This is a genomic window from Cupriavidus sp. GW822-FHT06G04 (genome assembly GCF_058799075.1).
The window spans coordinates 1-55,600 of the sequence record NZ_JBXALD010000008.1 but is presented as its reverse complement, the minus strand read 5'-3'; the positions used below and the strand labels follow the sequence as shown (position 1 = coordinate 55,600).

At 65.6% G+C, this 55,600-nt stretch carries 54 protein-coding genes; 22 read left to right on the top strand and 32 right to left on the bottom strand.

Annotated features, from left to right (window positions below; translation table 11 throughout):
* Positions 1-169: 169 nt before the first annotated feature.
* From AC1RKI_RS18555 to AC1RKI_RS18460, 20 genes are all read right to left on the bottom strand, one after another.
* On the bottom strand, positions 170-1,174 hold the full coding sequence (locus AC1RKI_RS18555) for a Bug family tripartite tricarboxylate transporter substrate binding protein (protein WP_061959798.1): 1,005 nt from the start codon (positions 1,172-1,174) through the stop codon (positions 170-172).
* 109 nt (positions 1,175-1,283) lie between these two features.
* Entirely contained in the window at positions 1,284-2,015 is a 732-nt protein-coding gene (locus tag AC1RKI_RS18550) for an SDR family NAD(P)-dependent oxidoreductase (RefSeq protein WP_061959790.1), read from the bottom strand.
* A gap of 227 nt (positions 2,016-2,242) precedes the next feature.
* A complete protein-coding gene (gene pcaF / locus AC1RKI_RS18545; RefSeq protein ID WP_061959789.1) occupies positions 2,243-3,445 on the bottom strand; it encodes a 3-oxoadipyl-CoA thiolase in 1,203 nt (400 codons plus the stop codon).
* Between the two features lie 28 nt (positions 3,446-3,473).
* A complete protein-coding gene (locus AC1RKI_RS18540) occupies positions 3,474-4,121 on the bottom strand; it encodes a 3-oxoacid CoA-transferase subunit B (RefSeq protein WP_061959788.1) in 648 nt (215 codons plus the stop codon).
* Between the two features lie 19 nt (positions 4,122-4,140).
* Positions 4,141-4,824 (bottom strand): 3-oxoacid CoA-transferase subunit A, encoded by a 684-nt coding sequence (locus AC1RKI_RS18535; RefSeq protein ID WP_061959787.1) that lies wholly within the window; start codon positions 4,822-4,824, stop codon positions 4,141-4,143.
* A gap of 404 nt (positions 4,825-5,228) precedes the next feature.
* On the bottom strand, positions 5,229-8,282 hold the full coding sequence (locus AC1RKI_RS18530) for an AAA family ATPase (protein WP_492796515.1): 3,054 nt from the start codon (positions 8,280-8,282) through the stop codon (positions 5,229-5,231).
* Positions 8,279-9,424, bottom strand: a complete 1,146-nt coding sequence (locus AC1RKI_RS18525; RefSeq protein WP_285846888.1) for an exonuclease SbcCD subunit D — start codon at positions 9,422-9,424, stop codon at positions 8,279-8,281. The genes AC1RKI_RS18530 and AC1RKI_RS18525 overlap by 4 nt, the downstream gene beginning before the upstream one ends.
* 95 nt (positions 9,425-9,519) lie before the next feature.
* Positions 9,520-10,884 carry a sigma 54-interacting transcriptional regulator gene (locus AC1RKI_RS18520; protein WP_492796513.1) on the bottom strand — a complete coding sequence of 455 codons (1,365 nt, stop codon included), beginning with the start codon at positions 10,882-10,884 and terminating at the stop codon, positions 9,520-9,522.
* Between the two features lie 11 nt (positions 10,885-10,895).
* Complete coding sequence (locus AC1RKI_RS18515; protein ID WP_492796511.1) at positions 10,896-12,617, bottom strand: TadG family pilus assembly protein; 1,722 nt, start codon at positions 12,615-12,617, stop codon at positions 10,896-10,898.
* A 21-nt stretch (positions 12,618-12,638) separates the two neighbouring features.
* Positions 12,639-12,986 carry a DUF3613 domain-containing protein gene (locus AC1RKI_RS18510; protein WP_251164740.1) on the bottom strand — a complete coding sequence of 116 codons (348 nt, stop codon included), beginning with the start codon at positions 12,984-12,986 and terminating at the stop codon, positions 12,639-12,641.
* Positions 12,983-13,822 (bottom strand): tetratricopeptide repeat protein, encoded by an 840-nt coding sequence (locus AC1RKI_RS18505; protein ID WP_061959782.1) that lies wholly within the window; start codon positions 13,820-13,822, stop codon positions 12,983-12,985. The genes AC1RKI_RS18510 and AC1RKI_RS18505 overlap by 4 nt, the downstream gene beginning before the upstream one ends.
* Entirely contained in the window at positions 13,822-14,928 is a 1,107-nt protein-coding gene (locus AC1RKI_RS18500; RefSeq protein WP_492796763.1) for a type II secretion system F family protein, read from the bottom strand. Before AC1RKI_RS18500 ends, AC1RKI_RS18505 begins: the two co-directional genes overlap by 1 nt.
* Positions 14,929-14,946: 18 nt before the next feature.
* Positions 14,947-15,873, bottom strand: a complete 927-nt coding sequence (locus AC1RKI_RS18495) for a type II secretion system F family protein (RefSeq protein WP_227461417.1) — start codon at positions 15,871-15,873, stop codon at positions 14,947-14,949.
* Positions 15,866-17,182 carry a TadA family conjugal transfer-associated ATPase gene (locus tag AC1RKI_RS18490; protein WP_061959025.1) on the bottom strand — a complete coding sequence of 439 codons (1,317 nt, stop codon included), beginning with the start codon at positions 17,180-17,182 and terminating at the stop codon, positions 15,866-15,868. The genes AC1RKI_RS18495 and AC1RKI_RS18490 overlap by 8 nt, the downstream gene beginning before the upstream one ends.
* Position 17,183: 1 nt before the next feature.
* Positions 17,184-18,404, bottom strand: a complete 1,221-nt coding sequence (locus AC1RKI_RS18485) for a pilus assembly protein (protein WP_492796508.1) — start codon at positions 18,402-18,404, stop codon at positions 17,184-17,186.
* Between the two features lie 26 nt (positions 18,405-18,430).
* On the bottom strand, positions 18,431-19,843 hold the full coding sequence (locus AC1RKI_RS18480) for a type II and III secretion system protein family protein (protein WP_492796506.1): 1,413 nt from the start codon (positions 19,841-19,843) through the stop codon (positions 18,431-18,433).
* 13 nt (positions 19,844-19,856) lie between these two features.
* The gene (gene cpaB / locus AC1RKI_RS18475; RefSeq protein WP_492796504.1) at positions 19,857-20,813 is read right to left on the bottom strand and encodes a Flp pilus assembly protein CpaB; all 957 of its coding nucleotides are present in this window, start codon (positions 20,811-20,813) and stop codon (positions 19,857-19,859) included.
* Positions 20,814-20,882: 69 nt separating this feature from the next.
* Complete coding sequence (locus tag AC1RKI_RS18470) at positions 20,883-21,341, bottom strand: TadE/TadG family type IV pilus assembly protein (protein ID WP_061959028.1); 459 nt, start codon at positions 21,339-21,341, stop codon at positions 20,883-20,885.
* A 436-nt stretch (positions 21,342-21,777) separates the two neighbouring features.
* Positions 21,778-21,954, bottom strand: a complete 177-nt coding sequence (locus AC1RKI_RS18465) for a Flp family type IVb pilin (RefSeq protein ID WP_061959029.1) — start codon at positions 21,952-21,954, stop codon at positions 21,778-21,780.
* Positions 21,955-22,376: 422 nt separating this feature from the next.
* Positions 22,377-23,594: a collagen-like triple helix repeat-containing protein gene (locus AC1RKI_RS18460; protein ID WP_061959030.1), complete on the bottom strand. Its 1,218-nt coding sequence runs from the start codon at positions 23,592-23,594 to the stop codon at positions 22,377-22,379.
* 847 nt (positions 23,595-24,441) lie between these two features.
* Between AC1RKI_RS18460 and AC1RKI_RS18455 the strand changes: the two genes are divergently transcribed.
* On the top strand, positions 24,442-25,929 hold the full coding sequence (locus tag AC1RKI_RS18455) for a collagen-like triple helix repeat-containing protein (protein ID WP_492796501.1): 1,488 nt from the start codon (positions 24,442-24,444) through the stop codon (positions 25,927-25,929).
* Between the two features lie 153 nt (positions 25,930-26,082).
* A complete protein-coding gene (locus AC1RKI_RS18450) occupies positions 26,083-27,759 on the top strand; it encodes a ShlB/FhaC/HecB family hemolysin secretion/activation protein (RefSeq protein WP_061959032.1) in 1,677 nt (558 codons plus the stop codon).
* A gap of 75 nt (positions 27,760-27,834) precedes the next feature.
* Here AC1RKI_RS18450 and AC1RKI_RS18445 read toward each other — a convergent pair whose 3' ends face one another.
* A complete protein-coding gene (locus AC1RKI_RS18445; RefSeq protein ID WP_061959061.1) occupies positions 27,835-28,041 on the bottom strand; it encodes a dodecin in 207 nt (68 codons plus the stop codon).
* A gap of 219 nt (positions 28,042-28,260) precedes the next feature.
* On the opposite strand from AC1RKI_RS18445, the gene AC1RKI_RS18440 reads away from it, so the two are divergent.
* The 3 genes from AC1RKI_RS18440 (at position 28,261) to AC1RKI_RS18430 (ending at position 30,597) form a co-directional block, all read left to right on the top strand.
* The gene (locus tag AC1RKI_RS18440; protein WP_223506009.1) at positions 28,261-28,869 is read left to right on the top strand and encodes a phospholipase D family nuclease; all 609 of its coding nucleotides are present in this window, start codon (positions 28,261-28,263) and stop codon (positions 28,867-28,869) included.
* Positions 28,870-29,264: 395 nt separating this feature from the next.
* Entirely contained in the window at positions 29,265-29,612 is a 348-nt protein-coding gene (locus AC1RKI_RS18435; protein WP_411800716.1) for a hypothetical protein, read from the top strand.
* A gap of 268 nt (positions 29,613-29,880) precedes the next feature.
* Positions 29,881-30,597, top strand: coding sequence for a dienelactone hydrolase family protein (locus tag AC1RKI_RS18430; protein ID WP_227460483.1), 717 nt, complete (start codon positions 29,881-29,883; stop codon positions 30,595-30,597).
* A 44-nt stretch (positions 30,598-30,641) separates the two neighbouring features.
* Here the strand turns inward: AC1RKI_RS18430 and AC1RKI_RS18425 are convergent, their stop codons facing one another.
* Together AC1RKI_RS18425 and AC1RKI_RS18420 are read right to left on the bottom strand one after the other, a co-directional pair.
* On the bottom strand, positions 30,642-31,421 hold the full coding sequence (locus AC1RKI_RS18425; RefSeq protein WP_454734405.1) for a glycine zipper 2TM domain-containing protein: 780 nt from the start codon (positions 31,419-31,421) through the stop codon (positions 30,642-30,644).
* 144 nt (positions 31,422-31,565) lie between these two features.
* The gene (locus tag AC1RKI_RS18420) at positions 31,566-32,033 is read right to left on the bottom strand and encodes a MarR family winged helix-turn-helix transcriptional regulator (RefSeq protein ID WP_061959036.1); all 468 of its coding nucleotides are present in this window, start codon (positions 32,031-32,033) and stop codon (positions 31,566-31,568) included.
* Positions 32,034-32,235: 202 nt separating this feature from the next.
* On the opposite strand from AC1RKI_RS18420, the gene AC1RKI_RS18415 reads away from it, so the two are divergent.
* Positions 32,236-32,787, top strand: a complete 552-nt coding sequence (locus tag AC1RKI_RS18415; RefSeq protein WP_061959037.1) for a YggT family protein — start codon at positions 32,236-32,238, stop codon at positions 32,785-32,787.
* Positions 32,788-32,989: 202 nt separating this feature from the next.
* Positions 32,990-33,262 (top strand): hypothetical protein, encoded by a 273-nt coding sequence (locus AC1RKI_RS18410; protein ID WP_061959038.1) that lies wholly within the window; start codon positions 32,990-32,992, stop codon positions 33,260-33,262.
* Positions 33,263-33,362: 100 nt separating this feature from the next.
* Here AC1RKI_RS18410 and AC1RKI_RS18405 read toward each other — a convergent pair whose 3' ends face one another.
* Positions 33,363-34,274, bottom strand: a complete 912-nt coding sequence (locus AC1RKI_RS18405) for a LysR family transcriptional regulator (protein ID WP_061959039.1) — start codon at positions 34,272-34,274, stop codon at positions 33,363-33,365.
* 215 nt (positions 34,275-34,489) lie between these two features.
* Between AC1RKI_RS18405 and AC1RKI_RS18400 the strand changes: the two genes are divergently transcribed.
* On the top strand, positions 34,490-35,311 hold the full coding sequence (locus AC1RKI_RS18400; protein WP_492796498.1) for an IclR family transcriptional regulator: 822 nt from the start codon (positions 34,490-34,492) through the stop codon (positions 35,309-35,311).
* A 56-nt stretch (positions 35,312-35,367) separates the two neighbouring features.
* Here AC1RKI_RS18400 and AC1RKI_RS18395 read toward each other — a convergent pair whose 3' ends face one another.
* From AC1RKI_RS18395 to AC1RKI_RS18380, 4 genes are read right to left on the bottom strand one after another with little or no spacing between them, the layout of a single operon-like run.
* On the bottom strand, positions 35,368-35,733 hold the full coding sequence (locus AC1RKI_RS18395; RefSeq protein ID WP_061959041.1) for a 2Fe-2S iron-sulfur cluster-binding protein: 366 nt from the start codon (positions 35,731-35,733) through the stop codon (positions 35,368-35,370).
* Complete coding sequence (locus AC1RKI_RS18390) at positions 35,730-36,047, bottom strand: hypothetical protein (RefSeq protein ID WP_061959042.1); 318 nt, start codon at positions 36,045-36,047, stop codon at positions 35,730-35,732. The genes AC1RKI_RS18395 and AC1RKI_RS18390 overlap by 4 nt, the downstream gene beginning before the upstream one ends.
* Position 36,048: 1 nt before the next feature.
* Positions 36,049-36,351 carry a 2Fe-2S iron-sulfur cluster-binding protein gene (locus AC1RKI_RS18385; protein WP_061959043.1) on the bottom strand — a complete coding sequence of 101 codons (303 nt, stop codon included), beginning with the start codon at positions 36,349-36,351 and terminating at the stop codon, positions 36,049-36,051.
* 38 nt (positions 36,352-36,389) lie between these two features.
* Positions 36,390-37,928: a hypothetical protein gene (locus AC1RKI_RS18380; protein WP_492796495.1), complete on the bottom strand. Its 1,539-nt coding sequence runs from the start codon at positions 37,926-37,928 to the stop codon at positions 36,390-36,392.
* A 277-nt stretch (positions 37,929-38,205) separates the two neighbouring features.
* Between AC1RKI_RS18380 and AC1RKI_RS18375 the strand changes: the two genes are divergently transcribed.
* The 7 genes from AC1RKI_RS18375 (at position 38,206) to AC1RKI_RS18345 (ending at position 44,351) form a co-directional block, all read left to right on the top strand.
* Complete coding sequence (locus AC1RKI_RS18375; RefSeq protein WP_061959044.1) at positions 38,206-39,141, top strand: ornithine cyclodeaminase family protein; 936 nt, start codon at positions 38,206-38,208, stop codon at positions 39,139-39,141.
* Between the two features lie 145 nt (positions 39,142-39,286).
* Complete coding sequence (locus AC1RKI_RS18370; RefSeq protein ID WP_061959045.1) at positions 39,287-40,006, top strand: iron-containing redox enzyme family protein; 720 nt, start codon at positions 39,287-39,289, stop codon at positions 40,004-40,006.
* 68 nt (positions 40,007-40,074) lie between these two features.
* On the top strand, positions 40,075-41,523 hold the full coding sequence (locus tag AC1RKI_RS18365) for an aldehyde dehydrogenase family protein (protein ID WP_492796493.1): 1,449 nt from the start codon (positions 40,075-40,077) through the stop codon (positions 41,521-41,523).
* Positions 41,524-41,570: 47 nt separating this feature from the next.
* Positions 41,571-42,050: a GlcG/HbpS family heme-binding protein gene (locus AC1RKI_RS18360; protein ID WP_492796492.1), complete on the top strand. Its 480-nt coding sequence runs from the start codon at positions 41,571-41,573 to the stop codon at positions 42,048-42,050.
* A gap of 29 nt (positions 42,051-42,079) precedes the next feature.
* Positions 42,080-43,084 carry a 2Fe-2S iron-sulfur cluster-binding protein gene (locus AC1RKI_RS18355; RefSeq protein WP_251164730.1) on the top strand — a complete coding sequence of 335 codons (1,005 nt, stop codon included), beginning with the start codon at positions 42,080-42,082 and terminating at the stop codon, positions 43,082-43,084.
* Between the two features lie 133 nt (positions 43,085-43,217).
* Positions 43,218-43,955: a GntR family transcriptional regulator gene (locus AC1RKI_RS18350; protein ID WP_061959049.1), complete on the top strand. Its 738-nt coding sequence runs from the start codon at positions 43,218-43,220 to the stop codon at positions 43,953-43,955.
* Between the two features lie 228 nt (positions 43,956-44,183).
* Entirely contained in the window at positions 44,184-44,351 is a 168-nt protein-coding gene (locus AC1RKI_RS18345) for a hypothetical protein (protein WP_167585535.1), read from the top strand.
* Between the two features lie 96 nt (positions 44,352-44,447).
* Here AC1RKI_RS18345 and AC1RKI_RS18340 read toward each other — a convergent pair whose 3' ends face one another.
* The gene (locus tag AC1RKI_RS18340; protein ID WP_227460489.1) at positions 44,448-45,293 is read right to left on the bottom strand and encodes a phytanoyl-CoA dioxygenase family protein; all 846 of its coding nucleotides are present in this window, start codon (positions 45,291-45,293) and stop codon (positions 44,448-44,450) included.
* A gap of 238 nt (positions 45,294-45,531) precedes the next feature.
* Between AC1RKI_RS18340 and AC1RKI_RS18335 the strand changes: the two genes are divergently transcribed.
* From AC1RKI_RS18335 to AC1RKI_RS18315, 5 genes are all read left to right on the top strand, one after another.
* The gene (locus AC1RKI_RS18335; RefSeq protein ID WP_492796490.1) at positions 45,532-46,443 is read left to right on the top strand and encodes an AAA family ATPase; all 912 of its coding nucleotides are present in this window, start codon (positions 45,532-45,534) and stop codon (positions 46,441-46,443) included.
* Between the two features lie 34 nt (positions 46,444-46,477).
* Positions 46,478-47,479: a DUF58 domain-containing protein gene (locus tag AC1RKI_RS18330; RefSeq protein ID WP_244788501.1), complete on the top strand. Its 1,002-nt coding sequence runs from the start codon at positions 46,478-46,480 to the stop codon at positions 47,477-47,479.
* On the top strand, positions 47,476-49,488 hold the full coding sequence (locus AC1RKI_RS18325; RefSeq protein WP_492796489.1) for a transglutaminase TgpA family protein: 2,013 nt from the start codon (positions 47,476-47,478) through the stop codon (positions 49,486-49,488). Before AC1RKI_RS18330 ends, AC1RKI_RS18325 begins: the two co-directional genes overlap by 4 nt.
* A gap of 111 nt (positions 49,489-49,599) precedes the next feature.
* Positions 49,600-50,097: a MarR family winged helix-turn-helix transcriptional regulator gene (locus AC1RKI_RS18320; protein ID WP_061959054.1), complete on the top strand. Its 498-nt coding sequence runs from the start codon at positions 49,600-49,602 to the stop codon at positions 50,095-50,097.
* Between the two features lie 83 nt (positions 50,098-50,180).
* The gene (locus AC1RKI_RS18315; protein ID WP_244789026.1) at positions 50,181-51,668 is read left to right on the top strand and encodes an MFS transporter; all 1,488 of its coding nucleotides are present in this window, start codon (positions 50,181-50,183) and stop codon (positions 51,666-51,668) included.
* Between the two features lie 176 nt (positions 51,669-51,844).
* Here AC1RKI_RS18315 and AC1RKI_RS18310 read toward each other — a convergent pair whose 3' ends face one another.
* Both AC1RKI_RS18310 and AC1RKI_RS18305 read right to left on the bottom strand, forming a co-directional pair.
* Positions 51,845-52,168 (bottom strand): hypothetical protein, encoded by a 324-nt coding sequence (locus AC1RKI_RS18310; protein WP_061959055.1) that lies wholly within the window; start codon positions 52,166-52,168, stop codon positions 51,845-51,847.
* Between the two features lie 242 nt (positions 52,169-52,410).
* Positions 52,411-53,871 carry a DegQ family serine endoprotease gene (locus AC1RKI_RS18305; RefSeq protein ID WP_061959056.1) on the bottom strand — a complete coding sequence of 487 codons (1,461 nt, stop codon included), beginning with the start codon at positions 53,869-53,871 and terminating at the stop codon, positions 52,411-52,413.
* Between the two features lie 210 nt (positions 53,872-54,081).
* On the opposite strand from AC1RKI_RS18305, the gene AC1RKI_RS18300 reads away from it, so the two are divergent.
* Positions 54,082-54,555 (top strand): MarR family winged helix-turn-helix transcriptional regulator, encoded by a 474-nt coding sequence (locus AC1RKI_RS18300; protein WP_341248103.1) that lies wholly within the window; start codon positions 54,082-54,084, stop codon positions 54,553-54,555.
* A gap of 56 nt (positions 54,556-54,611) precedes the next feature.
* A complete protein-coding gene (locus tag AC1RKI_RS18295; protein WP_061959058.1) occupies positions 54,612-55,034 on the top strand; it encodes an organic hydroperoxide resistance protein in 423 nt (140 codons plus the stop codon).
* A 54-nt stretch (positions 55,035-55,088) separates the two neighbouring features.
* Here the strand turns inward: AC1RKI_RS18295 and AC1RKI_RS18290 are convergent, their stop codons facing one another.
* Positions 55,089-55,409 (bottom strand): GIY-YIG nuclease family protein, encoded by a 321-nt coding sequence (locus AC1RKI_RS18290; RefSeq protein ID WP_227460501.1) that lies wholly within the window; start codon positions 55,407-55,409, stop codon positions 55,089-55,091.
* Between the last annotated feature and the right edge of the window lie 191 nt (positions 55,410-55,600).

Here is a 55,600-nt window from a genome sequence, read left to right as displayed (position 1 = left end):
GGATTTGCGCCCGCGATAACCTCGCGGGCCTTCTTTTTTCTGCGGACGTAAAAAAACCGGCCGATGGGATGCCCCATGGCCGGTTTGCAGTACGACGACTTCGATACTTCGACTGCGGTACTACGATTGCATTTCCGTGACGCCGGTCCGATGCGACCGGCGAGGGCGATCAGTCCACCGTGGCGCCGGAGGCCTTGACCACCTTGGCCCACTTGGCAGCTTCGGACTTCATGAACGCCGCCAGTTGCGCCGGCTTTTCCGGGTTCGGTTCGGCGCCTTGCTCGGCCATCTGCTTCTTCACTTCCGGCATGGCCAGAATCTTGACCACTTCGGCATTCAGGCGATCGACGATCGGCTGCGGCGTGCCGCCCGTGGCGTACAGCGCAAACCACGACGTTGCTTCATAGCCAGGCACGCCGGCTTCGGCAACGGTCGGCACGTCCGGCAGGGCCGGCGAGCGCTTGGCCGAGGTCACGGCCAGCGCGCGCAGCTTGCCCGCCTTCACGTGCTGGAACGACGACGGCAGGTTGTCGAACATCAGGCCAATCTGGTTGCCCAGCAGGTCGTTCACGGCCGGGGCGCTGCCCTTGTACGGGATGTGCTGGATATGCAGGCCCGTCATCGAGTTGAACAGCTCGCCCGACAGGTGCATCGACGAGCCGCTGCCCGACGATCCGTACGACAGCTTGTCCGGATTCGCCTTGACGTACGCGATCAGTTCCTTGACGTTGTGCACCGGCACCTTCGGGTTCACCACGACGATGTTCGGCACCATGGCCACGCGCGTGATCGGCGCGAAATCCTTGACCGGGTCATACGGCAGCTTCGAGTACAGCGACTGGTTGATCGCGTGCGTGCCGATGGTGCCCATGAACAGCGTGTAGCCGTCGCCTGGCGCCTTGGCGGCCAGCGATGCGCCGATGTTGCCACCAGCGCCCGGGCGGTTGTCGACCACCACCGGCTGGCCCAGCGCCTTGCCCAGCTGCAGGCTGACGATGCGCGCCAGGATGTCGGTGGTGCCACCGGCCGAGAACGGCACGATCATCGTGATCGGCTTGGTCGGATAGGTGCCTTGTGCTTGCGCGCCGGACATGGCGGCAAAGCCGGCGGCCAGTGCCACACCGGCGGCCAGCAGGCGTCTGCGCGCCTTCGAAGTTTGCTTGGTGATGCTCATCTTGTGCTCCAGGAATTGATGCACGTCCGCGGCAGAACCTTTTGAGCGCCGCGGGCGCAATGCTTTTTGAATCGCTATTCCACCCCGTGCCTGGGGGCGGGCAACTTTCTTATACGGGCGCCACGCCCAGTGTGGTTCCGCCGCAGACGTACAGCACCTGTCCCGTCACGAAACCATTCTCGGGCGCAAGGAAGAACAGCGAGGCACGCGCGACGTCCTCCGGCGTTCCCATGCGTTTCACGGCGATGCTTGCCAGGATGCGCCGTGTTTGTTCGCTGCCCTCAGGATTGCTCTTGCGGAACAGCTCGGTGGCGATGGGACCCGGTGCCACGGCGTTGACGGTGATACCGTCGCCGCCCAGCTCCATCGCCAGCGTTCGGGTCATGCCAACCAGCCCCGCCTTTGCCGCGGAATACACCACGCGCTCGGGCTTGCCCAGCGCCGCGCGCGAGGCCATGTTGACAATGCGGCCAAAGCCGGCCGCGCGCATGGCGGGCAGGCAGGCCTGGGTCAGCAGCATCGTGGCCTGCAGCGTCAGGCCCACGACGTAATCGAGATCCGCGGCGGTTGCCGTATCGGCGGTGCCGGGGCGCGTGGCGCCGGCATTGTTCACCAGGCGGGTCACCGCGAACTGCGAGCAAACCTGCGCGGCCACCGCGCGCGTCGCGTCGGCATCGGTCAGGTCCGCCTGGAAAAAGGTCATGTTCGGATGCGACCAGGCCGGCGCGGCATAGTCGACATTGATCACGCGGGTCACGCCATCGGCGAGCAGCATTTCGGCAATCGCGCGGCCGATACCGGAACTGGCGCCGGTAACGAGCGTGGCAACGGGAAGGGACATCTCAGTACTCCGCACCGGCGCATAACGCCGGGTCAGTCAGAAAAAGATGCGGCAAGACCGGCGAGCCCGTCGGCCTGGCCGCAATGCTCTACCTCGTTGGGGAAGAGACACCACTGAAGCTTCCCAGTCCGATTAACGGCGGGAAGCGAGAAAAGTTGAGCGCGATGCACAAACGGTTTGCCGCCCCGCCCCGCGCGAACGGGTACGGGGCGGCGCAAACGCATCGATCAGACGCGCTCGATCACCATCGCGATGCCCTGACCCACGCCGATGCACATCGTGCACAGGGCGAAACGGCCGCCGGTGCGCTCGAGCTGATACATGGCGGTGGTCACCAGGCGCGCGCCGCTCATGCCGAGCGGATGACCGAGGGCGATCGCGCCGCCGTTCGGGTTGACCCGCTTGTCGTCGTCGGCGATGCCCAGTTGGCGCAGCACGGCCAGGCCCTGCGCGGCAAACGCTTCGTTCAGTTCGATCACGTCGATCTGGTCGAGCGACATGCCGAGTTGCTTCATCAGCTTCTGCGTGGCCGGCGCCGGGCCGATGCCCATCACGCGCGGCGCCACGCCGGCGGTGGCCATGCCGACGATGCGGGCGCGCGGCTTCAGGCCGTGCTGCTTGAGGCCCGCTTCGCTTGCCAGCAGCAGCGCGCAGGCGCCGTCGTTCACGCCCGATGCGTTGCCGGCGGTCACGGTGCCGTCCGGACGCACCACGCCGCGCAGCTTGGCCAGCGCTTCCATGCTGGTGGCGCGCGGGTGCTCGTCGCGTTCGACCACGATGGCGTCACCCTTCTTTTGCGGAATCGTGACAGCGGTGATTTCCTGTGCCAGCGTGCCGTCGGCCTGCGCGCGCGACGCCTTTTCCTGGCTGCGCAGCGCCATCAGATCCTGGTCTTCGCGGCTGATCTTGTAGTCGGTGGCGACGTTCTCCGCGGTCTCGGGCATCGAATCCACGCCGTACGCCGCACGCATCGCCGGGTTGATGAAACGCCAGCCGATGGTGGTGTCGAAGATCTGCGCATCGCGCGAGAACGCCGAGGTGGCCTTGCCCATCACGAACGGGGCGCGGCTCATGCTTTCCACGCCGCCCGAGATCATCAGGTTGGCTTCGCCCGACTTGATCGCGCGCGCGGCGGTGCCGGTGGCGTCCATGCCCGAACCGCACAGGCGGTTGATGGTGGCGCCCGGCACGGCTTCCGGCAGGCCGGCCAGCAGCAACGACATACGCGCCACATTGCGGTTGTCTTCGCCGGCCTGGTTGGCGTTGCCGTAGATCACGTCGTCGATCGCCGACCAGTCCAGGTTGGCGTGGCGCGCCATCAGCGCCTTCAGGGGCACCGCGCCCAGGTCGTCGGCGCGCACGCCGGACAGGCTGCCGCCGTAGCGGCCGATGGGGGTACGGATGGCGTCAACGATGAATGCGTCGCTCATGTTCTGTCTCGCTCGTGGTGGTGGGGTTTCAGGCGGCTACGGCCTGTTTGAGGGGCACGCCGGTCAGGCGCTGCAGTTCGTCGAACGACAGGCCTTCGACGATATCGCGGGCGACCAATCCGTCCGCCGTCACGTCGATGGTGGCCAGATCGGTATAGATGCGCGTGACGCAGCCGATGCCGGTCAGCGGATACGTGCATTCCGGCACGATCTTGCTTTCGCCCTGCTTGGTCTGGTGTTCCATCATCACGAACACCTGCTTGGCGCCGATCGCCAGGTCCATCGCACCGCCCACGGCCGGAATCGCGCCCGGCGCACCGGTGTGCCAGTTGGCCAGGTCGCCCTTCGCGGACACCTGGAACGCGCCCAGCACGCAGAAGTCCAGATGGCCGCCGCGCATCATCGCGAACGAATCGGCATGGTGGAAATAGGAACCGCCGGCCTTGATGGTGACCGGCTGCTTGCCGGCGTTGATCAGGTCGCCGTCTTCCTCGCCGGGCGCGGGCGCGGGGCCCATGCCGAGCAGGCCGTTTTCGCTGTGCAGCAGGATTTCGCGGTCGGCGGGCAGGTGATTGCCCACCAGCGTGGGCAGGCCGATGCCGAGATTCACCACGGCACCGTCCGGAATGTCTTTGGCCACGCGGGCGGCCATCTGGTCGCGGGTCAGGCGTTGCATGTCGTTTCTCCTTCTACGCTCAGGCGGTCTTGGCAGCGGCGCCGCCAACCTTGACCACACGCTTCACGAACAGGCCCGGCGTGACGATGTGCTCGGGATCCAGTTCGCCCAGTTCCACCACGTTGCTGACCTGAACGATCGCGCATTTGGCGGCCATGGCCATGATCGGGCCAAAATTGCGCGCGGTCTTGCGATAGGTGAGGTTGCCCCAGCGGTCGGCGCTGTCGGCCTTGATCAGCGCGAAGTCGGCGTGGATCGGCTTCTCGAACACGTAGCCCTGGCCGTCGATGATGCGCGTTTCCTTGCCCTCGGCCAGCGGCGTGCCGTAGGCCGTGCGCGTGAAGAAGCCGCCGATGCCGGCACCGGCGGCGCGGATGCGCTCGGCCAGGTTGCCCTGCGGCACCAGTTCCAGTTCGATCTCGCCCGCGTGAAACAGCGAATCGAACACGTACGAATCGACTTGGCGCGGGAACGAGCAAATGATCTTGCGCACGCGCTTGGTCTTCAGCAGCGCCGCCAGGCCCGTGTCGCCGTTGCCGGCATTGTTGTTGACGATGGTGAGGTCGCGCGCGCCCTGGGCAATCAGGGCGTCGATCAGTTCCGCCGGCATGCCAGCCAGGCCGAAACCGCCGATCAGAATCGTGGCGCCATCGTGGATGCCGGCCACTGCCGCTTCCACCGAGTCATATAGCTTGTTGATCACTTGCGTTCCAGTACGGAAGGGTCTGGCGTCGCGCCGGGACCGGCCGCAAAGGGCGGCACGCAAAGATGTCTCCGGCAGTCTGCTCAGACGGACGTCCTGATCTGGCGACCCTCGCGCTTTTCGCGGCGACCGCCTCAGGACCGGGTCCAACAATCTTGCAGTTGTTTTGATGAGCCGTCTTCGGGGCGGCTTTGACGAATGGCTGCGAATCACAAAACAGCGATGTTCGCTATTAGAACCTCAATTCGCAGAATGAACAGAGGTTACACCCGGGCTCAAAAGAGGGTCAATAAGGGGCAACGCGTCGCGGGCGATAATCGGACGCGCTTGCCCGCCCGCCGCGCAAATCGCTTGTGACGCCCGCGCCGCGCCCGCATAGGCGCTGGCGCGGCCGCCCCAGGCGCCTACGGCATCCGCAGGACTGCCTGGCTGCCGCCGGCGCCGGGCCTGACCTCCAGCCGGACGTCGATGCGCTCGCGCAGTTCAGACACATGCGAAATGATGCCGACCAGCCTGCCCGCCTGTTGCAGATCCAGCAGCGTGCGGATGGCGAAGTCGAGGCTCTCGGGATCGAGCGTGCCGAAGCCCTCGTCCACGAACAGCGTATCGAGCTGGATACCGCCCGCGCGCGACTGCACCACATCGGCCAGCCCCAAAGCCAAGGATAGCGACGCCAGGAACCCCTCGCCACCGGAAAGCGTGTTGGCCGGCCGTGCGCTGCCCGTGTCGTGGTCGAACACTTCCAGGTCGAGCCCGCCGGCCATGCGCTGGTCGCCCTGCTCGCGTACGCGCTGCAGCGCATAGCGTCCGCGGCTCATGCGCAGCAGCCGCAGCGACGCCGCCTCCAGCACCTCGTCGAGCAAGGTGGCCAGCACGTATCGCTGGAATGTCATGCGGCGCGGATTGTTGCCGTTGGCCACCTCCGACAGCCGGCCCAGCACGGCGTAACGCGTCTCGACGTCGCGGCCCTCGCGGGCCAGCGATTCGAGCTGACTCTGGCAGTGCAGCAGCAAGTCGCGCGATGCGACGACTTCGCTGCGCTCGCGGATCGCAGCCTCCAGCGTCGCGGCGGCAGCGTCGCGCTGCGCGAGCAATGCCGGCAGATCGGGCGCCTGCAACGCCTGTGCGGCCTGCGCCGTGCGTGCGAGCCATTCAGCCGCGCGGGCCAGTTCCACATCGAATGCGCGCAACGCGTCGTCGAGCGCGACGATCGCGTCGTCGGCCAGAAACGCCGCCTGATAGGCCGCCTCGCTATCAAAGCCGGCCGCCGCCATAGCCTCGGCAAGCGCCGCCTCGCGTTGCGCCACGCGCGCACTAGCCTGTTCGAAGTTCGCCTGCGCCGATGCCAACGCCGCCGTCGCGCCAGCCCGCTGCGCCACGGCGTCGCGCTCGGCGCCCTGCGCGGTCTGCAAGGCCGCTTCGAGCGCGCCGGCCTCGCGTTGCGCCGCAGCCAGCGCAGCTGCCATGGCATCGGGATCGCGCGAATCCTCGGGCACTTGCGCGCAACTGGTCTGCCACTCGCCATCCAGCCGCGCGTGTTCCTGTTCCGCCGTCCGCGCCAGCGCGTCCGCCGCCTTCATCTCGGCCTCTGCGGCATCGCGCGCCTGGCGCGCCTGCGCGATCTGCCGGTCCAGCATCTGCGCCTGGTTTGCTGCGTGCTCAGCAGCTTTCAGTGCCGCGCCCAGCGCGTGGATCTCCGCATCGACGGCCTGCACGCCGGCATCGGAGATATCGCCAGCGGCATCGGCCAGATCCTGCAGTCGCGCCTGCCATTGGGCCACCTGGTGGCCGGCCTGCTGATGCGATGCGCTGGCTTCGGCCAACGCGTCCTCGGCACGCTGCAGTGCGGCGCGCGCGGCATCGAGATCATCGTCGGTCACCAGCGCCAACACCTGCTGCGCCAGCGCCGGATGGTCCTTGCCGCCGCACACCGGGCAGCTTTCGCCGCGCTTGAGTCCGGCCGCCAGGCGCGCTGCCTGGCCGTGGCGCCAGTCGACTTCCGCCTGCCGCATCGTGGCGCGCGCGGCATCGCGGGCTTGCGCCGCCGTGCGCGCTTGCGCTTCGGCCCGCGCCTGCGCCGCGCGCAGCGGCACAAGTTCCTGCTCGATCTGGCGACAGCGCGCGATGCGCGCCGCACGCTCGCGCGCCTGCGCCAGTTGCATCTGCAATGTCTGCACGCCGGCGCCATCGCGGCGCGCCTGCTCCACGTCGGCCTCCAGCGTCTTCAGCGTCGCGCCAATCGCGTTGAAGGCGTCGATCTTTTTCGCGTGCGCCGCCTGCGCCGTCGCCAGCGCGGTGCGCGCCTGTGCCATGGCATTGCGCACTACTTGCAGCTTGCGCGCCTGCGGCAGCAGATTTTCCAGCGTGGTCACCGTGCGCTGCGTTGCCAGCCGCAGTTCGTGTCGTGCGTGCTCGGCGCGCAACGCCTTGTCGGCCAGTTCCGCCGCCTGCGCCGCGCGCGCCGCCACGGCTTGCGCCTGGGTCAGCGCCACCTGCGCCGCGCCGTGTTCCTGGCGCGCCGCAAGCAGATGCTGTGCCGCCGGCATGACCTGCGCGGCGCGCCTGGCCGCCTGCAAACGCAGGCGATCGGCATCCCTGGCGGGGATCTTCGCGCTCAGCGCCGCATGGGCGCCCTGTGCTTCGTGCCACGCCTTGATATGCGCGTGCTCGAGTTCGCCCTTGCGCAGCGAAGCCTGTGCGGCCTCGCTCGCCGTCCGGGCCAGTTCCTCGCGGCGCTGTAGTTCGGCCAGCGCCTCCTGCCGCGCCCGGATGCGTTCGGCCAGCGCCTCCACCGATTGCAATTGATGCTGGTTGAGCAGCGCCTTGCGTTTTACCTCGATGTCCTCCGCTTCGCGCCGGATCGTGGCGGCCTGCTCCTTGAGCAGTTCTTCCACGCGGCGATACAGCTCGGTGTGAAACAGACGCTCCAGAATGCCCTGGCGTGCGCGCGAATCGGCGGTCAGCAGTTCGCGAAAGCGGCCCTGCGGCAGGACGATCACCTGGCGGAACTGCGCGCTGTCGAAGCCGAGCAGCTCGCGCACCGCATCGCTGACACGGCTGGGCTGGCTCGCGTGGCTCTTCCATGTGCCGTCGATCATCACATCGAGCTGCGCCTTCGCCGTTTCCTTGACGAAGCCGCCGGCGGCGCGCTGGCTGGGCCGGTCCTGCGTGGGCGAGCGCGTGACGCGGTAGTGCGTCGCGCCAAGACAGAATTCGAGCGTGACCTCGGTGCGCAGGGCGGCATCGGCGTTGGCGCTGCGCATGTCCTGGGCATTGCGCTCGCCGCCCGATGTATCGCCGTATAGCGCAAAGCAGATGGCGTCCAGCAGCGTGGTCTTGCCCGCGCCGGTCGGGCCGTGAATCAGGAAGAATGCCTGCTCGCCCAGCCGCGTGAAGTCGATCGTCTCGGTGGCTGCGAACGGGCCGAAGGCCTGCAGTTTCAGGTGCAACGGTTTCATGCCGATTCCCTTTCCGATGCCTCCATGCGCGCCAGCAGCGCGTCCAACGCGCGACGCTGCTCGCTGTCCAGATCGATGTCCGCCACTTCGCGAAAGAAGCTGGCGAACAAGTTGCCCGTATCCGTTTCCCGCACCCGGCGGCTGGCCTCGCCGGCCGTGCCGCTGCGCGACAGGATGGCACGTTCGATGGCCAGCGTGTTCGGATATGCCTCGCGCAGCCGCGCCATTGGGTCGAGCAGCGCGCCGGTGTCGGTGAGCACCGCATGAATGTAGTCGTCACGCCGCGCGTCCGCCATGCCCGACGCGATCAGTTGCGCCAGTTCGCCGTTGACGATGCGCAGATCGCGCAGCGGCTGCAAGGCGATGGCCTCGATACGGACCTCGCCGTTCTGGCCGATCTCGATCAGCGAGACGGATTTGCGATGCTCGGTCTCGGACAGCGAATACTTGAGCAGCGATCCCGCGTAGTGCACGCGCCTGCCGATGGTCTGCGGCCGATGCAGATGGCCCAATGCGACGAAGTCGAAACCGTGGAACAGATCCGCCGCCACCGCACCGCTGCCGCCGACGGACAGCGGCCGTTCCGATTCGCTGACCGCGCCGCCCACCACGAACGCATGCGCAACGGCCACCGCCCGCACGCCCGGCGGATGGCTGGCGCGGATAGCATCGAGCTGCGCGCCGAGCGCCGCCTCGTGGGACGACAGCTCGACGCCAAATGCATCGCGCACCGCGGCGGGCTCCGCGTATGGCAGCGCATAGATGCGGACTTCGCCGTGCGCATCGTGCAGCGTCACGCAAGTGGCGTCGGCGCTGGCGCGGCCGGCCACATGCAAGCCGCGCGCGGACAGCAGGCGCGCGCCGAAATCGAGCCGCTGCGCGCTGTCATGATTGCCCGCGATCATCACCACCGGCACGCCCGCATCCACCACGATGCGGGCCAGCACGTCGTCGAGCAGCGCCACCGCCTCGGGCGGCGGCACCGCGCGATCATAGACGTCGCCGGCAATCAGCACGGCGTCGGGCCGCACATCGCGAACCAGTTCGACGAACTGGTCGAGCACATGCGCCTGATCTTCAAGCAGGCTGCGCGCGTGGAAAATCCGACCGAGATGCCAGTCGGCGGTGTGGAGAAAACGCAATTCGGGTCCTTCGGCGTAGTGGCGCGGAAAGCACGGCGTCACCGTGCGGTCCCGCATCATAACGTCGCCGGCCCGGCGCACGGCACATCGATCGATCAGACCGGCTCGGCTTCGCTGTCGGCAATCTGGAATTTGCGCATTTTTTCCCACAGCACCTTGCGGCTGATGCCCAGGCAGGCGGCCGTGTCCTGGCGGCGCCAGCCATTGGCATCGAGCGCGGCGATGATGCGGCGGCGCTCCTCGGCATCGCCGCGCGGATCGCTGCGTTCGGTGCCATCGAACGCGCCCGGACGCAGCGACCGGAACAGCGGGCGGATGCGTTCCTCGTCCCACTCGCCGCGCTGCCGCACCGTGATGCCGATGCGCTCGGCAAGGTTGCGCAGCTCGCGCACGTTGCCGATAAAGAACGCGGTGCCTACCGCGCCCTTGAGCCAGTCCGGCATCGGCGGTAAGGCGTCGTAGCGCTGCGCGCCCATCGTGTGGCGCAGGAACGATTGCAGCAGGCCCACCTTGTCGGCCGGCCCCCGTTCCTCCAGGCTCGGAATCCGCAATTCGATCACGGCCAGACGGAAATACAGGTCAGCGCGAAACTTGCCCTGGCTGACCGCCTCGCGCAGGTCCTTGTTGGTCGCGGCCACGAGACGGAAATCGAGCTTCACGGCCATGGTCGATCCAAGCCGCGTCAGCGCATTCTCTTCGAGCACGCGCAGCAGCTTGACCTGCTGGAACAGCGGCAGATCGCCGATTTCGTCCAGAAACAGCGTGCCGCCGGTGGCTTGCTCGAAGAACCCGCGATGCGCGAACATCGCGCCGGTGAAGGCGCCCTTGGCGTGGCCGAAGAACTGCGATTCGAACAGTCCATCGGGAATCGCCCCGCAATTGACGGCGACGAACGGGCCCTTGCCATAGGTGGCATTGCGTTCATGGAACAGCCGCGCGATGCGCTCCTTGCCCGCGCCGGTTTCGCCGTACAGCATCACGTTGCTGTCGAAGTTGGCGAATGTATCGACCTGCTCCATCAATTGCAGCATCGCCGCGGACCCAGCCACGAGGTCGGCCACATCGGGCCGCGTTTGCGCCGCGGCCAGCAACTGCGGCATCAGCTTGCCGATCTGCGCGCGCAGATCGGCGCCCGTGAAATCGTGCGGCAGGATATGCGCGTATTCCGGCGGAAAACGGCCGGGATCGTTTTCGCGGTCCGGCGCGCCGACCCAGATCACGGGCATGCCGTGCGCGGCCTCCCAGTCGAGCGTGAATTTGGCCGATCCGATGGCCGACGCGCTGATCACGGCGATACAAGGCTTCACGCGCGGCTCACCCGGCAATGCGTCGAGCGCGCCGGCACGGATCACCTCGACGCCCAGCGGCGTGAGAAAGCGCGCCACACGATCGGCAATCTCGTACTGCCCTTCCCACACATAGACTTCAAGGGTCTCGTAGGCCCAGCGGTCTGCTTTCATGATCGTTCGATTCAATACACAAGTTCGGCGTTATTGCAGTCCACGCCGTTAAGCCAGACTTCAGCGTTCGCAAGGCTGATGCCGAGCACGGCCGTCAGCTTCGTCACCAGCAGGTCCAGCAGTTTTGTCAGCGGCGTCAGCACCTGAGCCAGCACGCTTGTCGGCGAGCTATTGATCACGCCCAGTCCCAGCAAGTTGACATCGAGCGTCGGATTGAGCCCGCCAAGCAGTCCCGTGACGGCATCGGTCAGCGGCGCGGTCGAGGACGTTTGCGCGTTGCTGCCCGGCGCCAGCACGATATCGGTGCCAGACGTCGCGGCGCCGTTCTGACTGGTCGGCTGTCCGATCAGCTTGGCATTGGCTGCCGGCCCAAGTGCCGTGACATTTGCAATGGTCACTGGCCCGGTGGCGCAGCCTGTCCCGCCCGCGTTGCCCAGGCAGGCGCCGAGCACGCCGGTGGAAGTCCTGATCGTGGCGCGCCGTTGAGCAGGCGCCGCGGCGCATTGCAGGTTGGTCAGATCGGCTTTGGCCTGTGCCACGCGGATCCACAATGGCAGGTTCAGGTCGATCGACAGGACGAGCGGCACGGCAACATGCACCTGCGCCGCCAGCTTGAGATCCACCTGTGCGGTGGTCGCGGTGGTCTTCCATGTGCCGTCGGGAAGCTGCTTTGCCGGCCCCACCGCCACCTGGGGTGGCTGGATGATGTACATCGAGCCCACCACCTGGCCGATACCGGGAATCTGGACATTCAATCCGCTCAGATCCACCGCGCTGGTGCCGCGCGCCACGTACGCCGCGGTGGTCAACAGCGACGCCACATTGAGCCCGACCTCTGCCGCCGACGATGCGGCCGGTGTCAGCACGCCCAGATCGAGCAATTGCGCAAGCGTGAGATTGGTGCCGATGCCGTTGAGGCCGAGCTGCGTCGCCGGGCTGCCGAGCGCGGCGTTCAGCAACGATTGCTTGCCCGCCGCGTTCAGCAACAGCGCATAGAAATCCTGGATCGACAGCGCGGTGTTCAGCAACTGGTCGATCGTTCCGACGCCGGCCTGTAGGCGCAACTGCTCCAGCGTCACGTTGGCGCCGACCAGCCCGTTCCAGTCCGCCACGGACAGGTTCACGCTGTTGCCCAGCAGCAGGCTCAGGATGCCGTTGGCCGAATTCACGTCCAGCAGGCCGCTGCCGAGCGAAAACGACGCAACGGGCGGACTGCCGGCTGCGATGGCTTCCGCGCGCAACTGCCGCGACGGGCCGCCGGGCAGCACGAACAGCATCGGCACGGTCAGCGTGGCCTGCACGCGCACCGCGTTGGGCGACACGCGTGTCGCATCGTAGCCGGGGTTGAAATGGCGCACGGCATCGCCGTTGGCCGCGTTGGCCGGATCCCATAGACCCAGACACGCGCGCAGGCCGTCGGCCGCACCCGCCGCCACGTCGGCGCAGTTCGCGGCCACACCGGCGGCATAGCCGTTCTGGCTGGCCGCCGCGTTGACCGACGCCATCACGTTAGCGGTGACAGTCGGCACATCGTCCGCGCGCTTCAGTTGCTGCGCGCCGGACAGCGCCGCCAGATCGACGGTCTTCTGCAACTGGCGCTGGCTGTAGAACACGAAGCCGATGTCGATCGACACCAGCGCCCCAATCGCCACGGTGGCGATCAGCACGGCGGCCATCACGGTGATGGCACCGCGCCGCTGGCGCGAGTGACGAGCGATGGCGTGGCGACGCATGATCGGCCCGATTCCGATGCGTTACTGGCCGTTGGACTGTCCGCCCAGCGGCTGGCTGCCCGCACCGCCGCGCAGCGGGCTGCCGCTGGCCTGACCGGTAAAGAACGCCGGCAACGGATGCTGGAAGCTCTGCATGTAGCGGCCATAGCCAAGCGCGGCCTGCTCGCCGGACAACGGCAGCATCTTGCCGGCCTGCGAACCGTTACGCTGGATCGCCAGCAGGGCGCGCGTGGTGTCGCCAACCGGCACATCGTTGGGCGATATCTGTGCGTCCGGCGATGCCGGTGCAGGTTGCGCCCACGCGGCAGGCGCCGCCGCCAGCAGCGCGATGGCAACGAGGCGTATGCCGGTACAAATGGAAAGCGTCATGATTTAACCCCTGCATTCAAGGCGACGGCCTGGCCGTCCTGCGTGTTCTGGCTGTTCTGGCTCTTCTGTGCATTGGCGCCCGGACTGGTGCGCGCCGCGGCCTTGTCGCGCAATTGCGCGGCGCGCGCCACGCGGTCCGCTTCCTTGCGGATCGCCGCGCGCGTGGGCTCGGGCATCGCCGCGCGCTGCATCATCGCCGTGGCGTCACCGCGCCTGCCGGACGCCAGCATCCAGACCACGGCATTGCTGATGACGCGCGGATTGTTGGCGTCCAGCTCCAGTGCCTGCATCACCGGCACGCGCGCGTCCTGCAACGCGCCGGCGCGCATCAGCGCATAGCCGAGATCGTTGGCCACCTGCGCGTTGACCGGATCGATGGCGGCGGCCTGCCGCAGCTCGCCAGCGGCGCGGATGAAATCGCCCTGCCGGCCCAGCACCAGGCCGATGCCATGGTGCGCGCGGCCGGCGCGATCGGTGGTCAGCAGTTCGCGATAGGCCTGCAGCGCCGCGTCGTCCTGCCCGGTTTCGCGTAGTGCATCGGCGCGCAGCACCTGCAGCGCGGTGTTGGTGCCGAAGCGCTTCTGGAACGCGTCGATATGCGCCAGAGAAGCGTAATACATGCCCTCCTGCTGCATGCGGCCGATCAGGCCAAGATAGACGTTCTGGTCGTCGTATTCGGCGCGCGCCTCCTTGTCCTGCAACTTCGCAAGCTGGATCTGTGCATCGGCCTGGCGGGCCATGGCGTCGGCGCTATTGGGCGTGCCCGCGCATCCGCCCAGCAGCGCCAGCGCAGCGGCCGCCGACATCAGGCAAAGGCGCCGTGTGGTCAAGGTCATCAATGTCCTCCGTTCATGCGCGCAAGCATGCGAATCACGCCAAGAAAGCCCGGGCCGGCGGTCAGGATCAGCAGCACCGGCAGCAGGGTCACCACCATCACGCCGGTCATCTTGACCGTCAGCTTGCCGACCTTGTCTTTCATCCGTGCCTTGCGCGCGGTCTGCAGGCGTTCGCCAAACTGGCGCAGCGGCTCCTGCACCGCGCCGCCGTGGCGATCCACCTGTGTGAGCAGCGTAATCAGGCTCTTCAGGTCCTCGTCGTCGAACAGCTTGCCGATGCGCGCCAGCGTCTGTTCGCGCGCGCGTCCCGACGCAAACTGCTGGTTGGCGCGCTGCAGCTCCGGCCCCAGCACATGCAGCATGGCGCCGAACTCGACCACGATGATCTGCAGGCTCTGGTCGATAGACAGGCCGACGCCTTGCAGCAGCCGCAGCATGTCGATCAGGATCGGCAATTCCTCGACCACCTGCGCAAGACGACTGCGTGCCCAGCGGCGCAGCAGCATCTTCGGCAGCAGAAACGCGACGGCGAATGCGGCAAACGTCCACATCAGCGTCGACGTCAACGTGCCATCGATGCGCCAGAGCAGCACGCAAAACGCCACCGCGGTTGGCGCCAGCACGCGCAGCCCGCCGAACACGGCGCGCGGCCGCACGCCGTAGAAGCCGCATTGTTCAAGCAGTTGCTGCTCTTCCGCGGTGACCACCGCGCGGCCCAGGCGCGATTCCAGCCAGCGTTGGTTGAATCGTTCGCCGAATTTCTCGCTGAGCCGCGCGCCGATCGTGCCGGGCGCACTGGCCGTTGCCGCGCTCGACGGCGCTGCCGTGGCCGCCACGGGCGCGCCGCCGCCCGTCGGCACAGCCTGGGCCAACGCAGCCGCGGCGGAAGCTGCGCGCGCCGACATCTGCGGCGCCGCCGGCGCGGCGGCCTGCGGGGCCGGCGCATTGGCCGCGGCGCCTTGCGCGGCCTGGCGATGCAGCGCGGCGTCGATGGTGCGCGCCGCGACGCGCCGCTGCCGCCATTGGCGCAGCAGTGGCCATGCGAGCAGCAGCAACGAGACGGCGCCGGCCAGCAGGCTTGCGGAGATCAGCGTGGTCGGATCGATCTGCATGGGCGTTTGCACCTAGACCGACTTGGCGAGTTTGTAGAGCATCAGCACACCGGCCACTTCCAGGCCCGCGGCCGTCAGCAGCATGGCCTTGCCGGCCGGATCGCGCCACATCAGCATGATGTAGCCCGCGTTCATGACGAACAGCGCGCCGGCCACGATGATCGGCAACAGGCCCAGCACCCACGCAGACAGCCGCGTTTCGGCCGACAGCGCCAACAGTTCGCGCTGCGCTTCCTCGCGGTCGCGCATAAACGCCGCGGTGCGCTCCATCACCATGTCGGCCCGGCCGCCATAGCGTTGGGACAGCCGCAGTACCGAGGAGACGATCACCAGCTCGTCCAGCGCGTAGGCGCGTCCCATCTGCAGCACGGCCTGATCGAGTTCCTTGCCGGCGCGTTGCAGATGGATGGTCTGCACCAGGCACTGGCGCAGCGGCGGCTCGGTGTTGGCCACGGAATTCTGGAACGCAGCCGGCACGCTGCTGCCGATCGTCATCAGCCGCACCACGCCATCGAGAAATCCCGGCAGCTGGCGCAGCATCTTTTCCTTGATACGGCGGATCCGCATCCAGAGTAGAAACGCCGCGACCGCCGTGCCGATCACCGCCATGGATATCGCGCCGATGACGCCGCCAATCGTCGCACCCAGGATGGTCAGAAGCACTACCGGCGCGCCCCATGTCAGACCGGTCTTGCGCGTAGGCGCGAGATCGGCGCGGCGCAACAGGTCCGTCCAGCGTTTGCGCAAGTCCTGCGCGTTGGCGAGCATGGCCGGCTCGGCCGCCGTGGCGTAGCGCGCGCGTACCTGCTCGGTCTGCACGGCCAGATGGGCGCGCGCGCGCTCGGCGTTGGCGCGTCCGCGCGCGGACGCCAGCATCAAGAGCCCCAGTCCCAACAGCACCAGGGCCAACGCACAGAGGAAAAGGCCGGCGCTAGAGATCAAAGCGGTCATCCAGCGTGAAGTTGGCGGGACGCATGCGCGCGAGCTTTGGCGAATGCGGCAGGATGCCGAGCGACTGCCAACGATCGGTCTCGGTGCCATCCGGGTTCTGCACCGGCTCGTGGCGATACAGCTCCTGCGTCGAGATGATGTTGTCGCCCAGCCCGGTCACTTCGGTGATCGACAGAATGCGCCGCTTGCCGCTGGACAGCCGGCCGATCTGCACAATGAAGTCGATGGCGTTGGCGATCTGGCGGCGCAGGCTGACTTCGCTGCCCTGGAAGCCCGCAAAGCCCGCGAGCATTTCCAGCCGGTAGAGGCATTCGCGCGGGCTGCTGGCGTGGATCGTGCCCATCGATCCATCGTGGCCGGTGCTCATCGCCTGCAGCATCTCCAGCACTTCGCCGCCGCGCACTTCGCCCACGATGATGCGGTCCGGACGCATGCGCAAGCTGTTGCGCAGCAGATCGCGGATCGTGACCGTTCCGGTGCCCTCGAATCCGCCGGGACGGCTTTCCAGACGCACCACGTGCGGGTGGTTGAGCGCAAGCTCGGCGGTATCTTCGATCGTGATGACACGCTCGGTCGGCGGGACAAACGTGGCCAGCGCGTTGAGCAGCGATGTCTTGCCCGAACTGGTGCCGCCGCTCACGAGTATGTTGCAGCGCGCGCGCACTGCGGCCTCGAGCAATTCCGTGATTTCCGGGCTCATCGTGCCGAGCGACTGCAGGTCCAGCGGCGTGAGCGGGTCCTTGCGGAATTTGCGGATCGACACCACCGGGCCTTCCAGCGCCAACGGGGGAATGATCACGTTGATGCGCCCGCCGTCGGGCAGGCGCGCGTCGACCATCGGATTCGATTCGTCCAGACGCCGGCCGATCGGCGCCAGGATACGGCGCACGATGCGCAGCAGATGGCCGTTGTCCGCAAAGCGCACCGGGATGCGCTCCAGGATGCCGTGGCGCGACACGTACACGTCGAGGTGGCCGTTGACGAGAATATCCTCCACGGCCACATCGTTGAGCAGGTCCTCGATCGGCCCGAAACCCGCCAGCTCCTTGGTCAGCGCTTCCGATATCTGGCGCAGCTCGGCCTCGTTGATCGGAATGCGGCGCAAGCGCGTGAAGCTCTCGAGTTCGAGATCGACAAAGCGCTGGATGGCCGCGCGCGACCAGCGGCCGAATTCCGCGCCGAGCTCCTCGATCCGCGTGAGCAGATGCTCGTGCGCGGCCTCCTTGATCTTGTGGAATTCCTGCGAGACAGGAAACGGAGCAGCGTGGTTGTCCGAGAATTCGATCGCGTCGGTCATGTCAGTTCCCTGCCCGTGCAGTACGCGCGACACGCAATGCTTCGGGCAATTTGTCCTTGATCCGGGCCAGGAGCCCGCGTTCGGTGGTGGGTCCGGCGTGGTATCCCAGTCGCTCCATCAACGCGCCCACGGCGCGCACGTACGGGTCGGCCGGTGCGTGGTCAGCCAACACCGCGCCGCGATTGGCGGCTTGCAGCAGCGCGGCGCGCCGGTCCGGCAGCGTATCGACCGAAGCCACGCCGATGCGCCGGGCGATTTCGCCGGCATCCACGCCAAGATCGGGATCGAAGCGCGACACCAGCAGATGGATGTCCTGCCGGTCGATCTCGCGCTTCTTCAGTTCCTGCAGCAGTTCGGCGGCCGAAACGATGGCGCCGACGCTCTGCTCGGCCACCACCACCACGGCGTCGGCGCCCTTGACGATCTGCGCCATGAATTCGGCATTCGAAAAGCCGCCGAGATCGATCACCTGCAGATCGAAGAACGCGCGCAGGCGATCGAGCAGCGCCAGCGCCTCCGAAAACGAGATGTCGCGCAATTCGGCCAGCGTGGCGGGCAGCGGCAGCACCGAGACGCCGTTGGCGTGGCGGGCCAGCGCCGTCTGCACGAACACTTGGTCGAAACGACGCAGGTTGCGCACGGCCTCGACGAAATGGAATTCGGGCGCGATGTTCAGATACAGCGCACCGTCGCGCGCGGGCAGGCCCAAGTCCAGCAGCAGCACCTCGGCGCCTTCACGCTGGCGCACCGCGGCGGCCAGGTTGACGGCGAGACTGGTCACGCCAACGCCGGGCCGCGCGCCGAGTACCGCGACGGTCCTGCCGTGGCGATGCGCGGGCGCCACCGCGCGCACCTGCGCCCGCGGCACCATCAGGCGCTGCACGGCGGCGGTGGCCTGCGCCGGTGCGCCGCGCAGGTCGATGAAATCGCGCACGCCAGCACGCAATGCGGCCAGCATCGCCTCGGGCTCGCCGGCGTTGCCGACCGCCACCAGCGGCAGTTGCGGAAACAGCCGCGCAATCTGTTCGGCCAGCCGCGTCGATGCCACCGTGTGCGGCGTCGAAAAATCCAGGAAGACCAGACCGGGACGCAAGGTGCCGATCTGTTCGACAAAGGTCTCCTGCGCGCCGTCTTCCGCCACCAGCGTGCCCACGCCCGCGAGCGCCTGGCCCAGCCAGTGGCGCACGTTGTCACGCGTGGTGTTCAGCAGGAAGTGATCCATCTGCTCGTCTCGCTCCATGGTCCGCCCTAGCGGGAAAATCCCGGCAGGGTTGGATCGGCATATTCACCCAATACAAAACGGCCCCAGACGTTGGGGCTGGCGCTGGTGCGCCCGTCGTTCGCCACGTTGGCGGCGGCCTGCGAGTCCTTGGCAAGTGGCTGAACCAGATGCGGCGTGACCACGATCATCAGTTCACGGTCCTCCTGGTGGAAGTTCAGGTTCTTGAAGAAGCTGCCGATGATCGGCAAGTCGCCCAGGAAAGGAATCTTGTCGACGTTGCTGACGGTGTTGCGGCTCACCAGTCCGCCAATGACAAAGCTCTCGCCGTCGCCCAGCTCGACCGTGGTGTCGGCCCGGCGCGTGACGATCGCGGGCACCGACGCGCCGTTGATGGAGATGCCGCGCGACGGGTCGAGATCGCTGGCTTCGGGCGCCACCTTCAGCGCAATACGGTCACGCGCGATCACGGTGGGCGAGACGGTCAGTCCGATACCGAACGGCTTGAACTGGATCGTGGTCGTGCCCAGCGCCTGCGGCACCGGAATCGGAATCTCGCCGCCGGCCAGAAAGCTGGCGCTCTGGCCGGACAGCGCCACCAGGCTGGGCTCGGCCAGCACGCGCACCAGGCCATTGCTTTCCAGCAGGCTCAGGTTGGCGAAAATGCCCTTCGACGCCGACGCCACCACGAGGTTGAACGCGCTGCTGATCGGCTGCGTGCTTTCGAACGTGGGATTCGGGCCGATCGTCGCCTTGGTCAGCGACGTCGGGCTGAACGATCCGAACGTGAAGCCGCCATTGTTGCGCACGAAATTCAGGCCGATCTGCTTGAGTACGGTCTTGCTGATTTCCACCACTTTCACGTCGACCTGCACCGTGCCCGATACCGGCACGGTGGAGCGGTCGACCACCACCGCACCCTTGTTGTCGACACCGCCCAATGCCGCGCGCGCCGACATCTGCGCGCGTGCAGCGGCCCGGGCGTCCTGCGACTGTCCGGTGATGGTGGCGCCTGCCGTCGACAGATCCACCTGCGGGCCGCCGGGGTCCTGCGCCACGGCATTGACCTGCACTGCGTAACGCACGGGCGCTGCGCCGCCACTCCACATCATCAGGTCCGTGACGCCCGGTTTCTTGGCGACCACCAGCACGGTGGGCGACGCGCCGCGATGCTTGAGCAGCAGCGCATCGGCCACCGCCGGATTTCCTACCGCCACGCGCTCCAGGGCCTGGCCGGGACGGATTTCCTGTTGCGCGCCAGCCAACATCTGCAAGGTCCGCACCGGCGCACTCGCGGCAATTTCCTGCGCGCCAAGCGGCCGGATCGCCGCCACCGCGGCCACCGCTACCGTCATCGCCATCGCCATCCATGCCGGGATGGCCAGTTGCTGCCTGATTCGACGCGTTGGCGTCCACACACGGTCTTTCATCGAATGGGTCATGCCGTGTCGTCCGTTATTCGATTTCTCGTTTGCCGGCGCGGATCACTTCCACGCCTTGTTGGTTGTCCTGCGCCTGCCGGCGCGGCGTGGCAGCCGTCAGCGTCGCGGCGGCGGGCAATGTCGCGGGCCGCAGGGCCGGCGCGGGCGATCGCGGCGTGGCGTCGCCAACCAGTCCGAACAGGCTGACGCCAGCCACGGCACGATCGACCGGCGCGCGTTCGGCTTGCGGCGGCACACCCGCGCGCGCCTGCAACACCGGCGGCGGATCCGCGAACATCCCTTCGCTCGGCATGGCCTCGTCTTTCGGATTGCGCAGCGCAAGGATCAGGCGTCCGGCCTGCTGCGCCATGGCCAGCTTGCTCACCTGTTCCAGCGGCACCGACAGCACGGCGGTCTTGGCGCCTTCGCGCCGCGTCATCATCTGTTCGGACTGCGCTTTCGGCGCTTCATTGACTGCCCCGCTGCCATACGCCAGCACACGCAGATGCGACAGCAGCAGACGCGTCTGGCTTTCGCCGATCTCCTGGTTGTCGCGGCGCAGGATCACAAATACATCGACAAAATCGCCGGGCTGCACCTGGTTGCCGACACCGACCACTTCGTCGACCGCCACGGCAAGCGCGCGATCGCCTTCCGGAATCTGGCGCGCCAGCCCGGATACCAATTGGCTTTCCAGCACCGGCACATTGGCGCCGAGATTGATCACGGGTACTTGTCCGGCCACGCGCGCCACTTCCTGGTAGGCGCCGGTCGGATCGATCGGCAACTGCATCACCGTCAGCGCGTCGGTGCTCAGCGGCTTGCCGGCTTCGACGGCGCGCGTGGTGACCACCACCGCATGGGTAGCCACGGCCTTCTGCGTGGGCAACGGCACGCGCTGGTGGCGCGCCACCTGCCAGGCCAGCACAGCGAGCAAACCCGCCAGCACAAGCAGAACAACCGCAAGAATCCTTATCTGTTTGCTGGTCATGTCACGGTTGTCCGGGTTGGATTGGGATGGCTTGGGAGCGATGAGACGCGACGGCTCTGCATCATGTCCTCAGGTATCTGGAGAAAGCTGGACGACGGCCGATCCCGTCAGACTGGAAGGCACGGGCATGAAGGGCACAGTGGGGAGCATCGATTGCGTGAGCAGGTTTAGCGTGACCTGCACGCATTGGGCGCCCGCGGGCGCGGCGCATGCAACGGGCTGGGCCAACGCGCCCGAGGCCAGATGCGCGGCAATGCTCGCGGGCAGGGTGCTGCGCGCGGTCTGCTCGGCGGCGGCTACGCGCAAGTCGATGGTGTTGGCCAGCGTTCCGCCGTTGGAAGTCAGCGGATAACGCAATGCAGCCCGCGCGCCTTCCTCGGCCGCGAGCGTGAGGGCCTGCTGCATTGCGAGCACCATGCCGTAATAGACAATGCCCAAAATCAATGCCAGCAGCACCGGAAAAATCAGTGCGAATTCAATCGCCGCAACCCCGCCACTACGACGGCGTGCATTCCCCCGTGACGCCATGCTTTACCCGGTATTTTTTTAATCGCGCAATCAGATCCCACGAAACACCGTACCGCTGGCGCCGGCGCGTTGCCAACGCCAGCGGACGGCTTGCCTTATGGGCGTACACCTACAACGTACCGCGACTTGGCACCACTCTTATCTCTCTTGCCTGGCCGTCCGTGATTGCCTGCGGGCCAGTGCCGTGCTACCACTTCCGATGCAGACTGCGATGCCTACCGGCAAGCGACAGGACGAACCGCGTCCGCAACGCGATCGCCAGGATCCGTCGTACCGATGAGGTCGAAAGCGAAGCACTGCACCGCAGACGTCAGGGCGATATCCGCCCCGCGCACGAGCGGACGCTCATGCGGAAACGCATGCATTGCAGTACTTCGTAAAAGGTAAGTTCGCCTGCCACGCGATCAGCCCGCGTGACAGACGCGCCTTTTCGCCGTTATTTGAACCAGGTGGTGACTTTCGTCGCCAGTCCGTCGAAAGCCGTCCCGAGGTTGTTACCGAGATTGGTAGCCCCCGTGACGATGGCAATGGCAATGAGGCCTACGATCAGGCCATATTCGATCGCGGTTGCGCCGCGTTGACGATGGTTGAAGCGCGCCAGCTTCTTGTTCATGGTAGTCACTCCCGAAGTGCGGTTTTACCCCTAATTGGATCCCAGCGGCAATTCCTGACCCGATCCGATTTGTCATCTTGTGAAGCTGTGACGTAATTATTTGTTTTATCCGCTGACAGAACATTTATAAGACATGGTATGTCTCAACCATACCCCCCATTCGAACTAGGGGTGCGCCAGCTTAAAGTGGCACAGACGTTTGAAACAACGGCCGATCCGCACTGACTATCGGCATGAACAAAAGCGAATTGTTAAAGAACGCGCAATAAATGCAGCATGCCGTGCGGCGGCCTGCACGTATGGATGCAGGCTCACCGCACGGCAAGAAATAAAAGGATGCGCCGCGCGGGGTAAGGACGACAGCGCACCGTAAATTAGTCTTTTTGGATGACAGGGAAAGTCCCGTGTCATCCGTGCGGGAATCAGTGGCGCGTCAGTCCGCCAAGCAGGCCGGTGACCGGTGCCAGTGGGGAAGCCGCGCTGCCGCTGCCGGACGTGGCGCCGCCCGTTGCGCTGGTCAGCCCGCTGGTCACGGTATTGAGCAGGCCGGTGACTGGCGCGAGCGGATTGCTGCCGCCAGACGTGCCACCCGCCGCGCCGCCCACGGATCCGAGCAATCCGGTGACTGGAGCCAGCGGGCCGCTGCCGCCCGACGCGCCGCCGAGCAGACCTGTCACCGGTGCCAGCGGACTGCTGCCGCCTGCGGCACCGCCAAGGCCAGATAGCGGCAGCGTGTTGAGCAGCCCGCCCAGCGGACTGCCTGTCGCGCTGCCATTGCCATTGAGCAGCACGCCCGCCGTCGCGACGGTCTTGCCTGCTTCGGTCACCACGCCGCCAAGCGGCGAGACGATTGGCGTGTTGGTGCCGGAAATCATGCTGCCGCCGGTGGCCAGCGTGCCGCCAACCTGCGTGAGCAGATTGTTCACCGGTGCGCCCAGGCCAGTGGCCGCGCCCACCGTCTGCGTGGTGTTGGTCAGCGTCGTCGTCAGCGGCACGATGGCCTTGCTGGTGCTGTCGGTCAGCTGCGCGACAGGGCCGGTGGAGAGCGCGTCGCCCAGCTTGCTGCCGCCGGCGATCACCGCACCGCCCACGGTCTGCACCAGGCCGCCGACCGGATTGGTGACCGGCGACAGCGGCGCAAGCTGATCGCTGCCCACGGCCTTGACCAGATCGCCGGCGCTGACCACGGTCACGCCGGCCTGCGTCACCACGTTGCCGGTATTGGCCACCGTTACGCCAACAGGGTTATCGACCGCGCCGATCTTGCCCAGGCCGTCGCGCACGCCCGCGCCGAGCGTGGCAACCGTTTCGCCCGCGTTGATCACCACATCGCCGGTGGCGTTCTTGGCGCCGGCCGGCACGAGCGGCACGTTGGTGTCCTTGATCTGCTGTCCGATCTGGCTCACGGCATTGCCGGTGGCGGTCACGGTGTTGCCGGCGCCTTCCAGCACCTTGGCGGTGGGCGTGGTTTCGGCGGTCGGCGTCGGGTTGGTCGTGCCGGGATTGGTCGGCGTGGTGGGCGACGCCGGGCTGACACCGCCGCTCGAACCGCCCGAGGCGCAGCCCGCCAGCAACGCGGCAGCCGCGGCGCAAGCGATGGCCATCATGTTGAGTGAGCGCGTTTGCATCGTTGCTTTCATGACCTGATCTCCTTCGATGTTCTGTGTGTTCGGGTTTTCCCGCTCATCGCCGCGACCCTGATCTACCCCATTGCGATATGAGCGTTGACTGGTGTGGCGTCGCAACCCGATAGCGCAATCGCTGTGCCAGGCTCAATCGCACGTTCGATTCGAGCGCTGCGGGTGCGCGCCATGCGTCCCCCAAAGCCTTGCGCGGCGCGGCTTTGCGGTGCGATGTCGAGAACCGATTGGCGCCAGCGCGGCAGACGCGGCAAGCCGTCACAGAGGCTGCGCGCGCGTTACGTGCTACGTAACGTGTTACGCGGCGTGTTCCCACGATGCGGGTGCGTCGCTATGCGTCATGCATGCGATGCGCGCGGCTGGCACGGCTTCGGTCTGCCGCGGCACGCGCTTTCCATGTCGACGTCCCACGCATGCGGGCGAGTACAGGCCCGCTCGCGACACGACGGTCACCGAGCCGACCGCACCTGCGTCGTCGCAATCGCGTCGCGCCGATGCCCGAGGCCGCGCCGCACCGTCCATCAAGTCCCTGTTCCGTTCCCTTGGCGTCACCGCGCGTTACGTAACGCGTAACGCGAAACCAGCGCGAAACACGCGCCTCGCCACGCGCGGCCGCTTTATGCGCGCGTTTGATCGGCCGCCCGCAAAGCCTTGTCAGACGGGCGTTTGCGACGCGCGCCTCCGGCTTTGGCGGGGTGCGCGGCGCGCGGCGCTTCGCATTGGCACACCGCTTGCGCAATGCATGTCAGACACGGCACGCCGCACACGCTGCAGCAAAGCATCGAGATCCGGACGCGCACGTGAACCTGGTCGGGAAGCGACTCATAACAACGAAAGGAACAAGGTCATGCGTCAACAACAACGTCTTGCAAGGCAGGTGGTAATTACCGCGCTGCTGGGGTCTTTGCTGGCAATGGGCGGCTGCGCAAGCGGCAGCGGTTCCACCTCGATGGGTACCAGCGGCTCGAGTGGATCGACGGGATCGACCGGATCTATCGCTACCGGTGGATCGGGCAGCACGGACACCGCCAACAACGGCGGCACCAAGAACAACGGGGGCGGGGGCGACAACAACAACGGCGGGGGTGATAACCACAATGGTGGCGGCGACAACAACAACGGCGGTGGCACCGCCGCGCTGACGCCGACCAGCACCATCGTCAACAACGCTGGCGGGATCGTCGGCGGTGTCGGCAACACCGTCAGCGGCGTGGGCGACGCGATCCAGAACGCAACCTTGCCCGGCGTACCGAAGCAGACCACCAGCGGCCTCGGCGGCGTGGTCGGATCTCTGGGCGATGCGGTCAGCGTGCTTGGCACCGGCGTGCAATCGGGCCTGGGCAACATGCCCAACGCGACCAACCCGCTGGGCACCACGGTGGCAAGCACCGGCGGCGTAGTGAGTCAAGTCGGCAATGCCGTGACCAGCGCCGGCAGCGCGGTCAGCGGCCTGGGCAGTGGCGCACTGGCGCCGCTGGCCGCGGTGACCACGCCGCTGGGCGGCGTGGTCTCGCAAGTGGGCGGCGCCGTCAACACGCTCGGCGACAAGCTGGGCACGGCCCTATCCACCGGCCCCGTCGAACAGCTGACCAGCAGCGTCAGCAAGGCCATCGTTCCGCTGACCTCGACGCTGACCAACGGCACGCAAACACTGGGCGCGGCAACCGGTCTGGGCCAGCCCGTCAACAACCTGCTCGCCACCGTGGGCGGCACGCTGGCGACGGCCGGCACGCAACTGGCCAATACCAACACGCCGGTGGTCTCGGGCGTGGGCGGTGTCGTCACGGGCGCGGGCAACACGGTGGCATCGCTGGGCGGCGTGGTGAGCGGTCCCGCAGGCGGCGCCGGCGGCAGCCCTCTGGCACCGGTGACCGGACTGATCGGCGGCCTCACGGGCGGGCTCGGTGGCGCCACGGGCGGTGCCGCGGGCCCGCTGGCGCCGGTTACCGGCCTGGTCAGCGGCCTTACCGGCGGCCTCGGCAGCGCAACGGGCGGCAGTGGCGGCCCGCTGGCGCCTGTAACGGGTCTCGTCAGCGGCATCACCAGCGGACTGACGGGCGCGGCCGGGGGCCAGGCCGGTCCGCTGGCGCCGGTGACGGGACTTGTCGGCGGCATCACCAGCGGCCTTACCAGCGCAACGGGCGGCAGCGCCGGTCCGCTGGCACCGGTTACCGGCATCGTGGCGGGCCTGACCGGCGGCAACGCGCCGGCGTCCGGCAGCACCGGCAGCACAGGCACTTCGGGCGGCAAACCCGCCAATCCGTTGGCCCCGGTAACGGGTCTGGTCGGCGGCCTGCTCGGCGGCGTGACCGGCGCACTGGGCGGCAAGCGCTAACGACACAGCGGAAGACACGTCCGGGCGCGTGCGCGCGTCCGTATCAGCAAAGCGTCACGGCTACAGATGGGCGGCAGGAAGAGCGGCATTCCTTCCGCCCGTGGCACGCGACCTCAATAGCCGCAATGCAATTTTCGATCGAGGGGTAATACCATGCGTACACGCGAACGCGTTGCCGCGCTGTTGATCGGCGTCGGCGCCATGCACAGCGGTCTGTCTCATGCGGAACGGGGCCCGGTACAGGGCGATCCTACCCAGACGCTGCCCGCCATCGCACCTAGCAAGCCCGCGCAAAGCAATGTCACCGTGCAGGTGGAGCGCCCGGATTCGGCGCTGCAGAACCTGCTGGCCTCGCGGCTCACGCCCAGGCATTTCAAGATCGAAGGCGCCAAGACGCTGCCGTTCGACCAGATCGCCGCAAAATTCACGCCGCTGGCAAATCGCGAGATCACGGTCGCCGAATTGCTGCAGGCGGCCGAGTCCGTCACGCAGATGTACAAGGACGCCGGCTATCCGCTGTCGTTCGCATTCGTGCCCGCGCAAGCGTTCGAGAACGGCACGGTGCTGATTACCGTGGTGGAAGGCTATGTGGCCAATGTCACGGTGCGCGGCAAGCCCGGCCCGGCCGAAGGCCGCCTGCGCAAGATTGCCGAGCAGTTGAAGAAGGACCGCCCGCTGCGCCAGGAAAGCTTCGAGCACTACGTCAACGTGCTGGCGCAACAGCCGGGCATGCAGGTCAACGCAACGGTGCAGCCGCCGACCACCACCGACGGCGCCTGCGAGATGGTGCTGGAAGTCAAGCGCAAACCGTTCACGTTTGGCACCGGCGTGGAATGGATGTCGCCCGGCATTCGCGCCATCGCCACGGCCACCACCAACAGCCTGACGCCGTTCGGCGAACAGTTGTCGTTCTCGACGCTGTTCCCGAAAGGCCGCGACAGCGAGGAATACTACGCCGCCACCTACGCGCAGCCACTCGGCACCGAAGGCATGCTGGCGAAGATCACCGCTTCGCACTATCGCGGCGTGCCGGAGAACGCATCGCTGGCGCCCATCGGCTTTGAATCGCGCTATGTCAACGATTCGAAGCGCCTGGGCGGCACGCTGGCCTATCCGCTTATCCTCAACAACCGCCATGCGCTGACGCTGACCGGCGGCTTCTATGCGACGAGCCAGTTCGAACGCTACACGCAGGCGGTGAATCCGGGGGCGGGACGCAAGGTGGAACTGTCCACCAGCGTGCGCGTTGCCAGTGCCGAGGTGTCGTATCTGCAGCGCGGCACCGGCGTCACGCGCAATGCCACCCTCGGCCTGTACAAGGGCTTCGATGCGCTGGGCGCCAATCGCGAGAACAATCTCAACGACTTGAGCTTCTGGCGCACGCGGCTGCTGGTGTCGCAGGCCAACGACCTGCCGTTCGGTTTCGGCATGGCGCTGTCCGCCGCCGGCCAGTACAGCGACAACCGCCTGGCGTCGAGCGAGCAGATCAGCTTCGGCGGCCGTTTCTTCGGCCTCGGTTATCCAGCCGGGGAAGTGGCCGGGGACAAGGGCTGGGGCGCGTCGGCGGAAATCAACCGGCTGTTCACCGTCGACTTCACGTACCTGAAGACGTTGCAGCCGTTCATCGTGACCGACATGGCGCGCGTGTATTCGAACAGCGTATCGCTGTCGCATCGAACGCTGCAGTCGGTGGCGATCGGGCTGCGTTTTTCGGATCGCCGCTTCTACACGATGGATGTCTCGGTGGCGCAACCCGTGGGCGACAAGCCGACCAATGCCAGCCACCGCTCGCCGCGCATCAACCTGCTCTGGTCGTACCAGTTCGACTGAAAGGCGCCGCCGATGCGCTCACGCACTTACGTGCTCATAGCGCGAGCGGCGCCATCGTTGTTCGCACCATGCGGCTCAATTGACGCGAAAGCCGATCTTGAGGGTGACCTGGAAATGCGCGACCTTGCCGTCCTCCACATGGCCGCGCGTCTCGGTCACTTCGAACCAATCGATATGCTTGATGGTTTCGGCCGCCTTGGCGAGCGCATTGCGAATGGCGGCGTCGCTGCCGTCGGGCGACGATCCAACGATCTCCACGAGCTTGTAGGTGTGGCTGGACATAGGGGTCTCCTTTGTTCGGTTCACGCGGTGCGACGAGCCGCCGCGCTCGATGTCCATTCATCATAGGCATCACCGGATCGAGTCCCAAGATCGATTGCAGTTCCCCTCCGATGCTTACGCGGGCAAACTGCGCGGTTTCCTGTTGCGAAAGATGCGCGTGGCCTGTTACGCTGCGTGCCCCGCATTTTCATCACCCCGTGTAACCTGATGTTTCCTCCCTTGAATCGACGCAGGCAGCTTGCTACGGCGAGCGCGATGGGCCTGCTCGCGCTGGCATCCGTTTGCGCCAGCACCGCGCAGGCACGCAGCACCTCGACGCTCGATCGCCTGGCCGACGCGCTGACCGCGCCGCGCGCGCAAGCCAACCAGTTCGCCAGCGGCAGCACGTACACGCTTTGCTTCGTGCCCGACGGCCCGAGCTGCCAGGACATGATCATCGACGCCATCAACAAGACGCGCAGCAAACTGCTGATCCAGGCGTATTCCTTCACCAGCGCGCCGATTGCAAAGGCCGTTACCGAAGCGCATCAGCGCGGCGTGGACGTGCGCGTCATCGTTGACAAGAGCCAGGTGTCGGAGCGCTACACCAGCGCCACGTTCCTCAAGCATGCGGGCATTCCCGTGGTGATCGACAAGCGGCCGGCCATTGCGCACAACAAGGTCATGGTGTTCGACGATCAGGCCGTGTTTACCGGATCGTTCAATTTCACGAAATCTGCGCAGGAACGCAATGCCGAGAACGGCATGCTAATCCGCGGTGACAAGACCGTGGTGAAGGCGTATTCCGACAACTGGCACACGCGCTTCGAACAATCGACGGCATATTGAGCGGCGGGTGCGGCGCGGCATGCATCGCTGCAAACCGCGGCCATGTGCGTTGCAATCGATGTGTGCGCAGCCTCTCATTCGCACGATGTCTGACTGAAAGCGGGAGAAATCCCCGCTGTTCCACGTATGCCTCGGCGTCGTCCCGCAGGAAGATCAGCGAAACGCCGACAGAACGTCGCCGCGGCCCGGCGTCTACTACAGGTGAGTATCCGCGGATGCCGCGACAGGCTGTTTTCCGCGCCTGTGTGCCCGCTGTGAACCTGCACCACGGCCCGCCTCGCGTCATCCGGTCAACCTGGCAGGAGGAAGCGATGAAAACCGATTCGATTGAAATGCAGTTGCCGCTGCGCCGACAGGGCCGCATGGTTCTTGCAGCCGCCGCGCTGGCCGCATCGATGGGCTTGTCATTATCTGCGCATGCCGACATGAGCACCGCCAGCGCCGGCCCGTTCACCTATGTTTGCGGCGGCGTGGCGGCCGACGAGCAGGCCCAACTGAACAGCGAAGCGCGCAACTACGACATGGGCTTGTTGTTCACGCAGGGCGGGCGCGGCGAGTACCTGTCGGACGTTAACGTGAAGTTGATGCGCAACGGCCAGCAGGTGGCGGAATTTACCTCGACCGGCCCGCGTTGCCTGATCAAGGGGCCGCGCGCGTCGTATCAGGTGGTGGCGACGTACGATGGCACGTCCAAACGTACGACGCTGAGCCCCGGCGAAAAGAATGTGCAGTTGCGCTGGTAGGCGCGCCTTAACGATGGCGCGAAACGACAGCGCTTAACCGAGAGTCAAGCAGTACTGCGTCGCACGATGGTGCGACGCCATGCCGGCCATCGCCCCGCGGATGCCGGCATTTTTTTGCGCGATCGGTTGTGTGGTCGGAAGCGTGAACGCGGATGTCCTGCACGATTCGCGGGCCGGTGGCACACTTTCGGCTCTGCGCGGAGCCGTCGGCCCTGCGAGAGCCCGATACGTCCTGAAGTCATTCACGCAGCCCCGGAGCCATCACATCATGAGCAATTCGCCCAATAGCCGCTGGATTCAAATCGACACCCCCGACGGCAGTTTCGACGCCTACCTGAGTTTGCCGCCTGCGGGCAAGCAGGTCGCAAATCCCGGCATCGTGCTGGTACAGGAAATCTTCGGCGTCAACGAGCACATCCGCTCGGTGGCGGACCAATATGCATCGGACGGCTACGTGGTGATGGCCCCCGATGTGTTCTGGCGCAGCGCACCGCATGTGGAACTCGGTTATTCCGGCAAGGACTGGGAGCAGGCCATGGCACTGCGCAAGGCCGTCAATGTGGAAGCGACGCTGGCCGACATCGGCGCCACCATCGAAGCCTTGCGCGGGGAAATCGGCGCTGGCGGCAAGGTGGCGGCCGTGGGCTACTGCTTTGGCGGGCTGATGTCCTACCTGGCCGCCGCGCGCGGCATGGTGGACGCCGCTGTGCCGTACTACGGCGGCGGCATCCAGAACAATCTGCACGAGGCGGCCGCGCTCAACGTGCCGGTGCAGTTCCACTACGGCGCGCTCGATGCGCATATCACGCCGGACGATGTGGAAAAGGTGCGGCAGGCGGTGGCGGGCAAGCGCGGCACCGAAGTGTTCGTCTACGAGCAGGCCGACCACGGCTTCAACTGCTGGGCGCGCGAGTCGTATCACCAGCGGTCCGCAGCGCTGGCGCATGGCCGCGCGCTGACGTTCCTGGCCAACGCGCTGTCGTGATCGACAGCGCTGGCTAAAGGCGCTCGCGGCGCGCCGCGCGACATTCAGTACGGCATGGCAACGCCGTTCTGGATGCGCACGCGGTCGCCCGTGCGCAGGTTGTAGGGGCTGGCCTGCGTAAGCGTGAGGCTGCCGTTGTCATTGGTACGTACGCGCACGCGGAACGCCGGCGCCGTCGTGCCCGAGCGCTTTTCCACCTCGTTGCCGGCCAGCGCACCGGCTACCGCGCCGCCGATCGTCGCCACGGTATTGCCGCGGCCTCCGCCCACCTGATGGCCCAGCAGACCGCCGACCACGCCGCCGATTACCGCGCCGGCGCCGCTGGTGTCGGCGGGCTGGCCGCCCACTTGTTCGATCGATTCGACCCAGCCGTAGCGCACCGCATAGGGATCGCCATAGCCGCTGGCATTGCCGCCGTAGCTGTTGTCATTGCCGCCCTGCGCCTGTCGCGGATAGCCATACTGGTCATAGCCCGGTTGCTGCGGGTACGCCGGATACTGGGCCGGCGGCGCATAGCCGGGCGCGCCGCTGATCTGCGTACCCGACGTGCCATAGGGGGCGCCATATCCGGTGTTGCCATAGCCGGTGTTGGCATAGCCGGTATTGCCGTATCCCGCGTTGCTGTAGCCCGTCTGATATCCGGCCGGATACCCGTTCTGGTAGCCGGTTGGATAGGCGGCCTGCGGCTGGTATCCCGTGCCGTAGCCATTGCCGAAGTCGGTCCCGTACGGTGCGGCGCAGCCCGCCAGCGCTGCAACGGCCATTGCGGCAACTGCTATCGACCTGGCGGCCGTGCGCGTGGCAAGACTCGATGGGAAGGACATCATGGGGGCTCCTGCGTCGCTGCGCGTGTTGATATTGCGCGGGAGTCTAGGGCCGCGCCATCGCGGCAGGTGTCACGGGAAGTTGTGATGGGTAACCGGCTGTAACGCGGGCTCGCTCCTGCGGTCCGCCGATGACTCAGTCGCTCAGTCGCGTTCCGATTCGTCGTCGTTGAACGCGGTGATACGGGCCACGCGAAACGTGCCGCGCAGCGATTCGAGTTCCGCCCGATGCAGCGCGGCCAGCCGGTTCAGGCAACGCTCACCCTTGGCCAGCAGATGGATCTGCACCACGCGCCGATCCTCGGGGTGGGTGCGCCGTGTCACCAGTCCGGACGCCTCGCAGCGATTGACCAGCGCCACCACGCCATGTTGCTTGGCCTGCAGGCGTTCGGCCAGTTCGCCGATCGACGCCCAGTTGCGGTCGCGGCTGCCGCGGATATGCAGCATCAGCAGATACTGTTGCACGGTCACGCCCTCGGCATGCGCCGCGTCCTCCGAAAACCGCAGGAAGCGACGCAACTGATAGCGAAAATCGGACAGCGCTTCGAAATCCTGTTTGCTCAGGGCGGCGGATGCGCTGGGCGGTTTCGCGGAGGCGGGCTTGCGTGGCATAGACGGGGGGAGCATTGCAGGAAGATCGGCCGGCCATTATATGAGGCGATGTCTGCGCTTCCGGTGCGACAGGCCGCATTTGCCCCGCATTTCCTCAAAGAGACGGCAGCGCGGTATGGCAGAATCTGTGCGGTCGCCGACACCCTGTCGCCGTCTACCGCCGCTTCCGCGGCCTTAACGCCTGAAAAGGGAAATCCGCCAGATGTTCACGGAAATCATCCTGTTTTTGCTCGACACCGTCTTTACGCTTTTTGGCATGGCGCTGCTGCTGCGCCTGTGGATGCAACTGACCCGCCTGCCATCCCGCAATCCGGTTTCGCAAGGGGTTTTCCAGGTCACCGACTGGCTGGTGCGCCCGCTGCGCCGGATCATCCCGGGCATTGGCGGCATCGACTGGGCGACGGTGCTGGCGGCCTACCTGACCGCCGTGGCCTTCCTGGTTTGCCGCGCACTGGTACTCGAGGCCGACCCGATCGCGTTCCTGCCGGTGATTCTCGGCATCGCGCTACTGACGATGCTGAAGTGGGGCATCAGCATGGTCATGTGGGTCACCTTGCTGATGGCTGTGCTGTCGTGGGTGAATCCGCAATCGCCGCTGGCCGGTCCGATCTGGCATCTGACCGCGCCGCTGCTGCGGCCAATCCAGCGCGTGATGCCGCGCCTGGGCGGTTTCGACATCTCGCCGCTGATCCTGTTTGTGATCGCGCAGATTCTGCTGATGGTAATCGCCGGCCTGAGCCGCGGCGTAGTGTAAGCGATCACTGACCCCACACCGCCCACGGGTGGCGGAAATGCCCCCGTAGCACCGAGCGCCACACTAGGGTTTTCCCGTATTGTTCGAGACAATGGACAGTGTGTCGAGGATTCGCCCTTTTTCCTGGGCGTGCCGAAGCCTACATTACAGCCAACGCGGAACCAACCGCGATCTCTGCCAAAAGTAGGAAAACAGCACAACCATGAAGACCCTCGCCCTCTCTCTGCTCTGCGCCATCGGCCTGTCGGCCGGCGCCACTGCCGCCCAGGCATCGCAACCCGTTTCGGACCTCGCCCGCCTGGATGGCAGCATCGGCCGCAAGATCGACCCGTACCTCGACGGCGCGCGCAGCGTGACCGAAAAGCGTGACGTGTACTCGGAAGGCGCGCGCGGCGTGACCGAAAAGCGCGACGTCTACTCCGAAGGCGCCCGCACCGTCACCGAAAAGCGCGACATCTACAGCGAAGGCGCTTAAGTCCCTGAAGCTCTTCCAAGCGCTCGGCCGCGCTGCCCTCCAGGCGCGGCCAGTTCGATGTGGCGCTCCCCACGCCGGTCGAACGTCCAGACAGCGCAAGCTACTGCCCGAGATCGTCGAGATCCGCCCCCATCATCGATTCGATGGCTTCCATGAAGGCCCGCACCTTGCGCGGCTGGAGCCGCCGGTCGGGCAGTAGCGCAAACACCCGCAGCGGTGGCAACGGATAGTCGGGCATCACCCGCACCAGCCTGCCCTGCGCGATTTCCGATCCGGCCGACGTCATCGGCACCCGCGCGATACCCAAGCCCGCCAGTGCCGCCTGCATCCGCAATTCGGCGTTGTACGTCTGCATGCGCGGACGGATGGGTACGGCGATCCGCTGTCCATCCCTGGAAAATTCCCAGACCGATACGCCCGGCGTGGCCAGCGTGGGCAGGTTGGACAGGTCTTCCGGCTGCATTTGCGCCGGCAGGCTGGCCGCCAGCGATGGCGCCGCCACCAGGCCGCGTTCGACGTGCCAGATGCGGCGCGCGATGGTGCCGGAATCGGGCAGGTCTGCGTCGACGGTCACGAAGGCAATGTCGAATCCTTCGCGAATCGGATCGACCAGGCCCTGGGCGATTTCCACCGTGATATCGAGCGCCGGATGGGCGGCAAGCGTGCGGCAGATGACGCCGCCGAGCTGCTGGGCGCCGAACTCGTACGGGGTGGCGATTCGCAGCATGCCCTGCACGCGCTCTTCCCGCGCCAGCGTCTCCTGGCGGATCTCGCGCAGGCGGGCAAACAGCGGCGCCATGTCGCGATAGACCGCGCCGCCGGCGTCGGTCAGGCGCATGCGGCGCGTCGTTCGCTCCAGCAGCTTCGCGCCGATTGCCTCTTCCAGGCGGGCCACCGCGGCCGAAACCCGCGATTTCGGACAGTTCAGCGTCTGCGCCGCCGCCGTGAATGTCCCCTGCTCCACCACACAGCAGAAAGCCTCCCAATCATTCCACTGGATTGTCTCGTTCACAGCACTGGTTTTCCTTGTTCACACGGTTGTCGAAACCGCTTGTCGCCGGCGGGTTGCGGCGTTGTGCAAACGCACATTATGCGATAGACAGGTTGGTCCCGGCAGTCCGCAAGAAAGTTCTGCGCCCGAACAGTCGCGCGCGCCAGGATGCCGGGGACTGGCAATGCCCGCGCATTTCCTCTACCCTTTCGGCCTTTCCGAGCCCTTTCAGACCCATGGCGAACCCTGCCGACTCCGCAACGTCCCGCGCACCGCTTACCGGTTCCACCGAAAAGCCGAGCGACAGCTACGTGCAGTCGTTTGCGCGCGGGCTGTCGGTGATCCGCGCGTTCGACGCCAGCCATCCGGCGCAGACGCTTACGGAAATCGCCCAGGCCAGCGGCCTCACCCGCGCTGGCGCGCGGCGCATCCTGCTGACGCTGGTCGGGCTCGGTTACGTGCAGAACGACGGGCGGCTGTTCCGGCTGACGCCCAAGATTCTCGATCTCGGTTTTGCGTATCTGACCTCGATGCCATTCTGGAACCTGGCCGAACCGGTCATGGAGGCGCTCTCGCAATCGGTGCACGAAAGCTGTTCGATATCGGTGCTGGATGGCGCGGAGATTGTCTACGTACTGCGCGTGCCGGCGCGCAAGATCATGACGATCAATCTGTCGATCGGCAGCCGGCTGCCCGCGTATTGTTCGTCGATGGGCCGCGTGCTGCTGTCCGGACTCGACGACGCGGAGCTGGACCGCGTGCTGCGCGCGTCCGACCTGCAACGGCGCACGCGTCGTACCGTGACCGATATCGACGCGCTGAAATCGCTGATCGCCGATATCCGCACGCGCGGCTGGGCGCAGAACGATCAGGAACTGGAAGAAGGATTGGTGTCGCTGGCAGCGCCGATCCGCAATCGCGCCGGACAAGTCATCGCCGCGATCAATATCAGCGGCCAGGCCAACCGCACGAGCGCGCAGGAAATGGTCGACCAGTTCCTGCCGCCGTTACTGGAAGCGGCCGAGAAAATCTCCGCGATGGTGGGCTTGCGCACCTGAACCGGCTGCGGCGCGCATGGCTTCGCCGGTGACGATCGGCGTCGCCCCGTCGACATTCAGCGCGGCGTCGTCCGCGGCTCCCACGACACCGCGACGTCGCCCTTGATGAAGGTCTGGCACGCCATGCGATAGCCGGCACGCAGGTCGTCATCGTTCAGATGCTTGCGCTCCTTCGGCTTCACGTCGTCGGTATTTTCCAGGCCCTGTTCGATCCGGCACTTGCACGTGCCGCAGATGCCGCCGCCGCATTTGAACGGAATACCACCCTGTTCGCGCAGCGATACGCGCAGCAGATTGCTGTTGTGCGGCGCGCGTACGGTCTTGCCTTGGTTGGTCACGAAGGTGATTTCAACCGTGGGCGTCTTTGCCGGGGCTTGGGTATCGTCGATCACAGTGGCACCCGCTTCGGTGTCGGCCATCATTGTTGTTTCCTCAGGGAAAGATCCATGCTGCCAAAGTGCGCGAGCTGTTGGAGCGCGGCGTGGGCAGCGTCGAGCGTGTCGAAGCGCTCGAGAAATTTGGTGGGCACATGATTCACAACGGGGTCGGCATCGGCGTCGCCCGTTTCATCTATCACGCGCACCTTCACGGTCTTTTGCGTTTCCACCAGTTCGGCGATCACGAAGATGGCCTTGGGACGCCCGTAGAACAGGTATTCCCACGTCTCCAGCGGCTGCACACCAGCCACGGCTTCGGTGCGGAACTGGCCCGGCTTGCTGGTCAGGATCACGAACATGTCAGACCTTCAGCTCTTCCTGTTCGAGTTCGATGTCGTGCGTCAGCCAGATCTGGCACGCCAGCCGGAAACCCTGCTCCAGCCGATCACCGAGCTGCTTTTTCTCTTTCCAGTTCGGCGGCGGCAGATGCTCGGCACCGGCCAGCACGCGGCATGCGCATTTCGAGCATTTGCCCATGCCGCATTCGTAGCGCAGATTCGGATACGGAAACTGCTTGATGCCAGCGCGCACGACGAGATTGGTCTCGGGCTTGACCTCATCCACGAACACCTGTCCGTTCTTGTGGAAAACAACTTTCGGCATAGGACTATTCAGAAAAATCGCAAAAGGAAGAACCGGCGTCAGCGCCAGATCAGCATGGCGCAGATGGTGGAAACGATCAGCCCCGTCACCACCGGCAATAGCAGCGCACGTACGGCGTCTAGCACGGGCACCCGCGCGAAGCCGGCCACCGCGATCAGCGACGACCACGCGATCAGCGTGCCGCCGCCCGTCCACACCGCGCCCATCTGGCCGACGGCTGCCAGCGTGGCCGCATCGAAGCCCACCACCGGACCCAGTGCCCCGGCCAGCGTGCCGGTAAGCGGCAAGCCGGCAAACCCGGACCCGTCGATGCCGGTGATCATGCCCACCAGCAACACGCCGAACGCCACGAACACGTGGTTGTCGGGAATCATGTGCTGATACGCCTGGATCAGTTCGAACAGCAGGCTCGGCGCCTTGCCCGCATCGGCACCGAGGATCTGCGCGGCGGTTTCTCCGGCGCCGACGAAGAAGAAGCCTGCAATCGGCAGCACGGAACCCATCGCCTTGAATGCGAACACGAAGCCGTCCGTGATGTGCTCCGGGCAGACGTCGAGCATCTTGCGCGGGCCCTCGGCGGCCAGCGTGGCCAGCATCATCAGCAGCGCGGCCACGCCGCCGACCAGCGCCGCGGCGGCTCCGCCTTTCAGATCGGGCATGCCCGAGGCGATCTTCGGCAGCACCATCAACGTCACCACGCAGACAAAGGCCAGCGGCGTGACCACCGCAAAGAACTTCGACCATTTGATACGGCGCCGCGCCACCATCGCCAGGCTCTGTTCGATATTGGCCTCGGTGACCAGCGGTTCCGAATGCGACGTGCCGCGTGCAATTTCAGCCTTGTCGAACGTGCCGGTCGCCTCGACGGCGGCATCGACGCCCGTGGCGCGCGCCTGCCAACGATCGAGCAATGCGCCGCTAGCCGGCACGATGTGGCGGCGCATGGACAGGTACGCCAACGAGAGCGCAATCGCGCCGGTGATGATCGACAAGATCAACGCGCGATCCGCCACCACCGCCGCGCTGACCGCGGCGCCGGCCGCCTTGGCACTGATGCCGGGCGCCACGCCGATCACGTAATCGGACGACAACGCCATGCCCTGCCCCGCGATGGCAATCGCCATGGCGCCGGCCAGCGGCGGCAATCCGGCGGCGATCGCGGCGGGCAGCAGAATGGCCGACACCAGCGGCACGGCCGGCGTGGGCCAGAAGAACAGCGATATCACATAGGTGATGCCGGCAAGGATGAAATAGGCGCTGTGGCCGTTCTTCATCACCACGCGGAACGGCTCGACCATGCGGATATCGGATCGCAGCGACTTCAGCGCGTTGAGCAGCGCCGTCATGAACGCGATCACGAGAAAGATATTGAAGAGCTCCTTTGCGGCGACAAGGCTGGCGGAAAAGATTCCTCCCAGCGCGCTGACCGGGTTGCCCGTAATGGCCAGAATCACAAGGAACGTGCCGACGATGGACGGCACCACGACATTGGCCCGCAGGATCATGGTCGACACGATCACTGCGACACCTAGCAGATATACCCAATGTGCCAGGCCAATCTCTACGGTTTGATGCATGAGGCTCCCCTGATTCATGGAGGCCCTGGTGGGGGCGGTATAGGAATTTTGTGACGTTACTAGATTTGTATACTATATCCCGACTAGTTCTAAGAACAAGCAAAAACTGCCTGACCTAGGGAAATCACCCGCACGGTGCTGAAATCCGCTCCCAAGCACGGTTTCAGCGCATTGCGCACCAGTTCGGGAGCATCTGTCGCCTTGGGAAAACCCTCTGGTGTTTTTCTAAACTTTGTGTAGACTGTATACCGAAATAGCTAATGAGACGCCCTAGCCCATGCTTCATGTCACCGATGCAATGATCGATCGCCACGTTACGGCCGCCGACGCGCAGGCCGCGATGCTGGAAGCCTTCCGCAGCTTCGGCCGAGGCGACGCCGCCATGCAGGAGCGTATTCGCACCGAAGCGGGCGGCGTGAAGCTGTCGACGCTGGGCGCGGTCATTCCCGATCAGCACGTGGCCGGCGCCAAGGTCTACACGACCATCGCCGGTCAGTTCTCGTTTGTCATCCTGCTGTTTTCGACGGTTGACGGCCGCCCGCTGGCGTCGTTCGATGCCGGCGCGATCACCCGGTTGCGCACCGCCGCCTGCACCGTGCTGGCCGCGCAACGCCTCGCCCGCCCCGGCGCGCAAACGCTGGCGCTGTTCGGCGCCGGCACGCAGGGCGTACAGCACGCGTTGCAGCTGTGCGCCGCGCTGCCGCTGACGCGTGTACTGATCAGCGATCCGTATGCCGACGCCGGCGCGGCGCAACGGCTTGCCGACCAATGCGGCGTGCCCGTGGAGTTTTGCCAGCCCGACCACGCCGCCGCAGCGGCGGACATCATCGTGACGGCTTCGCGATCGACCACGCCGCTGTTTTCCGGCGCACTCGTCAAACCCGGCACGTTCGTGGCCGCTATCGGATCGAGCCTGCCGCATACACGCGAACTGGACGACACGCTGTTATCGCGCGCCGCGACGGTGGTGGTGGAGTGGCGCCAGCAATCGCTGCGCGAAGCCGGCGATCTGGTGTTGGCCGACAAAGCCGTGCTGCCGGACAGCAAGATCGTCGAACTTGCCGATGTGCTGCTCGACACCCGCCCGATTCGCCAGCATGCCGACGACATCGTGATCTACAAGTCGGTCGGCGTGGGACTTGAGGATGTCGCGCTGGCCGGCGCAGCATGGCAACGCATCGCCGCCGCCCAGGAGCCGTCCGCAGCCGCCTGACCGTTTTTATGCAGCAAGTGCCGCCCAGCGCGGATTTTTTATCGCCGATTCATTGTTGTAGAAAGTATACAAATCACGAAACGCCGCGAGACGCATTGCGCGCCGCGGACATCCAACCCCGAAGCGTCAAAAACAGGAGCCCCAAATGGCCGAACTGATGAACCGTGAAGATTTCCGTGCCGCCCTCGAAAACGCCATCAAAGGCAAGAGCGCCAACCAGGCGCCCTTCAGCAAGGCGTGGGCCAGCGGCACGCTGAGCCGCGACCATCTGGCGCGCTGGGCGGAAAACCACTATCACTACGTGGGCCCCTTCGCCGATTACCTGGCTTATATCTACGCCCGCACGCCCGACCACATGACGGAGGCCAAGGATTTCCTGCTAGCCAATATGTACGAGGAAGAGATCGGCGGCGATCGCCACACCGACCTGCTGATCCGCTTTGCCGAAGCGTGCGGCACCACGCGCGAGCGCGTGGTCAACCCGGACAACATGTCGCCGACCACGCGCGGCCTGCAAAGCTGGTGCTATGCCGTGGCCATGCGCGAGGACCCTGTGGTGGCCGTCGCCGGCCTGGTGGTGGGCCTGGAATCGCAGGTGCCGTCGATCTATCGCAAGCAAACCCCGACGCTGCGCGAAAAGTACGGTTTCACCGACGAAGAGGTGGAATTCTTCGACCTGCATATCGTGTCCGATGAAATCCACGGCGAACGCGGCTACCAGATCGTGCTCGAGCACGCCAATACGCCGGAGCTGCAGCAACGCTGCCTGAAGATCTGCGAAATCGGCGCGCAAATGCGGCTGCTCTATACCACCGCACTCTATTACGACTACGTCAACACCCAGCAGGAAGCCGTGGCGGCCTGAAGCGAAGCGCTCAAGCCGGATGCGCTGCGCGTCCGGCCTTTTCCGAATTCCAGAACAGGCCCCGCAAGATGACCGAGACGTACCGCAACTACATCGACGGCGAATGGTGCGATAGCGCCAGCGGCCGCACCTCCGACAACATCAACCCCGCCGATACGCGGGACATCGTCAGCCGCCACGCCGCCTCCGATGCGCACGACGCGGCCGCCGCCGTGGCCGCCGCAGCCGCCGCGTTCGACGCCTGGAAGGCGACGCCGATCGGCAAGCGCGCGAAAATCCTCAACGATGCCGCCGCGCATCTCGAAGCCAACGCCGATGCCATCGCCGCGGAGCTGACGCGCGAGGAAGGCAAGTCGCTGAACCTGGCGCGCGACGAGGTGATGCGGTCCGCGCAGACGCTGCGCTTCTATGCTGTGGAAGGGCAGACCTTCAGCGGCGAAAGCTATCCGAACGACGATCCGGACATGCTGGTCTACAGCCTGCGCGAACCGCTGGGCGTGGTCACCGTGATTTCCCCGTGGAATTTTCCGGTGTCGATTCCGGCGCGGAAGATCGCACCGGCGCTGATCACGGGCAACACCGTGGTGTTCAAGCCGTCATCGGATGCGCCGTTGTCCGGCTATCGCCTGGCCGAGGCCTTCGTGAAGGCCGGCATTCCGAAGGGCGTGCTCAACTTCATTACCGGCAGCGCGGCGGAAGTGGGTCCGACGATCGTCGAATCGCGCGCCGTGCGCGCCGTATCGTTCACGGGATCGACCGCTGCCGGCGAGCAGATCCACAAGTCCGTGCCGATGACCACGCGCACGCAGATGGAACTTGGCGGCAAGAATCCATTGATCGTGATGGAAGACGCCGACCTGGACCGCGCGGTCGACCTGGCCATCAAGGGCGGACTGTCGCTGTCGGGCCAGGCTTGCACGGGCACCAGCCGCATCCTGGTGATGCGCGACGTCAAGGCAGCATTCACCGAAAAGCTGGTGGCCAAGGTGAAGACGCTGAAGATCGGCAACGGCATGACGCCGGGCATGGATCTCGGCCCGCTGGCCACGCGCAAGCAACTGGAAACCGTGCTCGGCTACATCGCTGCCGGAAAGCAGGAAGCCACGCTGCTGTGCGGCGGACAGCAACTGACGGACGGCGAATTCGCGCACGGATATTACGTGGCGCCCGCCGTATTCACGGACGTGACGCAGACGATGCGGATCGCGCGCGAGGAAATCTTCGGGCCCGTCTTGGCGATCATCGAAGTCGACAGCTATGCCGACGCGATCGCCAAGGCCAACGACACCGAATACGGCCTGTCGGCGGCCATCGCCACACGCAATCCGCGCCATATGCACGCGTTTGCCCGCGATATCGAATCGGGCACCGTCAAGATCAATCGCACCACCACGGGAAATCTCGTTAATGCGCCGTTTGGCGGGCTCAAGCGATCCAGCACGTCGACCTTCCGCGAATCGGGCCGCGCTGGGCTGGAGTTCTACACGCAGATCAAGACCGTCTACCAGGGCGTCTAGCGCCACTCTGGCGCCACGCCAGACAAAAGCATCGCAAGGACTCTGACATGAAGAAAGCCATCAAGCTTGAATTGAAGGAAGCCCGCCACATGGTGGCGGCCGCCGTTCGCAAGGCCGAGGAAATCGGCGTGCTGGAATCGGTGTGCATTGTCGACGACGGCGGCTATCCGCTGCTGCTCGAGCGCATGGACGGCGCGCGCATTACAGGGCCGCAGATCGCATGGAACAAGGCCTTTACGGCAGCCGGCCACAAGCGGTCCACGCATCTGTTCAACACGCCGCCCAACGGCCCCGCCCTGCCCGGCAACGAGGCGTTCGGGATCCAGTGGAGCTTCGACGGCAAGTTCGCCGTATTCGTGGGCGGCTATCCGATCGTGGTCAACGGCGAGGTGATCGGCGGCGTGGGCCTGTCCGGGGGCAATGGCGAGCAGGACACCGCGTGCGGCGTCGCGGCGCTGGAAGCACTGCGCGACCTGCTGGCCGCCGAGGACCTGACCGTGCTCGCGCAGGCCGACATCAAGAAGTAAGCCGCCATGGATCGCGCCAAGGAGATGTCATGTCCCATCGCGTAGAAATCGCGGAAACGCAGCAGGTGTTCACCGTCGCGCCCGGCGAATCGGTGCTCGACGCCGCGCTGCGCAGCGGCGTCAGCCTGGCCCACGAATGCACGTTCGGCGGCTGTGGCACCTGTCGCATGCGCGTGCTGGAAGGGTCGGTCTCGTACGAGGAATTTCCGATGGGGCTGAGCGAGGCGGAAAGCGCCGAAGGATTCGCGCTGGCCTGCCAGGCGCGGCCCAATAGCGATCTCTTGATCAGCACGGAGCGCGGCGCGGACGGGCTGGCGCCGGCGCGGCGCACCACGGCGACGGTCCAGTCGGTGGCGCCGCTCGGCCCGGAGGTGTTGCACCTGCGTCTGGCGCTGCCCGATCAGGAACCGTTCCAGTTCGCACCTGGCCAGTACCTGAAAGTGCTGCTCGACGACGGCAGCCACCGCAGCTTTTCGATGGCATCGGCGCCGGGCAGCAGCGTGGTCGACTTTCATGTGCGCCAGATCGAAAACGGACGCTTCACGTCGCATCAGCTTCCGCAACTGCGCGCCGGCGACACGCTTGAAGTGGAACTGCCGCATGGCAACTTCAGCCTGCGCAAGGAAGACTACCGGCCGCTGCTGATGGTGGCCACCGGCACAGGCCTGGCGCCTATCAAGAGCATGCTCGAATCGCTGATGGACGATCCGGACTGCCCGCCCGTGTGGCTCTACTGGGGCATGCGCAGCGCGGCCGACCTGTATCTGCACGACGAGATCGCGGGCTGGGCCGAGCGCCTTTACGACTTCCAGTACGTGCCCGTGCTGTCGCGCGCCGACGATAGCTGGCAAGGCCGGCGCGGCTACGTGCACGAGGCCGTCGCCGCGGATCTGGGCGATTTGTCGGAACACGCGATCTATCTTTGCGGATCGCCCAACATGATCCGCGACGCCAAAGAGACCTTCATGGTGCTGGGTGCACAGGCGCCGTTTATCTACGCCGACGGGTTCACGTTCCAGCACACGGCCGGTTGAGTGGGTGCGCGTGGATACGCGTGGATGTCTGCCAAATGTCTTCGATACGGAGGTGACGGTATACAATAGCGGCATTCACGCCGTGGCCAACCGACCGCGGCGCTTCACAGAATCCCGACGGCCGATCCCGACCATGAACGACGCCACCGCCAGTGCCACCAAGCTGAATCCGGACACCCCGGCTGCTAGCCTGGGCGCCCAGCATTCCCCTCTTTTCGCGCTGGTGACCGACACCTTGCGGCAACGCATCCTCGCCGGCCACTATGAACAAGGCGAGCGGTTGGTGGAAAACACGCTGTCGCTGGAACTTGGCGTCTCCCGCATTCCCGTGCGCGAAGCGCTGCGCGCGCTGTCGGCCGAAGGACTGGTGCGTATCGAACCGCGCCGCGGCGCATCGGTGGCGCGGCTGTCGCCCAATATCGCGCGCGAGATGGTGGAAGTACGCGCCACGCTGGAAGGATTGAACGCCAAGCTGGCCGCGCAGCGTCGCGATCCGGCGCTGATCCAGGAACTCGAGAAGGTACTAAAGGAAGGCAACGAAGCGGTCGACAGCGGCCAGACCGAGCGCTTTGTCGAGCTCAACTCCCGCTTTCACGAAGTGCTGGGCAATATCGCCGCGAACAGCGTGCTGCAGGACATGATGCGATCGCTGCGCGAGCGCACGGCGCTGCTGTTTGCGCCAGCCAATCTGAATCGCGCCCGCATCAATTGGGACGAGCACGCGCAGATTCTGCAGGCCGTGATCGCCGGCGATGCCGATCTGGCCGCGCTACTGGCCACGCGCCATGTCTTCAGCGCGGCCAAGGCGGTCGAATCGATGCAGGGCAATAGCGGCGAAACCACCGCGCCGACGGCCGGCAGCCACGGCTGATTGCTCGCGCGGGCGGCGAAGCGGCCTGATCCGCGCTGCTGCCGGCAGCTCATGCCGGGCGTGCATGCCGGCCGTTCTGCATGCCGTCCTGCATGCCCCCCAGGCGTGCCGCGGATGCAGTCCGCACCCTTTCTGGTCACACAAATCCCCGTTGCGCACCGTGAAATGGCGCAGTGCACCATCGCGGTGTATACTGTAGGCGTTTGTTGACCACAATAGGGAATGACCATGAACTACCCGGAGGCTTCGTATTTCGACCGTCCGGTGGGCGAGCAGCTTCTGAGCCACTTCGCACGCCGTGACGCAGTCCGCCACGCCACGCCGCTGCTGCCCTTCCGTTTTGCCGATCTGTTTGCGCTGTTCCGCAGCGCGACTGCGCGACGCAACGCGGCCTGAGCCGCCCGCTCGCAGGCCCCAGCAAAAAGCCGCCTTCATCGAGGCGGCTTTTGTCTTGTGGCGGGGCTGATCGGCGCGACGGCCGATTCGATTCGGCTACAGCAAGGCGGGCGGCATCTCCACACTGCCGAATTCCGCCGAGCGCGTACCACTGAGCGGCCGGTTGCTGGCGCCAAAATACGCGAATGCCACCGACAGCTTCACGGCGTCCGAATCGTTCCGGCCCGCGGCGTGGAACAGCCGGCTGTCGAACATCAGCACATCGCCCCGGTGCAACGCCAGCGGCATGGCGCCCTTGAGCAGCGCCTGGCTGGCGGGATGTGCTTCCACCAGGAATTCGGCTGGATCGAGCTGCGCCGGATCGAGCCGGGCGCGGTGCGAGCCCGGGATCACGCGCAGCACGCCGTTGCGCTCGTCTTCGTCGCCCAGCGCCAGCCAGACCGTGACCAGATCCGGCTTGACGAAGGACCAGTACCGGGTGTCGCGGTGCCAGCCTGTCTGGCTGCCGTAGTGCGGATGCTTGGTCATCACGCAGTTGTGGTGCGCCAGCGTCAGGCGCACCGGCTCGCCAAGCAGCGCCTCGACCGTGGCCACCACCTGCGGGTGGCTGGCCCAGCGCCGAAATACCTCGTCGCGGCCATAGGCCTGCCGCAGCCGCCGCACCGTGCTGCCGCCCGCCGCCTGCCGCGTGGCCGGCGCGCCGGGATAACCGAGATCGGCTTCGAATTCCACCGGCGGCACCGCCCCCGCGAGGTGCTGGCGCGTGACCGCTTCCAGCGCGGCGCAGGTGGCCTCGTCCGCAAAGTTGCGCAACACGATATAGCCACCGCCATGGAATTCCCGCGCCAGGCTGGCCAGCCCGGCCTGGTCGGCGAGCGGGGCAGATGAATCGAAATCGAGGGAACGGGACGCGCCGGGGGTGCGCTGTTGCGAAGCAGTCATTGCAGCGAATGAGACGATTCGGAAAATGGCAAAGGCGCCAACAGGCCGATGATGCCAGAACCCGCGAGATCCGGCGCGGCCTGGCGGGTGAATGGGCGGGTTTTCCGCGCGCGCAAGCGATCTGTCAGGGGCGGCAAGCGTGCGCAAACCCACTGTCCGGCGCCCGCTTTGCGCCGCTACAATGGCCGGACCCTGCCGCATGTAACGCCGCAGCCAACCTCCAACGGATGCCGCCACCGTGACTGCCCGTCCCAAAATTGTCGCTTCGCTGGCCGAAGCCCAGAATCAGCTCGGACGCATCGTCCTGGGCAAGCCACGACAGGTGCGGCTGGCGCTGGCGTGCATGCTGGCCGGCGGCCATCTGCTGCTCGAGGATGTGCCCGGTGTTGGCAAGACAACGCTTGCCCATGCGCTGGCGCAGACGCTGGGCCTTCAGTATCAGCGCGTGCAGTTCACGAGCGATCTGCTGCCGGCCGATCTGGTCGGCGTATCGATTTTCATGCGCGATGCCGGGGAATTCCGCTTCCATCGCGGCCCCGTCTTCGCGCAGCTGGTGCTGGCCGACGAGATCAACCGCGCGCCGCCGAAGACGCAAAGCGCCTTGCTCGAGGCCATGGCCGAACGCCAGGTCACGCACGACGGCGTCACGCATGCGTTGCCCGCGCCGTTCTTCGTTATCGCCACACAGAATCCGCTGGAGCAAATCGGCACACACGCCCTGCCGGAATCCCAGTTGGACCGCTTCACCATGCGGATCTCGCTCGGCTATCCCGAAGGCGCGTTCGAGCGCGTGTTGTACCTGGGCGGCGCGTCCACTCAGGAAGCCACTGCCGTGATGGACGCCGAACAAGTGCAGGCGCTCCAGGCCGCGGCGGCCCGCGTCTACACCAGCCCGGCACTGGTGGACTACGTGCTGGCGCTGGTGCAGGCCACGCGCGCCGACGCGGCGTTTCCGGCCGGGCTGTCGCCGCGCGCCGGGCTGGCGTTGCTGGCGTGCGCGCGTGCGTGGGCCTTGCTCGATCAGCGCGAAATGGTCGTCCCGGAAGACGTCCAGGCCGTGTTCGAACCTGTTGCGGCGCACCGGCTTCTGCCGTCGGGTCACGGCGCCGCCGCGATCGACCGTTTGCTGTCTGGCGTTGCCATCCCTTGACGCGCGGTCACTGCGTCCACGTCCCGACCCAGCCATGCGGAACGCCACTCCGATACCCGGCTCGCGCGGCGCGCCATCGGCCTTGACGCCGCGGCCGCGTCGTCCACGCCGGCCGGTCAATGGCGTGGTGACGCTGGATCGCCGACATCTGTATATCCTTCCCACGCGCGGCGGCCTTGGCTTTTTCGTGCTGTTGCTGGCGATGCTGACGACATCGCTCAACTACAACATCAGCCTGGGCTTTGCGCTGACATTCCTGTTGGCCGGCATCGGCATGGCGTGCATGTGGATGGCCTATCGGAACCTGCTTGACCTCGAGCTATCGGCCGGCGCCTTATCATCAACGTTTGCAGGCAACCCGGCCACCTTTGCCTTGCGCGCGACCAACCGCGACGACGGCGCGCGGATCGGCGTGGAAGCGCGCACAGCCTCCACCGCACCGCATGAGCCGGCCTCGCTGACGCTGGACAGCCAAGGCGCCGGCGACCTGACCATCCACCTTCCCGCACCGCGGCGAGGAAGGCTCGCGTTGCCGCGCGTGACGATCTCGAGCCGCTTTCCCTTCGGCCTGTTCCACGTCTGGAGCTACGCCGATTTTCCGCTCGCCACCCTGGTCTATCCGTCACCAGAAGCCAATGCGCCGCCGTTGCCCGTGGCGCCGCACGCCGACGAAGGCGACCAGGGCACCGACAGCGCCACGTCAGACGACGGCGTGGATCAACTGCGCAGATACCGACCGGGCGATCCGCTGCACCGCATCGCCTGGAAACACAGCGCGCGCACCGGACGCTGGCTCAGCCGGACGGGCCACAGCCAGCGTCAGCCCGAATGCTGGATCGACTGGAACGCACTGCCGCTGTCGATGGAAACCGAGGCGCGATTATCGCGACTTTGCGCGTGGGTCCTGGCGGCCGGAGACACGATGGACGTCGGCTTGCGATTACCGGGCGTGGAAGTCGCGCCCGCGCGCGGCGCTGCCCATCGCAGGGCGTGCCTGGAGGCGCTTGCCGTCTGGCCGGAGCGCCGCGCGCCATGAAGACCACCGCGATGTCGGCCCGGCCCCTGGGACACCAGGAGCACGGCATGCTGATCGGCCAGTTGGCGTTAGTCCTGGCGCCGCAGACCCGCACCTTGCCGGTGTCGGTCAGCCTGTTACTGATCTTGCTGTTGGGCTGGCGATGGCTGCTATGGCGACAGCACGCGCCGCTTCCGTCGAAACCGATGGTCGGCTTGACGGCCGTACTGGTGCTGGTGATTGCGGCGGCGCTGATCTGGCAGTCTGGCGGCAGTCTCGGGCGGGAACTGTGCGTGGCGCTGCTGGCGGCGTTTGTCATCCTGAAACTGATGGAAACGCGCGCATTGACGGACGCCACGCTGGTGACGCAATTGTCGTTCTATTTGCTGCTCACGCTTTATCTGGCCGACCAGCCATTCTGGCTGGCCATCTACAGCATGGTGATTGGCGCATGGATCTTGCGAAACTGGCTGCTGTTCCATCATCCGGAAGCACGGGGCCGCCTTGCGATCTGGCCGTTGCTGGGTCGCATGGCGCTGTTCGGGCTGCCGTGGGCGTTGCTCCTGTTCGTGCTGTTTCCGCGGCTGGACCACCCGCTCTGGCGCCTGCCACAAGCGGAGCCCACCGGCAGGACCGGCATCACCGACACGCTGAAGCCGGGCAGTGTGGGCGATCTGATTCGCTCGCCGGAAGTCGCGTTTCGCGCCGACATCATCGGCGCGCCGCTGCCGGCCAGCTCGCTGTATTGGCGTGCGCTGGTGCTGTGGGACTACGATGGCCAGGCTTGGCGCCCCGCGACACCGCAGCCGATGCCGCTGGCGGAGGCCCTGCGCGATGATGTCGCCGACGACGCGCCCAGCGCGACGGCAAAGGCGGGGCTGCGCGAGTACAACGTCACGCTGGAGCCCACCCAAAAGACGTGGCTCTATCTGCTGGACCGCGGTACGGCGGTGTCCGGCAGCTTGTCCGCGCAGGTTTCAGCCGACGGCGAGTTCTTCGCGCGCACGCCCGTGGATCGCCCACTGCGATATCGCGCGCAATCCTCGCTGTCCGGCGCGCCGCAGCCTCTGACACGCAGAACGCTGCAGTTGTCGCTCACCTTGCCGGAAGGCAATCCGCGCAGCCGGGAACTGGCCGCGCAGTGGGCGTCGCAATACCCGGATCCCTGGCAACGCGTGCAGGCGGCCATGCGGCTTTTCGCTGCCGCGCCGTTTGCATACACGCTGTCGCCGCCGCCGCTGGGCAAGCAGCAGGTCGACAGCTTTCTGTTCGATACGCGCCGTGGCTTTTGCGAGCACTATGCCAGCAGCTTCGTCTTTCTGATGCGGGCGGCCGGGGTGCCCGCCCGCGTGGTGGTGGGCTATCAGGGCGGCGAGTTCAATCCGGTCGGCAGGCACTACGTGATTCGTCAGTCGGATGCGCATGCGTGGTCGGAAGTCTGGATCGATGGGCGCGGCTGGGTGCGCGTCGATCCGACCAGCGCGGTAGCGCCGAGCCGGGTCGAGGAGGGCGTGGACGCCGCGCTGGCCGGGGAAGATTTGTCGGCCCTACGTGAACTGCGCGCCCCCGGATGGCTGCGCGATCTTCGCTGGGGATTCGACGGGTTGGCCTACAAGTGGCAGCGTTGGGTGCTTGAGTACGACCGCGGCCAGCAGACCCGGTTACTAGATCAGATCGGCTTCGGCAATCAGTTGCCGAGCGTGCTGGCAGCGGGACTCAGCGTGCTCGGGCTGCTGGCGCTGGCACCGATGTGGCTGCGCCGGCGTCATGTCGATCCGGTTCAGGCCCTTTACGACCGCTTTTGTGCGCTGCTCGCACGGCACGGCTGCGTGCGGATGGCTTCGGAAGGACCGCGGGATTTTGGGGCGCGTGCCGCGCAGGCGTTGCCGCGTGCCGCCGCTGCGGTGCGGCTGTTCACCGACTGCTACGTCGCCTCGCGCTATGGTGCGCCGGGCTCGCTGGCCGAAGGCGTGATCGTGCGCGATCTGCGCGCTGCGTTGCGCGACCTCTCCGCGAGTCTGCGTCGCTGAGCGGCATGCCGGAATATCCGGCCAGACGATCAGTTTGTTCTTGTCGCCGACCTTGCTTTTACCCGCGGCCACTCATATAGTTTCATTCGAAATTATCCCGAATGAAACTATATGTCGTTCGAACGACGCATTGACCGGTTTTGTGCCGAACATCCCGAAGCACCGCGCGATTTGATCCTGGCTTCGCGCCTTCTGTTGCGGACCGCGCGACTGCTGCGTCACCATATCGAGCGCGCGCTTGCGCCATACGACCTCGATCTGAACCAATACCTGGTGATCAGTCTGCTGGCAATCGACGCCAGCGAGCCGACGATGCCTTCGGAGCTTGGCATGACCATCGACGCCACGCGGACGCAGATGACCCGGCTGATCGATGGACTGGAGGCGCGCGGACTGGTCCGGCGCAAGACGTCGGAGCACGATCGCCGCAGTCTTGAGCTGACGCTGTCCCCTGCCGCACGCGCGTTGCTGGAAAAGGTCGCGCCTGTCGTGCACGCCGCATACGCCGAGGCATGGGCGCCCATCGGCAAAAGCGGGCTGGCCGTGGCCACGCGCGACCTGTCGCGGCTGCATCAGCATCTGGTCTCGCTCGAGGCAATCAAGCCGTGATCGGGCACGCTAGCCGCCGGCGCTGGCGGGCCAGCCTGCGTTGGCTGCGGCTGCTGAGCCGGCAGCAACGCCAGACGCTGGTCATGATGCTGCTGGGCCTGACCACCGGCGTCGAATTCCTGGAAAACATCATGTTCGTCTTTGCGTCGAGCCACATCGTGGGCGGCATCGACGCGGATCCGCGCAGTTTTGCGCTCGTGCAGGCCGCCTATGCGGTGGGCAGCATGATGATGATCCTCAAGCAGCAATGGCTGGCGCAGCGGTTTGGCTATCGCCGCTATCTGACCGGGGCACTTCTGCTTTTCATGGCGGGCACGCTGGTAGCCGCGACCAGCACCGGGCTACCGCAGATGGTGACCGCGCGCTTCATGCAGGGCGTCGGCGGCGGCGCGTTGTTTACAAGCTGCCGGATTCTGGTGAACTTGATGTTTGCGCCGGCAGACCGGCCGCGCGCGTCGCGCATCTTCATGTTGGGGATTTTCGGCGCATCGGCCCTTGCGCCGGCGCTGGCCGCGGAACTGGTCGACCATGGAGTCTGGCAAGACGTGTTCTACGGCGTGCTGCCATTTGCCGCGCTCGCAACGCTGGGCGCGTGGGTACTTCTGCCCGATGCCGAGCCCCGCGATGACATGGAAGGACCGGCACTTGGTCCGCTCCTGCTGTTCGGCGTTGCGATCGTGGCCCTACAGGCATCGATGACCGAAGCGCGCTTCGACATCTTTTCACATCCGCTGCGCGTCGCCATCGTCGCGGCTGTCGCGCTGTCACTGCTTGGCGCATTCATCTGGCATCAATGGCATCACAGCTCGCCGGTACTTCACTTGCGGGCGCTGCGACAGCCCGTGTACATGACCGGACTGGCGATGTACTTCGTCTATTACATGATCAGCAATCTCAGCAGCTATGTGTTTCCGATCTATGCGGAACAGGCGCTGCGCTTTCCGCTGGCTACGACGGGATGGCTCAATACGCTGGCCGCCGGCATCAGTCTGGTCGGCATCTGGATCTACCTGCAGATTGCCCGCAAGCTCACGCACAAGAAGCCGATCATGGTTGCTGGCCTGCTCCTCATGGCGGCGGCCATGACGTGGTTTTCGTTCATGCCGCCCGACGTCGGTCCCTCGGCTTTAGTCTTGGGATTGTTTGGCAAGGGACTGTTCGGCGTGATGGTGATCATCCCAATCGCCGGCCTGACATTCCGCTCGCTCGCGGGCGATGACTTTGCGCATGGCTATCGCAGCAAGAATCTGGTTCGACAGATCGCAAGCTCGTTTGCGTCGGCCCTGGGTGCCGTGCTGCTGCAAAACCGGCAGTTCGCGGTGCATACGAGCCTGGTGCATGCAATGGGCCAGCGCCCGGCGGAAACGGAACAATGGATGCATGCCGCCCAGACGGCCTTGATGGCGCGCGGCTTCGATCCCGGTCAGGCCCATGCCGGCGCATTGGCGCAATTGTCGGCCATCGTCGATCAGCAGGCGCGGCTGATCGCCTGTGAAGATCTGTATCGATTGATTGCCGCGCTTGCCGTAGTGGCTGCGGTCTTCATGCTGGCACAACGCCGGCTGGATTAGCCCAGGTGTTTGCAACGCCAGGCAGTGCTGCACAGGCTGCGTCCGCAGGCATCGACGCTGGGACAAATCCCGGCTGTCGGGACGATGGGGACGCTATACGCTATGACGGCGCGTCGCCGCCACGGATGGGCTGCTGATGCCCGCAAATGTTGTTCGCGGTTCAGCGGATCGGCTGCTCAGAACAGCGACAGTTGGCGCATTCCGAAACCAACGGTCTCTTCTACGCGCGCGCGCGCATGCGCAAGCGAACCTTCGGCGCCTGAATAATTGCCGGCAGCCCAGCGATACACGACGGGCCATTCGCCGCGATCGGACAAGCGAACTTCGCCGAGCTTGTCGCCGCGTTCACTGCGGTAATAGTGGGAACGATAGCCGCGCTCCCAGTGGGGCGGGGCTTCCTTCTTGCGCCGACGCGGTGTCGGCTTGGCGGTGGCTGACGTCAACCGCCGTGCCAGGTCGGTACCCGGCGAGATAGGGGCGCGGGTGAAATCCAACTGCATAGACTTCCTTCTTCTGTCGATTTAGCAGAACCAGAAACGGAGACGCGCGTCTCCGCAAGTTTCATGCATCGCAGTCGAGATCATACCCGTTCAAACGCGTCTTTGGTGCGTTTTGTCACCCCGGAATCGGCCTCTGGCTTGGGTTTGCGGGCGTCTACGTCCCCACGTATACGCCCATGTATACCTGCCGTATACGCGCCGCATGACGCGTAAACCGCTTCGGTAAAAATCTGCGACAAGGCTTAGCCGAGGTCCAGCGGAATGAAGATTCGCGCATCATCGCGCTGCACCAGCAAAGCGACCTGCTTGCCCGACTTCGACACAAGCGCACGCAGTTGTTCGGCCGAGGAAATCGGCGTGCCGTTGAGCGACAGGATGACATCGCCCGGCTGAATGCCAACGCGCGCGGCCGGACCGGCAACGTCTTCGACGACGAGCCCGCCATCGATGCCGCTGTCACGCTTTTCGGCCGGCGTAAGCGGGCGCACCGCAAGTCCGAGACGACCGCCAGTTTCGCCACCATTCTTGCCTTGCGCGACCGCGTCTTCCTTCACTGCGCCGACCTTGACGGCCAGCGTCATCGGCTCGCCTTTGCGGATGACCTTGAGCTTGATCTCCGTTCCGGGCCGGATGTCGGCGACGTGCTCCGGCAGATCGCCGGAATGATCGATCACGTCGTCGCCGAGCTGCACGATCACGTCGCCAGGCTTCAGACCGGCCTTGGCTGCAGGACTGTCGTTCTCCACGGAATTCACCAACGCGCCCGCCGGGCGTGGCAGGTTGAACGACTGCGCCAGCGCCTGGTTGACTTCCTGCACCGAAATGCCAAGACGCCCGCGCGTGACCTTGCCGTGGGCCACCAGTTGCTGCTGCACCTTGGTCGCAACATTGATTGGGATGGCAAACGACAGGCCCTGATAGCCGCCCGTCTGGCTGTAGATCTGCGAATTGATGCCGATTACTTCGCCGCGTTGGTTGAACAGCGGGCCGCCCGAGTTGCCGGGGTTCACCGCGACGTCAGTCTGGATGAAGGGCACGTATGTGTCATCGGGCAGAGAGCGCGATTTGGCGCTGACGATGCCGGCCGTCACTGTGTTTTCGAATCCATAGGGCGAGCCGATGGCCAGCACCGGTTCACCGACGCGAGTCTTTGACGGATCGCCGAGACGTACCGTGGGCAGGTCCTTTGCATCGATGCGAATCACCGCGATATCTGTCTGCGGATCGCTGCCCAGGACCTTTGCCTTGAACTCGCGGCGATCGGTGAGCTTTACCGTGACTTCCGTGGCGTTATCTACGACGTGGGCATTGGTGAGAATCAGACCGTCCGGGCTGACGATAAAACCGGAGCCCAATCCGCGCACCAATTGCGGCTGCGCATTCTGCGGGCCCTGGAATTGCGGACCAAAACGCTTAAAGAACTGGAACAGCGGATCGTCCGGATCCATGCCCTGAGGCATTTGCGCGGACGTATGTTGTGCGCGGGCGGTAACGCTGATGTTGACGACCGCCGGCCCGAACTGATCGACAATGCCGGAGAAATCGGTGGGCGTAGCGACGGCAACCGGCGCGCTCGCGGTGACTGGCGTTGGCGCGGCGTAGCCCGGGGTAATGGCATCCTTCTGCAAATAGGCGTAGCCGCCGGCAAGCGCGGCAAGGGCTGCAACACCGACAGCGGAGCGGGCAAGAGTCTGGCGAATCATGATGCGTTCCTTTCTGGAGGATGGGTAACGCCGATGCGGTATGGCGTGACAGAGCCATAGTAGGGACGCACACTTAAACCAGACTTAAGGAGCGCCTGGATTCGCCGGGCGGCAGCTCCGACTTTGATCCAGTACACATGGGGCCTATGCTCTATGAGCCCGATTGGAAAAATATCTTGCACACAATTTAATTGTGTATAAGATAGCTACATGACGACGACATCGACAAGTGCCCCGCAGACGGACGATTGGCTCCAGTTAGATCGGCAGTTGTGCTTTGCCATGTATTCGACTTCGTTGGCCATGACGAAGATCTACAAGCCACTGCTGGGTAAGCTTGGACTTACTTATCCGCAATATCTGGTGATGCTGGTCCTTTGGGAACAGAGTGGAATCACGATTTCGGATTTGGGCACCAGGTTAAAGCTGGATTCAGGCACCTTGACGCCGCTTCTGAAAAGGCTCGAAGCAGCTGGCTTTGTGAATCGTCAGCGCGATGTAGAAGACGAGCGCCGCGTTCTGGTCCATCTGACGGTTGCCGGCCGGAAACTGCGCGAGCAGGCGAGTGACATTCCGGAAAAGTTGTTGTGCGCGACGCAGTGCTCGATCGACGAGATTCAGCAATTGACGTCACGCCTGCATGCCTTGCGGGCCGCGCTGGAAGATGCGCGCTCCGAAGATTAATCGCCGATATCGGCATGTTTATTCGCAGCCCTTCTGGGCAAACTAGGAGAGTACAAATGAAACTGGAAAAAGTCCTTTATACCGCCCACGCATCAGCCACTGGTGGTCGCGACGGTCGTGCCGTGACGTCCGACGGGCAACTCGACGTCAAGTTGGCGGTACCCAAGGAAATGGGCGGCGCAGGCAATGGCCTGAACCCCGAGCAGCTTTTTGCCGCCGGATATTCGGCTTGCTTCCTGGGCGCAATCCGTTTTGTCGCCGGCCAGCAAAAAATTACCGTATCGCCGGATGCCAAGATCGAAGGTGCGGTCGGCATCGGCCAGATTCCCCAGGGCTTTGGTATCCAGGTCGAACTCAAGATCTCGCTGCCGGGGATGGAAAAGGATGCGGCCCAGAAGCTGGTGGAAGCTGCACATCAGGTCTGCCCGTACTCGAACGCGACGCGCGGGAATATCGACGTCAATTTGGTCGTCGTGTAATTGCCCTGCCGCAGGTAGACGCAAAAACGCCGGCAATTAGCCGGCGTTCTCATTTTATTCGCACCGTTGCTGCATCTCCGGCATGCCGGCACATAATGCCCGCTTTTGCGCGGGAGACATGCTCTTGGTTCGTATCTCGGCCTTCAAGGCCTCTGATTTATTGGGAAACTGCACCCAGCCCAGCAACCGCAAGGGCTTGCGGGCGCGGGTATATTTCGCGCCTGTCCCGGCCAGATGCTGGGCGTAGCGGCGCTGGATGTCCGTGGTAATGCCGGTGTAGATCGAATTACCTTCGCATTCGATCAAGTACAGAAACCAGGGAGTCTCTTCCTGCGGCGGGAGATCATTTTCGACGGTCATGGCGTTGCCGATCATACCGTGAAAGCGACTACAGGATTGGTAGCGGCTGACCAGAATGGCCCGTTTGGAATGGTGAGTTGTCGAGGTCCTGGCGGCGGCTTCGGAGCACTCCGACTCCGAGATCGGATAGGCGCTATAAACCGCTCGCTCAAAAGCAAAACCCCCAAGCTTTTAGGGCTTGGGGGTTTTGGGGATAAGAGCCTGGC

Coding starts and splice junctions, on each gene's coding strand:
- AC1RKI_RS18555 (WP_061959798.1), bottom strand. CDS start 1,174: ATGAGCATCACCAAGCAAACTTCGAAGGCGCGCAGACGCCTGCTGGCC.
- AC1RKI_RS18550 (WP_061959790.1), bottom strand. CDS start 2,015: ATGTCCCTTCCCGTTGCCACGCTCGTTACCGGCGCCAGTTCCGGTATC.
- pcaF (WP_061959789.1), bottom strand. CDS start 3,445: ATGAGCGACGCATTCATCGTTGACGCCATCCGTACCCCCATCGGCCGC.
- AC1RKI_RS18540 (WP_061959788.1), bottom strand. CDS start 4,121: ATGCAACGCCTGACCCGCGACCAGATGGCCGCCCGCGTGGCCAAAGAC.
- AC1RKI_RS18530 (WP_492796515.1), bottom strand. CDS start 8,282: ATGAAACCGTTGCACCTGAAACTGCAGGCCTTCGGCCCGTTCGCAGCC.
- AC1RKI_RS18520 (WP_492796513.1), bottom strand. CDS start 10,884: ATGAAAGCAGACCGCTGGGCCTACGAGACCCTTGAAGTCTATGTGTGG.
- AC1RKI_RS18515 (WP_492796511.1), bottom strand. CDS start 12,617: ATGCGTCGCCACGCCATCGCTCGTCACTCGCGCCAGCGGCGCGGTGCC.
- AC1RKI_RS18510 (WP_251164740.1), bottom strand. CDS start 12,986: ATGACGCTTTCCATTTGTACCGGCATACGCCTCGTTGCCATCGCGCTG.
- AC1RKI_RS18505 (WP_061959782.1), bottom strand. CDS start 13,822: ATGACCTTGACCACACGGCGCCTTTGCCTGATGTCGGCGGCCGCTGCG.
- AC1RKI_RS18490 (WP_061959025.1), bottom strand. CDS start 17,182: ATGACCGACGCGATCGAATTCTCGGACAACCACGCTGCTCCGTTTCCT.
- AC1RKI_RS18485 (WP_492796508.1), bottom strand. CDS start 18,404: ATGGATCACTTCCTGCTGAACACCACGCGTGACAACGTGCGCCACTGG.
- AC1RKI_RS18480 (WP_492796506.1), bottom strand. CDS start 19,843: ATGACCCATTCGATGAAAGACCGTGTGTGGACGCCAACGCGTCGAATC.
- cpaB (WP_492796504.1), bottom strand. CDS start 20,813: ATGACCAGCAAACAGATAAGGATTCTTGCGGTTGTTCTGCTTGTGCTG.
- AC1RKI_RS18470 (WP_061959028.1), bottom strand. CDS start 21,341: ATGGCGTCACGGGGGAATGCACGCCGTCGTAGTGGCGGGGTTGCGGCG.
- AC1RKI_RS18465 (WP_061959029.1), bottom strand. CDS start 21,954: ATGAACAAGAAGCTGGCGCGCTTCAACCATCGTCAACGCGGCGCAACC.
- AC1RKI_RS18460 (WP_061959030.1), bottom strand. CDS start 23,594: ATGAAAGCAACGATGCAAACGCGCTCACTCAACATGATGGCCATCGCT.
- AC1RKI_RS18455 (WP_492796501.1), top strand. CDS start 24,442: ATGCGTCAACAACAACGTCTTGCAAGGCAGGTGGTAATTACCGCGCTG.
- AC1RKI_RS18450 (WP_061959032.1), top strand. CDS start 26,083: ATGCGTACACGCGAACGCGTTGCCGCGCTGTTGATCGGCGTCGGCGCC.
- AC1RKI_RS18445 (WP_061959061.1), bottom strand. CDS start 28,041: ATGTCCAGCCACACCTACAAGCTCGTGGAGATCGTTGGATCGTCGCCC.
- AC1RKI_RS18435 (WP_411800716.1), top strand. CDS start 29,265: ATGGGCTTGTCATTATCTGCGCATGCCGACATGAGCACCGCCAGCGCC.
- AC1RKI_RS18430 (WP_227460483.1), top strand. CDS start 29,881: ATGAGCAATTCGCCCAATAGCCGCTGGATTCAAATCGACACCCCCGAC.
- AC1RKI_RS18425 (WP_454734405.1), bottom strand. CDS start 31,421: ATGTCCTTCCCATCGAGTCTTGCCACGCGCACGGCCGCCAGGTCGATA.
- AC1RKI_RS18420 (WP_061959036.1), bottom strand. CDS start 32,033: ATGCCACGCAAGCCCGCCTCCGCGAAACCGCCCAGCGCATCCGCCGCC.
- AC1RKI_RS18415 (WP_061959037.1), top strand. CDS start 32,236: ATGTTCACGGAAATCATCCTGTTTTTGCTCGACACCGTCTTTACGCTT.
- AC1RKI_RS18410 (WP_061959038.1), top strand. CDS start 32,990: ATGAAGACCCTCGCCCTCTCTCTGCTCTGCGCCATCGGCCTGTCGGCC.
- AC1RKI_RS18400 (WP_492796498.1), top strand. CDS start 34,490: ATGGCGAACCCTGCCGACTCCGCAACGTCCCGCGCACCGCTTACCGGT.
- AC1RKI_RS18395 (WP_061959041.1), bottom strand. CDS start 35,733: ATGATGGCCGACACCGAAGCGGGTGCCACTGTGATCGACGATACCCAA.
- AC1RKI_RS18390 (WP_061959042.1), bottom strand. CDS start 36,047: ATGTTCGTGATCCTGACCAGCAAGCCGGGCCAGTTCCGCACCGAAGCC.
- AC1RKI_RS18385 (WP_061959043.1), bottom strand. CDS start 36,351: ATGCCGAAAGTTGTTTTCCACAAGAACGGACAGGTGTTCGTGGATGAG.
- AC1RKI_RS18380 (WP_492796495.1), bottom strand. CDS start 37,928: ATGCATCAAACCGTAGAGATTGGCCTGGCACATTGGGTATATCTGCTA.
- AC1RKI_RS18375 (WP_061959044.1), top strand. CDS start 38,206: ATGCTTCATGTCACCGATGCAATGATCGATCGCCACGTTACGGCCGCC.
- AC1RKI_RS18370 (WP_061959045.1), top strand. CDS start 39,287: ATGGCCGAACTGATGAACCGTGAAGATTTCCGTGCCGCCCTCGAAAAC.
- AC1RKI_RS18365 (WP_492796493.1), top strand. CDS start 40,075: ATGACCGAGACGTACCGCAACTACATCGACGGCGAATGGTGCGATAGC.
- AC1RKI_RS18360 (WP_492796492.1), top strand. CDS start 41,571: ATGAAGAAAGCCATCAAGCTTGAATTGAAGGAAGCCCGCCACATGGTG.
- AC1RKI_RS18355 (WP_251164730.1), top strand. CDS start 42,080: ATGTCCCATCGCGTAGAAATCGCGGAAACGCAGCAGGTGTTCACCGTC.
- AC1RKI_RS18350 (WP_061959049.1), top strand. CDS start 43,218: ATGAACGACGCCACCGCCAGTGCCACCAAGCTGAATCCGGACACCCCG.
- AC1RKI_RS18345 (WP_167585535.1), top strand. CDS start 44,184: ATGAACTACCCGGAGGCTTCGTATTTCGACCGTCCGGTGGGCGAGCAG.
- AC1RKI_RS18340 (WP_227460489.1), bottom strand. CDS start 45,293: ATGACTGCTTCGCAACAGCGCACCCCCGGCGCGTCCCGTTCCCTCGAT.
- AC1RKI_RS18330 (WP_244788501.1), top strand. CDS start 46,478: ATGCGGAACGCCACTCCGATACCCGGCTCGCGCGGCGCGCCATCGGCC.
- AC1RKI_RS18325 (WP_492796489.1), top strand. CDS start 47,476: ATGAAGACCACCGCGATGTCGGCCCGGCCCCTGGGACACCAGGAGCAC.
- AC1RKI_RS18320 (WP_061959054.1), top strand. CDS start 49,600: ATGTCGTTCGAACGACGCATTGACCGGTTTTGTGCCGAACATCCCGAA.
- AC1RKI_RS18315 (WP_244789026.1), top strand. CDS start 50,181: ATGATGCTGCTGGGCCTGACCACCGGCGTCGAATTCCTGGAAAACATC.
- AC1RKI_RS18310 (WP_061959055.1), bottom strand. CDS start 52,168: ATGCAGTTGGATTTCACCCGCGCCCCTATCTCGCCGGGTACCGACCTG.
- AC1RKI_RS18305 (WP_061959056.1), bottom strand. CDS start 53,871: ATGATTCGCCAGACTCTTGCCCGCTCCGCTGTCGGTGTTGCAGCCCTT.
- AC1RKI_RS18300 (WP_341248103.1), top strand. CDS start 54,082: ATGACGACGACATCGACAAGTGCCCCGCAGACGGACGATTGGCTCCAG.
- AC1RKI_RS18295 (WP_061959058.1), top strand. CDS start 54,612: ATGAAACTGGAAAAAGTCCTTTATACCGCCCACGCATCAGCCACTGGT.
- AC1RKI_RS18290 (WP_227460501.1), bottom strand. CDS start 55,409: ATGATCGGCAACGCCATGACCGTCGAAAATGATCTCCCGCCGCAGGAA.